General features: G+C 71.9%; 45 protein-coding genes (1 of these 45 running past the window's edge). 34 read left to right on the top strand and 11 right to left on the bottom strand.

Going from position 1 to position 57,671, the window contains the following annotated elements; genetic code table 11:
- The 8 genes from ACIBBD_RS18630 to ACIBBD_RS18595 form a co-directional block, all read left to right on the top strand.
- Positions 1 to 500: the 3' portion of an endo-1,4-beta-glucanase gene (locus tag ACIBBD_RS18630; RefSeq protein WP_399420515.1), read on the top strand. The gene continues 310 nt to the left of window position 1, outside the view; 500 of the gene's 810 nt are visible here — the last part of the coding sequence; its start codon lies beyond the left edge, outside the window; it ends in the stop codon at positions 498 to 500.
- A gap of 112 nt (positions 501 to 612) precedes the next feature.
- Complete coding sequence (locus ACIBBD_RS18625) at positions 613 to 2,547, top strand: acyl-CoA dehydrogenase family protein (RefSeq protein ID WP_399420514.1); 1,935 nt, start codon at positions 613 to 615, stop codon at positions 2,545 to 2,547.
- 106 nt (positions 2,548 to 2,653) lie between these two features.
- Entirely contained in the window at positions 2,654 to 3,916 is a 1,263-nt protein-coding gene (dxr, locus tag ACIBBD_RS18620) for a 1-deoxy-D-xylulose-5-phosphate reductoisomerase (RefSeq protein ID WP_399420513.1), read from the top strand.
- Positions 3,917 to 3,924: 8 nt separating this feature from the next.
- The gene (locus ACIBBD_RS18615; protein WP_399420747.1) at positions 3,925 to 5,217 is read left to right on the top strand and encodes a M50 family metallopeptidase; all 1,293 of its coding nucleotides are present in this window, start codon (positions 3,925 to 3,927) and stop codon (positions 5,215 to 5,217) included.
- A gap of 193 nt (positions 5,218 to 5,410) precedes the next feature.
- Positions 5,411 to 6,568: a flavodoxin-dependent (E)-4-hydroxy-3-methylbut-2-enyl-diphosphate synthase gene (gene ispG, locus ACIBBD_RS18610; protein ID WP_399420512.1), complete on the top strand. Its 1,158-nt coding sequence runs from the start codon at positions 5,411 to 5,413 to the stop codon at positions 6,566 to 6,568.
- Between the two features lie 501 nt (positions 6,569 to 7,069).
- Entirely contained in the window at positions 7,070 to 7,918 is an 849-nt protein-coding gene (locus ACIBBD_RS18605) for a GNAT family N-acetyltransferase (protein ID WP_399420511.1), read from the top strand.
- 158 nt (positions 7,919 to 8,076) lie between these two features.
- Entirely contained in the window at positions 8,077 to 8,607 is a 531-nt protein-coding gene (locus tag ACIBBD_RS18600) for a GNAT family N-acetyltransferase (RefSeq protein ID WP_399420510.1), read from the top strand.
- A 107-nt stretch (positions 8,608 to 8,714) separates the two neighbouring features.
- Positions 8,715 to 10,415: a proline--tRNA ligase gene (locus ACIBBD_RS18595; protein ID WP_399420509.1), complete on the top strand. Its 1,701-nt coding sequence runs from the start codon at positions 8,715 to 8,717 to the stop codon at positions 10,413 to 10,415.
- A 243-nt stretch (positions 10,416 to 10,658) separates the two neighbouring features.
- Here the strand turns inward: ACIBBD_RS18595 and ACIBBD_RS18590 are convergent, their stop codons facing one another.
- The 3 genes from ACIBBD_RS18590 to ACIBBD_RS18580 all read right to left on the bottom strand — a co-directional run bounded on the left by ACIBBD_RS18590 (position 10,659) and on the right by ACIBBD_RS18580 (position 12,735).
- Complete coding sequence (locus tag ACIBBD_RS18590) at positions 10,659 to 11,561, bottom strand: aminoglycoside phosphotransferase family protein (protein WP_399420508.1); 903 nt, start codon at positions 11,559 to 11,561, stop codon at positions 10,659 to 10,661.
- A 110-nt stretch (positions 11,562 to 11,671) separates the two neighbouring features.
- The gene (locus ACIBBD_RS18585) at positions 11,672 to 12,175 is read right to left on the bottom strand and encodes a ferritin-like domain-containing protein (protein ID WP_399420507.1); all 504 of its coding nucleotides are present in this window, start codon (positions 12,173 to 12,175) and stop codon (positions 11,672 to 11,674) included.
- Complete coding sequence (locus ACIBBD_RS18580) at positions 12,172 to 12,735, bottom strand: hypothetical protein (RefSeq protein WP_399420506.1); 564 nt, start codon at positions 12,733 to 12,735, stop codon at positions 12,172 to 12,174. The genes ACIBBD_RS18585 and ACIBBD_RS18580 overlap by 4 nt, the downstream gene beginning before the upstream one ends.
- A 215-nt stretch (positions 12,736 to 12,950) precedes the next feature.
- Between ACIBBD_RS18580 and rimP the strand changes: the two genes are divergently transcribed.
- The 9 genes from rimP (at position 12,951) to ACIBBD_RS18535 (ending at position 24,852) form a co-directional block, all read left to right on the top strand.
- Positions 12,951 to 13,460 (top strand): ribosome maturation factor RimP, encoded by a 510-nt coding sequence (gene rimP, locus ACIBBD_RS18575; RefSeq protein ID WP_399420505.1) that lies wholly within the window; start codon positions 12,951 to 12,953, stop codon positions 13,458 to 13,460.
- A gap of 2 nt (positions 13,461 to 13,462) precedes the next feature.
- Positions 13,463 to 14,461: a transcription termination factor NusA gene (nusA, locus tag ACIBBD_RS18570; RefSeq protein ID WP_399420504.1), complete on the top strand. Its 999-nt coding sequence runs from the start codon at positions 13,463 to 13,465 to the stop codon at positions 14,459 to 14,461.
- Positions 14,462 to 14,562: 101 nt separating this feature from the next.
- Positions 14,563 to 14,859 carry a YlxR family protein gene (locus ACIBBD_RS18565; RefSeq protein WP_399420503.1) on the top strand — a complete coding sequence of 99 codons (297 nt, stop codon included), beginning with the start codon at positions 14,563 to 14,565 and terminating at the stop codon, positions 14,857 to 14,859.
- Positions 14,860 to 15,005: 146 nt separating this feature from the next.
- Positions 15,006 to 18,119, top strand: a complete 3,114-nt coding sequence (gene infB / locus ACIBBD_RS18560) for a translation initiation factor IF-2 (protein ID WP_399420502.1) — start codon at positions 15,006 to 15,008, stop codon at positions 18,117 to 18,119.
- 191 nt (positions 18,120 to 18,310) lie between these two features.
- Positions 18,311 to 18,604, top strand: coding sequence for a DUF503 domain-containing protein (locus tag ACIBBD_RS18555; protein ID WP_399420501.1), 294 nt, complete (start codon positions 18,311 to 18,313; stop codon positions 18,602 to 18,604).
- A 44-nt stretch (positions 18,605 to 18,648) separates the two neighbouring features.
- Complete coding sequence (rbfA, locus tag ACIBBD_RS18550; RefSeq protein WP_399420500.1) at positions 18,649 to 19,098, top strand: 30S ribosome-binding factor RbfA; 450 nt, start codon at positions 18,649 to 18,651, stop codon at positions 19,096 to 19,098.
- Positions 19,095 to 20,000, top strand: coding sequence for a tRNA pseudouridine(55) synthase TruB (truB, locus tag ACIBBD_RS18545; protein ID WP_399420499.1), 906 nt, complete (start codon positions 19,095 to 19,097; stop codon positions 19,998 to 20,000). Before rbfA ends, truB begins: the two co-directional genes overlap by 4 nt.
- 248 nt (positions 20,001 to 20,248) lie before the next feature.
- Entirely contained in the window at positions 20,249 to 23,755 is a 3,507-nt protein-coding gene (locus tag ACIBBD_RS18540) for a trypsin-like peptidase domain-containing protein (RefSeq protein ID WP_399420497.1), read from the top strand.
- Positions 23,756 to 23,904: 149 nt separating this feature from the next.
- Positions 23,905 to 24,852, top strand: coding sequence for a bifunctional riboflavin kinase/FAD synthetase (locus tag ACIBBD_RS18535; RefSeq protein ID WP_399420496.1), 948 nt, complete (start codon positions 23,905 to 23,907; stop codon positions 24,850 to 24,852).
- 225 nt (positions 24,853 to 25,077) lie between these two features.
- Here ACIBBD_RS18535 and ACIBBD_RS18530 read toward each other — a convergent pair whose 3' ends face one another.
- The 3 genes from ACIBBD_RS18530 to eccE form a co-directional block, all read right to left on the bottom strand.
- Positions 25,078 to 28,395 (bottom strand): SCO5717 family growth-regulating ATPase, encoded by a 3,318-nt coding sequence (locus tag ACIBBD_RS18530; protein WP_399420495.1) that lies wholly within the window; start codon positions 28,393 to 28,395, stop codon positions 25,078 to 25,080.
- A gap of 299 nt (positions 28,396 to 28,694) precedes the next feature.
- On the bottom strand, positions 28,695 to 29,462 hold the full coding sequence (locus tag ACIBBD_RS18525) for a hypothetical protein (protein ID WP_399420494.1): 768 nt from the start codon (positions 29,460 to 29,462) through the stop codon (positions 28,695 to 28,697).
- A gap of 5 nt (positions 29,463 to 29,467) precedes the next feature.
- Positions 29,468 to 30,784, bottom strand: a complete 1,317-nt coding sequence (gene eccE, locus ACIBBD_RS18520) for a type VII secretion protein EccE (RefSeq protein WP_399420493.1) — start codon at positions 30,782 to 30,784, stop codon at positions 29,468 to 29,470.
- A gap of 196 nt (positions 30,785 to 30,980) precedes the next feature.
- Between eccE and eccB the strand changes: the two genes are divergently transcribed.
- The 7 genes from eccB (at position 30,981) to ACIBBD_RS18485 (ending at position 38,616) form a co-directional block, all read left to right on the top strand.
- Positions 30,981 to 32,507, top strand: a complete 1,527-nt coding sequence (gene eccB / locus ACIBBD_RS18515) for a type VII secretion protein EccB (RefSeq protein WP_399420492.1) — start codon at positions 30,981 to 30,983, stop codon at positions 32,505 to 32,507.
- Between the two features lie 17 nt (positions 32,508 to 32,524).
- Positions 32,525 to 33,760, top strand: a complete 1,236-nt coding sequence (gene mycP, locus ACIBBD_RS18510; RefSeq protein ID WP_399420746.1) for a type VII secretion-associated serine protease mycosin — start codon at positions 32,525 to 32,527, stop codon at positions 33,758 to 33,760.
- 589 nt (positions 33,761 to 34,349) lie between these two features.
- Complete coding sequence (locus ACIBBD_RS18505; protein ID WP_399420491.1) at positions 34,350 to 34,784, top strand: hypothetical protein; 435 nt, start codon at positions 34,350 to 34,352, stop codon at positions 34,782 to 34,784.
- Positions 34,784 to 36,505, top strand: coding sequence for a hypothetical protein (locus ACIBBD_RS18500; protein WP_399420490.1), 1,722 nt, complete (start codon positions 34,784 to 34,786; stop codon positions 36,503 to 36,505). The genes ACIBBD_RS18505 and ACIBBD_RS18500 overlap by 1 nt, the downstream gene beginning before the upstream one ends.
- A gap of 203 nt (positions 36,506 to 36,708) precedes the next feature.
- Positions 36,709 to 37,803, top strand: coding sequence for a S8 family serine peptidase (locus ACIBBD_RS18495; RefSeq protein WP_399420489.1), 1,095 nt, complete (start codon positions 36,709 to 36,711; stop codon positions 37,801 to 37,803).
- A gap of 92 nt (positions 37,804 to 37,895) precedes the next feature.
- Entirely contained in the window at positions 37,896 to 38,234 is a 339-nt protein-coding gene (locus tag ACIBBD_RS18490; RefSeq protein WP_399420488.1) for a WXG100 family type VII secretion target, read from the top strand.
- 79 nt (positions 38,235 to 38,313) lie between these two features.
- Positions 38,314 to 38,616, top strand: coding sequence for a WXG100 family type VII secretion target (locus tag ACIBBD_RS18485; RefSeq protein WP_399420487.1), 303 nt, complete (start codon positions 38,314 to 38,316; stop codon positions 38,614 to 38,616).
- Positions 38,617 to 38,834: 218 nt separating this feature from the next.
- Here the strand turns inward: ACIBBD_RS18485 and eccCa are convergent, their stop codons facing one another.
- Positions 38,835 to 42,806, bottom strand: coding sequence for a type VII secretion protein EccCa (gene eccCa / locus ACIBBD_RS18480; RefSeq protein WP_399420485.1), 3,972 nt, complete (start codon positions 42,804 to 42,806; stop codon positions 38,835 to 38,837).
- Positions 42,807 to 43,130: 324 nt separating this feature from the next.
- Here eccCa and eccD point away from each other — a divergent pair, with 324 nt between their 5' ends.
- Complete coding sequence (eccD, locus tag ACIBBD_RS18475; RefSeq protein WP_399420484.1) at positions 43,131 to 44,639, top strand: type VII secretion integral membrane protein EccD; 1,509 nt, start codon at positions 43,131 to 43,133, stop codon at positions 44,637 to 44,639.
- A gap of 85 nt (positions 44,640 to 44,724) precedes the next feature.
- Positions 44,725 to 46,251 carry a PQQ-binding-like beta-propeller repeat protein gene (locus ACIBBD_RS18470; RefSeq protein WP_399420483.1) on the top strand — a complete coding sequence of 509 codons (1,527 nt, stop codon included), beginning with the start codon at positions 44,725 to 44,727 and terminating at the stop codon, positions 46,249 to 46,251.
- Between the two features lie 71 nt (positions 46,252 to 46,322).
- On the opposite strand, the gene ACIBBD_RS18465 is transcribed toward ACIBBD_RS18470, so the two are convergent.
- Complete coding sequence (locus ACIBBD_RS18465; protein ID WP_399420482.1) at positions 46,323 to 46,619, bottom strand: DUF397 domain-containing protein; 297 nt, start codon at positions 46,617 to 46,619, stop codon at positions 46,323 to 46,325.
- A gap of 265 nt (positions 46,620 to 46,884) precedes the next feature.
- Here ACIBBD_RS18465 and rpsO point away from each other — a divergent pair, with 265 nt between their 5' ends.
- The 5 genes from rpsO to ACIBBD_RS18440 all read left to right on the top strand — a co-directional run bounded on the left by rpsO (position 46,885) and on the right by ACIBBD_RS18440 (position 52,448).
- On the top strand, positions 46,885 to 47,172 hold the full coding sequence (gene rpsO / locus ACIBBD_RS18460) for a 30S ribosomal protein S15 (protein WP_004924725.1): 288 nt from the start codon (positions 46,885 to 46,887) through the stop codon (positions 47,170 to 47,172).
- Between the two features lie 385 nt (positions 47,173 to 47,557).
- Entirely contained in the window at positions 47,558 to 49,780 is a 2,223-nt protein-coding gene (locus ACIBBD_RS18455) for a polyribonucleotide nucleotidyltransferase (RefSeq protein WP_399420481.1), read from the top strand.
- Entirely contained in the window at positions 49,777 to 51,156 is a 1,380-nt protein-coding gene (locus ACIBBD_RS18450) for a M16 family metallopeptidase (protein WP_399420480.1), read from the top strand. The genes ACIBBD_RS18455 and ACIBBD_RS18450 overlap by 4 nt, the downstream gene beginning before the upstream one ends.
- A 69-nt stretch (positions 51,157 to 51,225) precedes the next feature.
- Entirely contained in the window at positions 51,226 to 51,978 is a 753-nt protein-coding gene (dapB, locus tag ACIBBD_RS18445) for a 4-hydroxy-tetrahydrodipicolinate reductase (protein WP_399420479.1), read from the top strand.
- An 11-nt stretch (positions 51,979 to 51,989) separates the two neighbouring features.
- Positions 51,990 to 52,448 carry a hypothetical protein gene (locus ACIBBD_RS18440; RefSeq protein WP_399420478.1) on the top strand — a complete coding sequence of 153 codons (459 nt, stop codon included), beginning with the start codon at positions 51,990 to 51,992 and terminating at the stop codon, positions 52,446 to 52,448.
- A gap of 65 nt (positions 52,449 to 52,513) precedes the next feature.
- Here ACIBBD_RS18440 and ACIBBD_RS18435 read toward each other — a convergent pair whose 3' ends face one another.
- Positions 52,514 to 53,068: a hypothetical protein gene (locus ACIBBD_RS18435; protein ID WP_399420477.1), complete on the bottom strand. Its 555-nt coding sequence runs from the start codon at positions 53,066 to 53,068 to the stop codon at positions 52,514 to 52,516.
- A 90-nt stretch (positions 53,069 to 53,158) separates the two neighbouring features.
- The gene (locus tag ACIBBD_RS18430) at positions 53,159 to 53,395 is read right to left on the bottom strand and encodes a hypothetical protein (RefSeq protein ID WP_399420476.1); all 237 of its coding nucleotides are present in this window, start codon (positions 53,393 to 53,395) and stop codon (positions 53,159 to 53,161) included.
- Between the two features lie 195 nt (positions 53,396 to 53,590).
- Between ACIBBD_RS18430 and thyX the strand changes: the two genes are divergently transcribed.
- The 3 genes from thyX (at position 53,591) to ACIBBD_RS18415 (ending at position 57,257) form a co-directional block, all read left to right on the top strand.
- Positions 53,591 to 54,331 (top strand): FAD-dependent thymidylate synthase, encoded by a 741-nt coding sequence (gene thyX / locus ACIBBD_RS18425; protein WP_399420475.1) that lies wholly within the window; start codon positions 53,591 to 53,593, stop codon positions 54,329 to 54,331.
- Between the two features lie 193 nt (positions 54,332 to 54,524).
- On the top strand, positions 54,525 to 55,424 hold the full coding sequence (gene dapA, locus ACIBBD_RS18420) for a 4-hydroxy-tetrahydrodipicolinate synthase (RefSeq protein ID WP_399420474.1): 900 nt from the start codon (positions 54,525 to 54,527) through the stop codon (positions 55,422 to 55,424).
- Positions 55,425 to 55,571: 147 nt separating this feature from the next.
- The gene (locus ACIBBD_RS18415) at positions 55,572 to 57,257 is read left to right on the top strand and encodes a ribonuclease J (RefSeq protein ID WP_399420473.1); all 1,686 of its coding nucleotides are present in this window, start codon (positions 55,572 to 55,574) and stop codon (positions 57,255 to 57,257) included.
- A 154-nt stretch (positions 57,258 to 57,411) separates the two neighbouring features.
- Here ACIBBD_RS18415 and ACIBBD_RS18410 read toward each other — a convergent pair.
- A partial coding sequence (locus ACIBBD_RS18410; protein ID WP_399420472.1) for a hypothetical protein occupies positions 57,412 to 57,671 on the bottom strand: 260 nt, incomplete at its 5' end.

The following is a 57,671-nucleotide window of genomic DNA, read 5'->3' as shown; positions in this document are numbered from 1 at the left end:
CCGTCCTCGGCTGGCACTGGGGCTGGAAGGCCGACAGGGCGAGCACCCAGCTGCCGGTACGGGTCGGGGACCGCAAGCCGGTGCGGACCACCTGGGAGTTCTCCCTCCCGGCGAACCCCGGCACCATGAACGTCGCCTACGACCTGTGGCTGCACACCAAGAACACCGCGGACTGGCAGGACCAGCCCACCGACGAGATCATGATCTGGCTCAACCGCCAGGGCGGTGCCGGCCCGCTCGGCACCAGGTACGGCAGCGTCAGCCTCGGCGGCGCGATGTGGGACATCTATCAGGGCGACATCGGCTGGAAGGTCTACTCCTTCGTCCGCCGCGCCAACACCACCAAGGCCTCGCTGAACCTCGACGACTTCACCCAGGCACTCGTTCGGCGCAAGCTCCTGAGCAACGACAAGTACGTCTCCGGCATCGAGGCCGGCACCGAGGTCTTCAAGGGAACGGGCCGGCTGGACACCACGTCCTACGCGGTCACCGTCGGCTGAACGGCCGCGCGAGGGGTGGTGGGTCCGCCCCGGATCGGGTACCAACGATCGGGTAGGACCCGTCAGTAACCGATTCAGGTCCCAGATCCCGATTCGCGGCGAGGTGAGCCTCATGTCCGCACCACCCGTCAAGAAACCCGTCGTCACCGAGCGTGAGGCCCGCCAAGTGGCGGAGGCCGCCCGCGAGCAGCACTGGCGCAAGCCCAGCTTCGCCAGGGAACTGTTCCTGGGCCGCTTCCGCCTCGACCTCATCCACCCCCACCCCCTGCCCACCGACGAGGCCGTGCGGCGCGGCGAACAGTTCCTGACCAAGCTCCGCGACTTCTGCGAGACGAAGGTGGACGGCGCCCGCATCGAGCGCGAGGCGCGGATCCCGGACGAGGTCGTCAACGGGCTCAAGGAGCTCGGCGCCCTCGGCATGAAGATCGAGCCCAAGTACGGCGGACTCGGCCTCACCCAGGTGTACTACAACAAGGCGCTGGCCCTGGCCGGTTCGGCCAGCCCGGCGATCGGCGTACTGCTCTCGGCGCACCAGTCGATCGGCGTCCCCCAGCCGCTGAAGCTGTTCGGCACCCCGGAGCAGAAGGAGGCGTTCCTGCCGCGGTGTGCCCGCACCGACATCAGCGCCTTCCTCCTCACCGAGCCGGACGTCGGCTCCGACCCGGCCCGCCTCGCCACCACCGCGGTGCCCGACGGGGACGACTACGTCCTCGACGGAGTGAAGCTGTGGACCACCAACGGCGTGGTCGCCGACCTGCTGGTCGTCATGGCCCGGGTGCCGAAGTCGGAGGGCCACCCCGGCGGCATCACCGCCTTCGTCGTGGAGACCGCCTCGCCCGGCGTCACCGTCGAGAGCCGCAACGCCTTCATGGGACTGCGCGGCATCGAGAACGGCGTCACCCGCTTCCACCAGGTCCGGGTCCCCGCCGCGCACCGCATCGGCCCCGAGGGCGCCGGCCTCAAGATCGCCCTCACCACCCTGAACACCGGCCGGCTGTCGCTGCCGGCGTCCTGCGTGGCCGCCGGGAAGTGGTGCCTGAAGATCGCCCGCGAGTGGTCGGAGGCCCGCGAGCAGTGGGGCAAGCCGATCGCCCACCACGAGGCCGTCGGCGCCAAGATCTCCTTCATCGCGGCGACGACCTTCGCCCTGGAGGCCGTCCTGGACCTGTCCAGCCAGATGGCCGACGAGGACCGCAACGACATCCGCATCGAGGGCGCGCTGGCCAAGCTCTTCGCCTCCGAGATGGGCTGGCGCATGGCCGACGAACTGGTCCAGATCCGCGGCGGCCGCGGCTTCGAGACCGCCGACTCGCTGGCCGCCCGGGGCGAGAAGGCGGTCCCCGCCGAACAACTCCTGCGCGACCTGCGCATCAACCGCATCTTCGAGGGCTCCACCGAGATCATGCACCTGCTGATCGCCCGCGAGGCCGTCGACGCCCACCTCTCCGTCGCCGGCGACCTCATCGACCCCGACAAGTCCCTCCAGGACAAGGCGAGGGCGGGCGCCAACGCGGGCGTCTTCTACGCCAGGTGGCTCCCCAAGCTGGTCGCCGGCCCCGGCCAACTGCCCTCGTCGTACGCGGAGTTCAAGCACGAGGTCGACCTCTCCCCGCATCTGCGGTACGTCGAACGCCACGCCCGCAAGCTCGCCCGCTCCACCTTCTACGCCATGTCCCGCTGGCAGGGCCGGATGGAGACCAAGCAGGGCTTCCTCGGCCGGATCGTCGACATCGGCGCGGAGCTGTTCGCGATGAGCGCGGCCTGTGTCCGCGCGGAGCTGCTGCGCTCCCGCGGCGAGCACGGCCGCGAGGCCTACCAGCTCGCCGACGTCTTCTGCCGCCAGTCCCGCATCCGCGTCGAGGAACTCTTCACCCGCCTGTGGTCCAACACCGACGACCTCGACCGCAAGGTCGTCAAGGGCGTCCTCACCGGCACCTACGAGTGGCTGGAGCAGGGCATCGTCGACCCGTCGGGCGAGGGCCCGTGGATCGCCGACACCACGCCCGGACCCAGCACCCGGGAGAACGTCCACCGCCCGATCGGGTAGCGACCGCCCACCCGCCGCCGGGTGTCCCCCGCCCGCTCCCACCCATGAGGGGGACCGTGGGGGACACCCTGTCCACCGGCACATCCGTTGCGGCGACAATGGGGGGATGAGCGACAGTCCAGCCCCCCTCGCCGACCCGCACCTCGTCTACGACCCCGTGGCGGGCGACGGCCCGAAGGACGTGGTGATCCTCGGTTCCACCGGGTCGATCGGCACCCAGGCCATCGACCTCGTGCTGCGCAACCCGGACCGCTTCCGGGTGACCGGCCTGTCCGCCAACGGCGGCCGGGTCACCCTCCTCGCCGAGCAGGCCCGCCGGCTGCGGGTGCGGACCGTCGCGGTCGCCCGCGAGGACGTCGTACCGGCCCTGCGCGAGGCGCTCACCTCGGAGTACGGCACCGGCGAGCCGCTCCCCGAGATCCTCGCCGGGCCGGACGCGGCCACCCGGCTCGCCGCCTCCGACTGCCACACCGTGCTGAACGGCATCACCGGCTCCATCGGTCTCGCGCCCACCCTCGCCGCCCTGGAGGCGGGCCGCACCCTCGCGCTCGCCAACAAGGAGTCGCTCATCGTGGGCGGCCCGCTGGTCAAGGAGCTCGCCAAGCCCGGCCAGATCATCCCGGTGGACTCCGAGCACGCGGCCCTCTTCCAGGCCCTCGCCGCCGGCACCCGCGCGGACGTGCGCAAGCTGGTCGTCACCGCCTCCGGCGGCCCCTTCCGCGGCCGTACGAGGGAACAGCTGGCGCACGTCACCGTCGAGGACGCCCTCGCCCACCCCACCTGGGCCATGGGCCCGGTGATCACGATCAACTCCGCGACCCTCGTCAACAAGGGCCTGGAGGTCATCGAGGCGCACCTCCTCTACGACATTCCCTTCGACCGCATTGAGGTCGTCGTGCATCCCCAGTCGTATGTCCACTCGATGGTTGAGTTCACGGACGGATCGACACTGGCGCAGGCGACGCCCCCCGACATGCGCGGGCCCATCGCCATCGGCCTCGGCTGGCCCGAGCGGGTACCCGACGCGGCGCCCGCCTTCGACTGGAGCAAGGCGTCGACCTGGGAGTTCTTCCCGCTCGACGACGAGGCCTTCCCCTCGGTCGGCCTCGCCCGGCACGTGGGCGAGCTCGCGGGCACGGCCCCGGCGGTGTTCAATGCCGCCAACGAGGAGTGCGTGGAGGCGTTCCGCCGGGGCGCGCTGCCGTTCAACGGGATCATGGAGACGGTGACACGGGTGGTCGAGGAGCACGGCACACCGGTCGCGGGAACCTCACTCACCGTGTCGGACGTCCTCGAGGCGGAGACCTGGGCCCGGGCCCGGGCCCGGGAACTGACAGCACAGACGGCGACCGCGGAGGCGCGTGCATGACGTCCCTGATGATGATCCTCGGCATAGTCGTCTTCGTGATCGGCCTGCTGATCTCGATCGCGTGGCACGAGCTGGGGCACCTGTCCACGGCCAAGCTCTTCGGCATCCGAGTGCCGCAGTACATGGTCGGCTTCGGCCCGACCCTGTGGTCGCGCACCAGGGGCGAGACCGAGTACGGCATCAAGGCGATCCCGTTCGGCGGCTACATCCGCATGATCGGCATGTTCCCGCCCGGTGACGACGGCCGGATGGCCGCCCGCTCCACCTCGCCGTGGCGCGGAATGATCGAGGACGCCCGCTCGGCCGCGTTCGAGGAGCTGCGCCCCGGCGACGAGAACCGCCTCTTCTACACCCGCAAGCCGTGGAAGCGGGTCATCGTGATGTTCGCGGGCCCGTTCATGAACCTGGTGCTCGCGGTGGCGCTGTTCCTCACGGTCCTGATGGGCTTCGGCATCTCCCAGCAGACCACCACGGTCAGCTCGGTCTCCCAGTGCGTCATCAAGCAGAGCGAGAACCGCGACAACTGCACCGCCGAGGACCCGGCCTCCCCGGCCGCGGCCGCGGGCCTGAAGGCGGGCGACAGGATCGTCGCCTTCGACGGCGTGCGGACGAGCGACTGGAACGAGCTCTCCGACCTCATCCGCTCCCACCCCGACAAGACCGTCCCGATCGTCGTCGAACGCGACGGCGCTGAGGTCACCCTGAAGGCGACGATCGCCACCAACCAGGTGGCCAAGAAGGACGCCGCCGGTCAGATCGTCCAGGGCGAGTACGTCACCGCCGGCTTCCTCGGCTTCAGCGCGGCCACCGGCATCGTCAAACAGGACTTCGGGGAGTCCCTGACCTGGATGGGCGACCGCATCGGCGAGGCCGTCGACTCCATCGCCGCCCTCCCCAGCAAGATCCCGGCCCTGTGGAACGCGGCCTTCGACGGCGCCCCCCGCGAGCCCGACTCACCCATGGGAGTGGTCGGCGCGGCCCGCGTCGGCGGCGAGATCTTCACCCTGGACATCCCGCCGACCCAGCAGTTGGCGATGGCGCTGATGCTGGTCGCGGGCTTCAACCTGTCCCTGTTCCTGTTCAACATGCTCCCGCTGCTGCCGCTCGACGGCGGCCACATCGCGGGCGCGCTCTGGGAGTCGCTGCGCCGCACCGTCGCGAAGGTGCTGCGCCGCCCGGACCCGGGCCCGTTCGACGTGGCGAAGCTGATGCCGGTGGCCTACGTGGTGGCCGGAATCTTCATCTGCTTCACGATCCTGGTGCTGATCGCGGACGTGGTCAACCCGGTGAGAATCTCCTAGCCACGCGGAGCTCGTGACGGCCGGGCACCCTGGGTGTCCGGCCGTTCGCCGTCCCGGGCCCGGACCGTCCACCCCTCCGAGCGGATCCACGAGCGGGATGTGCTCCGGCCCGCGCCCGTGCCGTAATCTCGGAGGCCGGAGCCCGCTGCTCACGGGACCGGACCTTGATCCACGACTTGGGGTTGCACAGCAGATGACTGCGATTTCTCTCGGCATGCCGTCCGTTCCGACCAAGCTCGCCGAGCGCCGGAAGAGCCGGCAGATCCAGGTCGGCTCCGTGGCGGTCGGCGGAGACGCCCCCGTGTCCGTGCAGTCGATGACCACGACCCGTACGTCCGACATCGGCGCCACGCTCCAGCAGATCGCCGAGCTGACCGCGTCCGGCTGCCAGATCGTCCGTGTCGCCTGCCCCACCCAGGACGACGCCGACGCCCTCGCCACCATCGCCCGCAAGTCGCAGATCCCGGTCATCGCCGACATCCACTTCCAGCCGAAGTACGTCTTCGCCGCCATCGAGGCGGGCTGCGCCGCCGTCCGGGTCAACCCGGGCAACATCAAGCAGTTCGACGACAAGGTCAAGGAGATCGCCAAGGCGGCGAAGGAGCACGGCACCCCCATCCGCATCGGCGTGAACGCGGGCTCGCTGGACCGGCGCCTGCTCCAGAAGTACGGCAAGGCGACGCCGGAGGCGCTGGTGGAGTCGGCGTTGTGGGAGGCGTCCCTCTTCGAGGAGTACGACTTCCGCGACATCAAGATCTCCGTGAAGCACAACGACCCGGTCGTGATGATCGAGGCCTACCGCCAGCTCGCCGCCCAGTGCGACTACCCCCTCCACCTCGGCGTGACCGAGGCCGGCCCCGCCTTCCAGGGCACGATCAAGTCGGCGGTGGCCTTCGGCGCGCTGCTCAGCCAGGGCATCGGCGACACCATCCGCGTCTCCCTGTCGGCCCCGCCGGTCGAGGAGGTCAAGGTCGGCAACCAGATCCTGGAGTCGCTCAACCTCAAGCAGCGCGGCCTGGAGATCGTCTCCTGCCCGTCCTGCGGCCGCGCCCAGGTCGACGTCTACAAGCTGGCCGAGGAGGTCACCGCGGGCCTGACCGGCATGGAGGTCCCGCTGCGCGTGGCCGTCATGGGCTGCGTGGTGAACGGCCCGGGCGAGGCCCGCGAGGCCGACCTCGGTGTCGCCTCCGGCAACGGCAAGGGCCAGATCTTCGTCAAGGGCGAGGTCATCAAGACCGTCCCCGAGTCCAAGATCGTGGAGACCCTCATCGAGGAGGCCATGAAGCTGGCCGAGCAGATGGAGGCGGAGGGCGTCGCCTCGGGCGAACCGTCGGTGGCGGTCGCGGGCTGACGCCTCCGACGCACCCCGGGCACGCACGGGCCGGCACCGTCAGGCCGCCGACTTGCCAGCGCGGGTGCGGGCCCGGCCGGCCCGGCCTGTCGGCTCACATGCCGGTCCGGTGACCTGGCCCGTCGGCCTGCGAGTGCCGCCGCACTCACCGCGCCGGCCAGAGCAGTCCGGCCCGTCGGCTTGGCGAGTGCCGGCTCCGCCCGCCCCGGCCCGTCGGCGGTACAGCGCCGCCGGGGCAGTCCGGCCCGTCGGACACGGAGCACGGGCCGGCGCGACCCGGCCCGTCCGCCTAGGAGCGCCGGGCAGGGCAGTCCGGCCCGTCCCGCGTTCGAGGACGAGGCCCGTCAAGGGCCGAGGCGGGGGTCCGGGGGCGGCAGCCCCCAGGGACGGGACCCCCTCCCACGCCCACCCCCGACGAGCGGCACCCACCACAGGGCGACGCCGCTCAGCCACCGCAGGTACAGTGCGGAAATCAGGCAGACCCGAGTGTGAGGCCCGCACGTGTTGACGCAGACGACCTCCCGGGTCCTCGAACCGAGCGACCTGGACGCCGCGCTCGCCGTCCTCGACCGCGAGCCGGTCGCCAACGCCTTCGTGACCTCCCGTGTGCAGGTCGCGGGCCTGGACCCGTGGCGGCTCGGCGGCGAGATGTGGGGCTGGTACGAGGACGGCATGCTGACGTCCCTGTGCTACGCCGGCGCCAACCTGGTCCCCATCTGCGCCACCCCCCGCGCCGTCCGCGCCTTCGCCGACCGCGCCCGCCGGGCCGGCCGCCGCTGCTCCTCCATCGTCGGCCCCGCCGAAGCCACCGCCCTGCTGTGGCGCCTGCTGGAACCGCACTGGGGCCCGGCCCGCGAGGTCCGCGCCCGCCAGCCCCTGATGGTCGCCGACCGCATGCCCACCGACATCGCGCCCGATCCCCACGTCCGCCGGATCCGCAAGGACGAGATGGAGGCGATCATGCCGGCGTGCGTGGCGATGTTCACCGAGGAGGTCGGCGTCTCCCCGATGGCCGGCGACGGAGGCCTGCTGTATCAGGCCCGGATCGCCGAACTCGTCGGCACCGGCCGCTCCTTCGCCCGCCTCGACGAGCAGGGCAGGGTCGTCTTCAAGGCGGAGATCGGCGCGGCGACCCCCCAGGCCTGCCAGATCCAGGGCGTCTGGGTGGACCCCGCGTACCGGGGCCGGGGCCTGGCGGCCCCCGGCATGGCGGCGGTCCTGCGGTACGCGCTGTCGGACGTGGCCCCGGTGGTGAGCCTGTACGTCAACGACTTCAACACGGCGGCGAGGCGCACGTACCGGCGGGTGGGCTTCCAGGAAGTGGGCGCGTTCATGAGCGTCCTCTTCTAGGGAACGCGACCGGTTCCGGGAACGCGACCAGGGAACGTGAAGGGCACACCCACGCGGGGCGCCGGGCGACACCGGTGTGCCGCTGCGCCGCGTGGCCGTGACCGCCCAGGACACCCCGCACCCGGCACGACCCGGTCACCCCCCTGTACGCTCCCGGCATGGACCTCGTCATCGGCCCCTTGGACCTCACAGCCCACGTGGACGAGGCCTTGGCCGTCCAAGCCGTAGCCTTCGGACTCGGCCCCGACGAGGTGGCCGTACGCCGCCAGATCGTCATCCGTCACATGACCCACCCCGGGGCCAGAGCCCTCGGCGCCACCACCGGAGGCAGGCTCGTCGGCTTCGTCTACGGCATGCCCAACGACCGCACCCACTGGTGGTCCACCGTCGTGGAGCCCTACCTCCGGGCCCAGGGGAACGACCACTGGCTCGACGACTCCTTCGTCATCACGGAGCTCCACGTCCACCCCGCCCACCAGAACCGCGGCGCGGGCCGGGCCCTGATCACCGCCATCACGGACACCGCCACGCAGCCCCGCTCGATCCTCTCCGCGATCGACACGGAAAGCCCGGCACGGGCCCTCTACCGTTCCCTCGGCTACCAGGACCTGGCCCGCCGCGTCCTCTTCCCCAGCGCCCCCCGCCCGTACGCGGTGATGGGCGCCCCCCTCCCGCTGCTCCGCAAGTAACGGATTTCCGGCCACCCAGGGCTCCCGGCTAACCTCCTGACATCACCCTCCCCCACGCCCGGCTCCGCCCGGGCGGGGGGACCCCCAGCTGCAGGAGTACGAGAACCATGGCGAACGCACCGGTCCAGCGCATGTCCCAGGTGATGGCGAAGACCCTGCGCGACGACCCCGCCGACGCCGAGGTCCTCAGCCACAAGCTCCTCGTCCGCGCCGGTTACGTCCGCCGCACCGCCGCCGGCATCTGGACCTGGCTGCCCCTGGGCAAGAAGGTCCTCGCCAACGTGGAGCGCATCGTCCGCGAGGAGATGGACGCGATCGGCGCCCAGGAGGTGCTGCTCCCCGCCCTGCTGCCGAAGGAGCCGTACGAGGCCACCGGCCGCTGGGACGAGTACGGCCCGGAGCTGTTCCGGCTGAAGGACCGCAAGGGCGGCGACTACCTGCTCGGTCCGACACACGAGGAGATCTTCACGCTGATCGTGAAGGACCAGGCGTCCTCCTACAAGGACCTTCCGGTCATCCTCTACCAGATCCAGACGAAGTTCCGTGACGAGGCCCGCCCCCGCGCCGGCATCCTGCGGGGCCGTGAGTTCCTGATGAAGGACTCCTACTCCTTCGACACCGAGGACGAGGGCCTGGCCCGGTCCTACGCCCTGCACCGCCAGGCGTACCAGAAGGTGTTCGAGCGTCTCGGCCTGGACTACCGCATCTGCGCCGCCACCGCGGGCGCGATGGGCGGCTCGAAGTCCGAGGAGTTCCTCGCCCCGGCGGAGGCCGGGGAGGACACCTTCGCGGACTGCCCGAACTGCGACTTCGCGGCGAACACCGAGGCGATCACCTACGCGCTCGAGCCGGTGGACGGTTCCGCCGTCCCGGCGGCCGAGGAGATCCCGACCCCCGACACCCCGACCATCGAGACCCTCGCCGCCTCCCTCGGCGTCCCGGCCTCCGCCACCCTGAAGAACCTCCTCGTCAAGGTGGACGGCGAGATCGTCGCCGTCGGCGTGCCCGGCGACCGTGAGGTCGACATGGACAAGGTCGAGGCCCACTTCGCCCCGGCCGCCGTCGAGTTGGTCACCGCGGAGGATTTCGTGGGCCGCCCGGACCTGGTCCGCGGCTACGTCGGTCCGCAGGGCCTGGAGAAGGTGAAGTACATCGCCGACCCGCGCGTGGCGCCGGGCACGGCGTGGATCACGGGCGCCAACAAGGAGCACACGCACGCGAAGAACGTCGTCGCGGGCCGTGACTTCCAGGTCGACGCGTACGTCGACGCCGTGGTCGTCCAGGAGGGCGACCCCTGCCCGAACTGCGGCACCGGCCTCAGCCTGGACCGCGCCATCGAGATCGGCCACATCTTCCAGCTGGGCCGCAAGTACGCCGACGCCCTCAAGCTCGACGTCCTCGGCCAGAACGGCAAGCCGGTCCGCGTCACCATGGGCTCCTACGGCATCGGCGTCTCCCGCGCGGTCGCGGCCCTCGCCGAGCAGACCGCCGACGACAAGGGCCTGTGCTGGCCCGCCGAGGTCGCCCCGGCCGACGTGCACGTCGTCGCCGCCGGAAAGGCCCTCCAGACCGAACTCGCCCTCGATGTCTCGGAGAAGCTGCGGGCGGCCGGCCTGCGCGTCCTGGTCGACGACCGGGCCGGTGTCTCCCCGGGCGTGAAGTTCACCGACTCCGAGCTGATCGGCGTACCGAAGATCCTGGTCGCGGGCCGCCGCTCCGCCGAGGGTGTGGTCGAGCTGAAGGACCGCAGGACCGGCGAGCGCGAGGAGCTGACGGTGGAGGAGGCGATCGCCCGCCTGACGGCGTAGACGGCTGTCCCCGGCCGCCGCCGTCCGAAGCCTCCCTGGGATCCTCTGTCGAGGCTTCTCCAAAGCCCCCCGCCGAGGCGTGCGGACGGCGCACGGCTTCTCTCCGACCGTTCCCCGACCGTAGGCGTGACGGAGCGTCACTGCGGCGGGGGACGGTCGTGGGGACCGGGGAAGAGGAGCGGCGGTCCGCGCGGGCGGCGCCACACGGCCGCTCTCGCCGCGCCTGCGGCGGCCTGTGGGCGACTAGAGCCAGCCCGCGAACTCCAGCAGCAGCTCCGCGTCCTTCGCCCGGCCCACACGCCGGGCCCGCAGCCCGGACTCCACCGCGCGGAACAGCGTCCAGCCGCGCAGCCGCTCCTGGTCCACCTCCAGCGACTCCGCGAGCCGCTTCACGCGCCGCCTGGTGGTCGCCGCCCCGGACGGCGAGGCGATCAGGTCCTCCACCCGGTCCCGGACGAGACGGGCCAGGTCGAAGGCGCACTCGCCCACCACCGGATCCGGTCCCACGGCCAGCCACGGCATCCGCTCACCGGCCAGCACCTTGCTCTGCCGGAAGGTGCCGTGCAGCAGCCGGTGCTCCGGCGGCGCGGCCAGCAGGTCCTCACGCGCCGCGAGCGCCGCGTCGACCAGCGGGCCGACCTCGGTGTCGGCGCTCGCCCGCATGGCCTCCGCCTGTCGTCCGGACCGCTCGGCAACGGTCTCGAACACCGGTGCGCCGCTGTCCTCGGGCGGTTCGACCCACAGCCGCCGCAGCGTCCCCGCCGCCTCCAGCAGCGCCTTCGCCTCCGGCAACGACCGCACCGACACATCGGGATGCAGTCGCTCCAGCACCAGCACCCCCTCCGTCACGGGCCCCTCGAGCAGCTGTACGGCGCCCAGGCCACCCCAGTGCGCGAGCGCCGCCCGCTCGGCCTCCGGCCGGAACCGGGGCGGGGCCAGCTTCAGCACCGCAGGGGTCCCGTCGGCGTACCGCACCAGCACCACCAGGCTGCTGCGCCCGCCCGGCACCTGCACCCGTTCGACGGTCAACTCGCGTAGAGCGACGGCCTGTCGAGCCGCCTCCGGCAGCCTCTCCAGCCAGTCGTCACCGTGCGGTGCCGTCTCACCGAGTGCCCTGACCAGACGCTGCGGCGGTTCGAAAGCCATGCGCGAGTCGTCCCTTCCTGCTCCTGGCCCGGTTCTGCCCTGGTCCGTGTCCGTCGTGCCCGGCCCGTCCGTGTCCCGCCGTGCTCCGTCCGCCGCCGGCCCTCCTCCGGTCACGTGCCCGGGGTCGGGCCCGCTCCCGTGGCCGTGGGTCCGGCGCCGGTGGCGGCCGGTTCCCGGCCCGTGCCGGACCGCTCGGCGAGCCCAGGGAAGGCTACGCTCCCGCCGCGCCAGCGCACCGCCCGCACCGCCGCCTCCCGCAGCGCCCCGGCGGCCTCCCGGCGCCGCGCGTCCCCGGTGGCCCGCACCAGGTCGGAGTAGACCCCGGCGACGCGTTCCTCCAGCTCGGCCGCGAGCCGGACCGCCGCGGCCGAGTCCGGCACCGGGAACGGCAGCGCGTACGCGGCGCTCGCGGCGACCGGCTCGGAGCCCAGGTCGCGCACCTCGCGCGCCAGCGCGTCCCGACGCGCCCGGTGCGCGTCGTAGGCAGCCCGCGCCTCCGCGCGCCGCGCCTCGAGGACGCGCCCGCCGACGACCCCGTACCCGTACACTGCCGCGTGCTCGGCGGCCAGCGCCGCCTGCAGGGCCGCCAGTCGCCCGCTCTTCTTCTCGCTCACCGGGTTCCCTCCGTCAGCAGGTACGCGTGCGCCGCGCCGGCCGCCGCCACCGACGCCAGCAGCCGGGCCAGCTCGCCCGGCACGTCCACCAGGGCCGCGATCCGCTGGTCGGCGAGCGCCCGCTCGGCGGCGGCGAGGTCGACGAGGGCGTCCCTCTCACCCGCCGGGACGGCGGCGGACGCGGCCGCGCCGGAAGCCGGGGCCGAAGGAGAGGGCGACGCCGCCGCGGAAGCGGACGCCGAGGGGGAGGCCGACCTCTCCCGGACGCCCCCGAACGCCGTCACGTGCCGCACGACCTCCGCCCGCAGCGGCGACAGCCGCCCCGCCAGCGCCGGATGGACGGCGAGGACGGCGTCGTACCGCGCCACCAGTCCGGCGCTGTCCCGGGCCGCACGCGCGCGTGCCCGCTCGGTGACCGAGGGGCCGCCGCCCGAACCGTCCGAACCGGAGTCCCCGGAGCCCGAGGAGCAGCCCACGAGCAGGGCGGCCCCGGCGGCCGAGGCGAGCAGGGTTCTTCTGCGCGGACCCGAGGGGGTGCGCGGCGGCGGAGGGAACGGCACGGCAGACGTCCTCGGGGAACTCGTGTGACAAGAAGACCGATCGCGGGCGGCACGCCCGTGATCACCGTACCCGCGCGTCGCCCCGGCACCACTCATCGGCACCGCACGCGCCCCGGTGGCCGTCCGGTGGACGGCAACACCCCCCGCGACCCGATACCCTTTGACCAGACACGCGACCAACCCACAACAGCACACGCGGCCGAGGAGTCACCCGGATGAGCACCACCCAGAGCGAGAGGCTGCGAGAACTGCTGGAACCGCTCGTCACCTCCCAGGGCCTCGATCTGGAAGAGATCGCCGTGGACTCCGTCGGCCGCAAGCGCGTGCTGCGCGTCGTCGTCGACTCGGACACCGGTGCGGACCTGGACCAGATCGCCGATGTGAGCCGCGCGCTCTCGGCGAAGCTCGACGAGACGGACGCGATGGGCGAGGGCGAGTACACCCTCGAGGTCGGCACCCCGGGCGCGGAGCGCTCCCTCACCGAGCACCGGCACTACGTACGGGCCACGGACCGCCTGGTCAGGTTCCAGCTGCACGAGGACGGCGAACTCGTCGCCCGCATCCTCACCGTGGACGACGACGGCCTCGACGTCGAAGTGCCCGGAGTGAAGGGCCGCAGGGCCACCACCCGCAGACTCGCCTTCGCCGACATCGACAAGGCGCGCGTCCAGGTCGAGTTCAACCGCAAGGACAAGAAGGACATGAAGGAAGAGGAGGAGGCGTAGCCGTGGACATCGACATGAGCGCCCTGCGGGGCTTGGTACGGGAGAAGGAGATCTCCTTCGACCTGCTGGTCGAGGCGATCGAGTCGGCCCTCCTCATCGCCTACCACCGCACCGAGGGAAGCCGCCGTCACGCGCGCGTGGAGCTCAACCGGGAGACCGGTCACGTGACCGTGTGGGCGAAGGAGGACCCCGAGGACCTGGAGGAGGGGCAGGAGCCCCGTGAGTTCGACGACACCCCGTCCGGCTTCGGCCGTATCGCCGCCACCACCGCCAAGCAGGTGATCCTGCAGCGGCTGCGCGACGCCGAGGACGACGCGACGCTCGGCGAGTACGCCGGCCGCGAGGGCGACATCGTCACCGGAGTGGTCCAGCAGGGCCGCGACCCCAAGAACGTGCTCGTCGACATCGGCAAGCTGGAGGCCATCCTGCCGGTGCAGGAGCAGGTCCCCGGCGAGACCTACCAGCACGGCCTGCGGCTGCGGTCGTACGTCGTCCGGGTGGCGAAGGGTGTGCGCGGTCCGTCCGTGACGCTCTCCCGTACGCACCCCAACCTGGTGAAGAAGCTCTTCGCGCTGGAGGTGCCGGAGATCGCCGACGGGTCCGTCGAGATCGCCGCCATCGCCCGCGAGGCCGGCCACCGCACCAAGATCGCCGTCCGCTCCACCCGTTCGGGCCTGAACGCCAAGGGCGCCTGCATCGGCCCCATGGGCGGCCGGGTGCGCAATGTCATGGGCGAACTGAACGGTGAGAAGATCGACATCGTCGACTGGTCGGACGACCCGGCCGAGATGGTGGCGAACGCGCTGTCACCCGCCCGGGTGTCCAAGGTGGAGGTCGTCGACCTCCAGGCCCGCTCCGCGCGGGTGACCGTGCCGGACTACCAGCTCTCCCTGGCGATCGGCAAGGAAGGGCAGAACGCCCGGCTCGCCGCCCGCCTGACCGGCTGGCGGATCGACATCCGGCCGGACACCGAGCAGCCCGGCGAGCAGCGCGGGGAATAGATCCCAGCCGCAGGGCGCTTAGATCACGACAGTGTTCGCGCGGTAACTGTCCGATTCCTGGCCCAAAGGGGTGAGGTCGGTACGGGGAGGTAGACTTAACTGTGTCTGGCCGGACGCACGCCCGAGTACGCCCTGAACGCACCTGTGTGGGGTGCCGGGAGCGAGCGGCCAAGACAGAGCTGCTGCGCATCGTGGCGATCGAGGACGCATGCGTCCCCGATCCTCGCGGTACGCTGCCCGGCCGGGGTGCGTACGTGCATCCCGCCCTGGTCTGTCTCGACCAGGCGGTGCGCCGCCGGGCGTTCACGAGGGCGTTGCGTGCCCCGGGAGCGCTCGACACAAAGGCGTTGCGCCAGTACGTCGAGCAGACGACAGTTGCCGAGCAGGCAACACCGTAAGAAGCGTCGCGCGGTTCCCCGCGCGGCCCTGGTACCTCGCGAGTCGAAAGCAGGTCGAGATTGCGATGAGCACTCGATGAGTACGCGATGAGTACGCCCATGAAGTAGCGACGGTCCGGCCGCAACCCGGACCTCAAAGGAGCGAAGTGGCTAAGGTCCGGGTATACGAACTCGCCAAGGAGTTCGGTGTGGAGAGCAAGGTCGTCATGGCCAAGCTCCAGGAACTCGGTGAATTCGTCCGTTCGGCGTCTTCGACCATCGAAGCGCCCGTGGTACGCAAACTGACTGACGCCTTCCAGGGCGGTGGCAGCGGCAAGTCCGCCAAGCCCGCCCCGCGCAAGGCTGCCCCCAGGCCCGCCGCGCCGTCCCCGGCGCAGGCGGCTCGTCCGGGTCCGGCCGCTCCGCGGCCGGCCGCCCCCAAGCCCCCGACGGCTCAGCAGCCCGCGGCTCCCGCCGCTCCGGCTGCCTCGTCGGCTCCGTCGGCTCCGTCGGCTCCGTCGGCCCCCGCGCCGTCGGCTCCCGGCCCGCGTCCGGGCCCCAGGCCCGCGCCGCGTCCGGCCCCGGCCGCTCCGGAGTTCACCGCTCCGCCGTCGGCCCCGTCGGCTCCGTCCGCCCCGTCGGCCCCGAGGCCGGCCGCCCAGGGTCCGCGCCCCGGCGCCCCCAGGCCCGGTGGCCGTCCCGGCCAGGGTCAGGGTCAGGGTGGCCAGGCCCAGCGTCCGGCCGCCGCGCAGGGTCAGCGCCCCGGTGGCGCCGGCGCCCCGCGTCCGGGTGCCCGTCCGGCCGGTCCCCGTCCGGGCAACAACCCCTTCACCTCCGGTGGCAACGCCGGAATGGCCCGTCCGCAGGCGCCCCGTCCGCAGGGCGGCCCCGGTGGTCCGCGTCCCGGCGGCGCTCCCGGCGCCGGTCCCCGTCCCCAGGCCCCCGGTGGCCAGGGCGGCGGTCCCCGTCCGCAGGCTCCGGGCGGTCCGCGTCCGTCGCCGGCCGGCATGCCCCGCCCGCAGGGCGGCGCTCCGCGTCCCGGTGGCGGCCCCGGCGGCCCGCGTCCGAACCCCGGCATGATGCCGCAGCGTCCCGCTGCCGGCCCCCGTCCCGGCGGCGGCCCCGGCGGCCGCGGTCCCGGCGGCGGCGGTCGTCCCGGTGGCGGCGGCGGTCGTCCGGGTGGCGGCGGCTTCGCCGGTCGTCCCGGTGGCGGTGGCGGCGGCTTCGCCGGTCGTCCCGGCGGTCCCGGTGGCGGTGGCGGCGGCTTCGCCGGCCGTCCCGGTGGTCCGGGCGGTGGCGGCGGTGGCCGTCCCGGCTTCGGCGGTCGTCCCGGCGGTCCCGGTGGCCGTGGTGGCACGCAGGGCGCCTTCGGTCGTCCCGGCGGTCCCGCGCGTCGCGGTCGCAAGTCGAAGCGGCAGAGGCGCCAGGAGTACGAGGCCATGCAGGCCCCGTCGGTCGGCGGCGTGATGCTGCCTCGCGGCAACGGCGAGACCATTCGCCTGTCGCGCGGTGCGTCGCTCACCGACTTCGCGGAGAAGATCAACGCCAACCCGGCGTCCCTCGTCGCGGTCATGATGAACCTCGGCGAGATGGTCACCGCGACCCAGTCCGTCTCCGACGAGACGCTGGAACTCCTCGCCGGCGAGATGAACTACACGGTTCAGATCGTCAGCCCGGAGGAGGAGGACCGCGAGCTGCTCGAGTCCTTCGACATCGAGTTCGGCGAGGACGAGGGCGACGAGGAGGACCTGGTGGTCCGTCCGCCGGTCGTCACCGTCATGGGTCACGTCGACCACGGTAAGACCCGCCTGCTCGACGCCATCCGCAAGACGAACGTCATCGCGGGCGAGGCCGGTGGCATCACCCAGCACATCGGTGCCTACCAGGTCGCGACCGAGGTCAACGACGAAGAGCGCAAGATCACCTTCATCGACACCCCGGGTCACGAGGCGTTCACCGCCATGCGTGCCCGTGGTGCGAAGTCGACCGACATCGCGATCCTGGTCGTCGCGGCCAACGACGGCGTCATGCCGCAGACGGTCGAGGCGCTCAACCACGCCAAGGCGGCCGACGTCCCGATCGTCGTCGCGGTCAACAAGATCGACGTCGAGGGTGCCGACCCGACCAAGGTGCGCGGTCAGCTGACCGAGTACGGCCTGGTGGCCGAGGAGTACGGCGGCGACACGATGTTCGTCGACATCTCCGCCAAGCAGGGTCTGCACATCGACTCGCTGCTGGAGGCCGTGATCCTCACGGCCGACGCCTCGCTCGACCTGCGGGCCAACCCGAACCAGGACGCGCAGGGCATCTCGATCGAGTCCCGCCTCGACCGCGGCCGCGGTGCCGTGGCGACGGTCCTCGTCCAGCGAGGCACGCTGCGGGTCGGCGACACGATGGTCGTGGGCGACGCCTACGGTCGTGTGCGCGCCATGCTCGACGACAACGGCAACAACGTGGCCGAGGCCGGCCCGTCGACGCCGGTCCAGGTCCTGGGCCTGACCAACGTCCCGGGTGCGGGCGACAACTTCCTCGTCGTCGACGAGGACCGTACGGCCCGCCAGATCGCCGAGAAGCGTGCGGCCCGCGAGCGCAACGCGGCCTTCGCGAAGCGCACGCGCAGGTTCTCCCTGGAGAACCTGGACGCGGCTCTGAAGGCCGGCGAGGTCCAGCAGCTGAACCTGATCATCAAGGGTGACGCTTCTGGCTCCGTCGAGGCCCTGGAGTCCTCCCTGCTCCAGCTGGACGTCGGCGAAGAGGTCGACATCCGGGTCCTGCACCGCGGCGTCGGTGCGGTCACGGAGTCCGACATCGACCTGGCGATGGGCTCGGACGCGATCGTCATCGGCTTCAACGTGCGTGCCGCCGGCCGTGCGCAGCAGATGGCGGAGCGCGAGGGCGTGGACGTCCGCTACTACTCGGTCATCTACCAGGCGATCGAGGAGATCGAGGCGGCCCTGAAGGGCATGCTGAAGCCGGAGTACGAGGAGGTCGAGCTCGGTACGGCGGAGATCCGCGAGGTCTTCAAGTCGTCCAAGCTGGGCAACATCGCCGGTGTCCTCATCCGCTCGGGCGAGGTCAAGCGCAACACCAAGGCCCGCCTGGTCCGCGACGGCAAGGTCATCGCGGAGAACCTCACCATCGAGGGCCTGCGTCGCTTCAAGGACGACGTCACCGAGATCCGCGAAGGGTTCGAGGGCGGTATCAACCTCGGCAACTTCAACGACATCAAGGTCGACGACGTCATCGCGACGTACGAGATGCGGGAGAAGCCGCGGGTGTGATCCACGGTTCGCGCCGGCCGACGGGAGCTGTCCCGTCGGCCGGCGCGCCGCCGTTCCCGGGGGCTGCCGCCCCCGGCTGAGCGAAAACCCCGTCGAGCCCGTGCCGGTATCGTTGTAGCGTTCGTGATGCCCTGTCCCACACGGCCGACAGGGCCATCGATCCCGTACCGGCGGGTGAACCGGCTACACACATGTACGTGGGGACTCTGTCCTTCGACCTCCTCCTCGGCGACGTACGGTCGCTGAAGGAGAAGCGCTCCGTCGTCCGCCCCATCGTCGCCGAGCTCCAGCGCAAGTTCGCGGTGAGCGCGGCCGAGGTGGACCACCAGGACCTCCACCGCCGGGCCACGATAGGCCTGGCGATGGTCTCGGGTGACGCGGAGCACCTGACCGATGTACTGGACCGGTGCGAACGGCTGGTCGCCGGCCGCCCCGAGGTGGAGCTGCTGTCGGTCAGACGCCGTTTCCACGGCGAAGACGACTGACCGGACCAGAGAACGCTAGAGAAGAAAGAACGGGAGACGGACCAGTGGCCGACAACGCGCGCGCCAAGAGGCTTGCGGACCTCATCCGAGAGGTGGTGGCCCAGAAGCTGCAGCGCGGGATCAAGGACCCGCGGCTCGGCTCCCACGTCACCATCACGGACACCCGGGTCACGGGTGACCTCAGGGAGGCGACCGTCTTCTACACCGTGTACGGCGACGACGAGGAGCGCCAGGCCGCGGCCGCCGGCCTGGAGAGCGCCAAGGGCATCCTGCGCTCCGAGGTAGGCCGCGCGGCCGGCGTGAAGTTCACGCCGACCCTGGCCTTCGTCGCCGACGCCCTGCCGGACAACGCCCGCACCATCGACGACCTCCTCGACAAGGCGCGTGCCGCCGACGAGAAGGTGCGCGAGGCGTCCGCGGGCGCCGCGTACGCCGCCGGTGCCGACCCGTACCGCAAGCCCGGTGACGACGAGACGGACGACACCGCGGAATGAACCGTAAGCACACCGCGCCCGACGGCCTCGTCATCGTCGACAAGCCGTCGGGCTTCACTTCGCACGACGTCGTGGCCAAGATGCGGGGGATCGCCCGGACCCGCCGCGTCGGCCACGCCGGCACCCTCGACCCGATGGCGACGGGCGTCCTCGTCCTCGGCGTGGAGAAGGCGACCAAGCTCCTCGGGCACCTCGCCCTCACCGAGAAGGAGTACCTGGGGACCGTCCGGCTCGGCCAGAACACCCTGACCGACGACGCCGAGGGGGAGATCACCTCCTCCACCGACGCCTCCGGGATCACCCGGGACGCCATCGACGCCGGTGTCGCCAAGCTGACCGGCGACATCATGCAGGTCCCGTCCAAGGTGAGCGCCATCAAGATCGACGGCGTGCGCTCCTACAAGCGGGCCCGGGACGGCGAGGACTTCGAGATCCCCGCCCGGCCGGTGACGATCTCCTCCTTCACGGTGTACGACGTCCGGGACGCCGTCGCCGAGGACGGCACCCCCGTCCTGGACCTGATCGTCTCGGTGGTCTGCTCCTCCGGGACCTACATCCGGGCCCTCGCCCGCGACCTGGGCGCCGACCTCGGCGTCGGCGGCCACCTCACCGCCCTGCGCCGGACCCGCGTCGGCCCGTACAAGCTGGACTCCGCGCGCACCCTCGACCAGCTCCAGGAGGAGCTGACGGTGATGCCGATCGCCGAGGCCGCCGGGGCAGCGTTCCCCCGCTGGGACGTGGACGCCCGACGGGCCCGGCTGCTCACCAACGGCGTGCGGCTGGAGATGCCCGACGAGTACGCCGAGGCCGGCCCGGTGGCCGTCTTCGACCCCGAGGGCCGGTTCCTGGCGCTGGTCGAGGAGCAGAAGGGCAAGGCCAAGAGCCTGGCCGTGCTCGGCTGAGCCCCGCCGGGCCCCCGTGGAGCGGCGAGCACGGGGTCCTGCTCCGCCGCCGCTCCACGGGTCCCCCCTCGGTTCCCCCACCCCTAGCGTGTGTCCGACGGCCCCCGTTCATTCACCCGTCCGGGCGGGCGCTCGGAGTGAACCCGGGGAGTGCGAGGGGGCGCGTTCATTCCGCGACCTGTCCCGTCGCTCAGCCCGTGCCTACCGTCGAACACGAGGGCACACACGTGCGGCGGGGAGGTACGACGATGGCGGGACGGGGCCCGCGAACCGGCGGCGACCGCCGCGCACCGCGGCACGACACCAGGTCCGACGCGTACCCGGACACCGGACCCGCGCAGGACGGCGTCCGGCCGGCGGCCGCACCCGCCCAACAGCACCCTCACCCCCTCCCCGACGACCCCGACGGCTCCCTCGTCCGAATCCACGACCTCGCCGGCCGCCCGCGCGGCACCGGCTTCGTCGCCGACCACCACGGCACGGTCGTCACCAGCCACGAGGCCGTCGACGGCCTCCAGCGCCTCGTCCTGTACGCCGCCGGCGACCGCGGCTGTGTGGTGACCGCCGACGCGGTCACGGCGCTGCCGGAGCTGAACCTGGCCCTCGTCCGCACGGAGGGGCTCGGCACCGACCCGCTGCCGGTCACCGTCCGGGACCGCGTCGAGACGGGCACCTACGTCCGGCTGGCCGCCGGCTGCTGGCGCGAGGCGCGGGTCCTGGCCGAGACGCCCGTGACGTACGCGGCCACGGACCGCTTCCACGTCCTCGACGGTGCCCTGGAGCTGGCCATCGGCACGGCGGGCCGGGACGCGCTGCGGCTCGGCGGGGGCGCGGCCGGCGGACCGGTGCTCGACGCCGCGACCGGCGCCGTCGTCGCCGTCCTGGGCACCGCCCTGCACTCCGGCCACCAGGACGCCGGCTTCGCCGTACCGCTCCGCCCCGCCCCGCCCGACGGCCCCCTCGCCGAACTCCTCGCCCGCAACGCGGCGACGGTCCCGGCCTACGGCGCCGACCTCAACCCGGCGGGCGTCCTGGAACTCACCGCCACCTCGGTGGGCTCCGACGGACCGGTCGGCGACCCGTCCTGGACGCCGGTCGAACGCGCCGCACCGGCACGGGAGTTCGCCGCGTTCACGGCCGGCCCGGCGGCCGTCCTCGGCCTCGTCGGCGCCCCGGGCAGCGGCCGTACGACGGAACTCGCGGCGCTCGCCGCCCGCCGCGGCCGGGGTGCGCGACCGGCGCCCACGCTGTGGCTGCGGGGCGCCGACCTGAGGGACGAGGACGCCTCGATCGCGGACGCCGCCCGCAGGGCGCTGACGCGTGCGGCCCGGATCGTGGCCGCGTCCCGTCCCGTACCGGCCCTCGGCGACCTGTCCCCGGAGCGGCTGGCCCGCCTCGCCCACGACGCCGGCCGTCCGCTGCTGCTCCTCCTCGACAGCCCCGAGGAGATGCCCCGGCTCCTGGACCGCCGCCTCCCGGAGTGGACCGGGCAGACGGCGGGGTGGCTGCGCGAGACGGGGGCGCGGCTGGTGGTGGCGTGCCGGCCCGAGTACTGGGAACAGGCGGGCGCGCTGTTCCCGGCGGACATGCTCCACGGCCGCACCACCCACACGCTCCCGCCCTGCGTACCGCTCGGCGATCTCACCCCGGCCGAGGCCCGCGAGGCGCGCGCCCGGTACGGCATTCCGGACACCGTCCTCGGCGCCTCGGACGCCCGCCACCCCCTCACCCTCCGCCTCTGCGCGGAGGTCCGCGCCGCCCTCCCCGACGTCCCCGGCACGCCCGTCGACCGTGACGACGTCCTCGCCGCCCACCTGGACCTGATGTGCCTGCGCGTCGCGGTCCGGCTGGCCGCGGTCAACGGCCTGCGCGGCAGCGCCGTACGACGGCTCGCGGCGAAGGTGTCCGGTCAGGTCCACGAAGCCGCCCGGCGCAGCCTCGGACCGGGGCAGGGGGAACTGGACCGGGCCTCGTTCGAGGCGGTCTTCCCGTGGGGGCCGGCCCCGGCCCGTCTCGGCGGCGGCACCGGCTGGGCGTCGGCCGTCCTCGCCGAGGGCCTCCTCGTGCCCGCGGGCGGCGGCTACCGCTTCGCCCACGAGGAGCTCGCCGACTGGCTCCAGGGCGTCCACCTCGACCTCGACGAGGCCCTGCGCGCCCTGGTCCACCGGAGCCGCCCCCAGGACGGCGAGCGCCCGCCGCCCGTCCCGCACCACCGCATCGGCCCCGTCGTCCAGGCCCTGCTGCTCGTCGCCCGCCAGCAGGGCACCCCCCGACTCGCCGAAAAGCTCCGGGAGTTGCTGGACGCCCTGGAGACCGATCCGCAGTCGTGGTGGGCCGCCCGGCTGCTCGCCGAGACCCTGCTGCGCGTCCCGGACGCCACGCCGTACGCCGACGTCCTGCGGCTGCTCGCCGACCAGGTCGTGGCGTGGCGGAGCCTGCCGGTCCGCACCGCCGCGTTCGCCCCCGGCTTCTGGACCGCCCTGGCCCTGCCGACGCGGACCCGTCTGGACCTGCTGCGCCGTCTGGTCCTCGCCGACGCGGCCCCGCGCGCCGCGGACGAACCCCGCTACCTCGACGCCGTGGCCGGACTGCTCGCCGCCGACCCCACCGCCGTACAGCCGCTGCTCACCCGCTGGTTCGACGACGAGCGGCCGTTGCCCGCCGCCCCGCACGCCACCGTGGCGACGGCCGCCCAGGCGCTGCTGCACACGCACCGGCACCGGGCCCTCGACGACCTCACCGAGGCCCTCGTGGACTGCGCGCACCCGCGCGGCGACGAGCTGCTCGCCGTCCTGGCGGAGGAGGCACCGTCCGCGCTGTGCCGGGCCGTGGACCGCTGGGCGCACGACGAGCGGCCGGACCGGCGGATCGCGGCGGTCACCCACGGGGTGCGCGCCGCCGCCCACGTCCGTACCGCCGCCGACCGGGAGCTGTTGCGGTACGCGGCCCTCGCGCTGCTCGCCCGCCCCGCCGACAGCACCCTGCACGGCGGCGCGCTCGCCCTCCTCGTCCACGATCCGCAGACCCGCCCCCGGCATCTCCCGCAGGCGCTCGAGCGGTTCACGGCGGGTGATCCGCGGCTGCCGCCGAGCGCGCTGCTCACCGCCCTGGCCACCCACCCCGAGCCGGTCCTGGACGCCGTCCGGGCCCGGCTTCGCGGTCCGGACGCCGGCCCCGTCCTGCGGGCGCTCGCCGACGCCGCCCCACCCGACCTGGTCCGCCGGGTCGTGGCAGTCGTCCGGGAGGCGCTCCAGCGGCGGCCGGAGACCGCCGGTGACCTGGCCGCGTACGTCGACCGGCGCCTCGACCGGGGGCCGGCCGTCCGCGCCGTGCTGTTCCCGCTCGTCGCGGGGCTGCTGGACTGCGGCCCCGAACCGGTGCGGGCCGCCCTGGCCACCGTCCTGGCCGCCCCCGGCACCGCGGACTCCCGTCCCCTCCGCCGGGAGCTGCTGGAGCTTCTCCTGAGGCACGAGCACGACCCCGCCGTCCTCGACGCCGTCCTGCGCGCGGCCGTCCGGTGGAGCGGGGACGAGCGGCGTGCCCTCGTCCACCGCACCGGCCTCCTCCTCGTCCGCACCCCGGACGGCGCGGCCCGCTTCGACCGCGGCCTGGTCGATCTGAGCCGCCATGTCCCCGGCTTCGCCGAGCAGGTGACGGGCTGGCTCACCGAGGCGCCGGGGGAGTGGGCGGCGGTGGTGGGACCCAGTGCCCGCCGCATGATCGAGAACCTGGCGGGCGTCCGGGTGCCCGCGTGATCCGTGGATCCGGGGAGCGCTGTCGCGTGGGCCGGGTCACAGCCCCCATGCCGATGCGGGCCGGGGCCACCCGGCATGGCACCCTTAGAGCTGCGTAAGCGGTCAACGGAACACTAAACACACGGACACGGGTTCGAGGAGCGGTCACAGTGCAGCGCTGGCGTGGCTTGGAGGACATCCCCCAGGACTGGGGGCGCAGCGTCGTCACCATCGGCTCTTACGACGGGGTCCACCGCGGCCACCAGCTGATCATCCGGCATGCCGTGGACCGTGCCCGGGAGCTGGGCGTGCCCGCCGTCGCCGTCACCTTCGACCCGCACCCGAGCGAGGTCGTCCGCCCCGGCAGCCACCCGCCGCTGCTCGCCCCGCACCACCGCCGGGCCGAGCTGATGGCCGAGCTGGGCGTGGACGCGGTCCTGATCCTCCCCTTCACGACGGAGTTCTCGAAGCTGTCCCCGGCCGACTTCGTCGTCAAGGTCCTGGTGGACAAGCTGCACGCCAAGGCGGTCGTCGAGGGCCCCAACTTCCGCTTCGGCCACAAGGCCGCGGGGAACGTGGAGTTCCTCACCGAGCAGGGCAAGATCTACGACTTCGAGGTCGAGGTCGTCGACCTGTACCTGACCGGTGAGGCGGGCGGTGGCGAGCCGTTCTCCTCCACCCTGACCCGGCGTCTGGTCGCCGAGGGCGATGTCGAGGGCGCCGCCGAGATCCTCGGCCGTCCGCACCGCGTCGAGGGCGTGGTGGTGCGCGGCGCCCAGCGTGGCCGTGAACTCGGCTTCCCCACGGCCAACGTGGAGACGCTCCCGCACACCGCGATCCCCGCCGACGGCGTCTACGCCGGCTGGCTGCACGCGGGCGGCGAGGCGATGCCGGCCGCGATCTCCGTCGGCACGAACCCGCAGTTCGACGGCACCGAGCGCACGGTGGAGGCGTACGCCATCGACCGCGTCGGCCTCGACCTGTACGGCCTCCACGTCGCCGTCGACTTCCTGGCCTTCGTCCGCGGGCAGGCCAGGTTCGAGTCGCTGGAGGGCCTGCTCGAGCAGATGGGGCAGGACGTCAAGCGCTGCCGGGAACTGGTGGCGGCGGCGGAGTAGCCGCTCCCGTCCCGGGACGACGACGAAGGGGCGGGCGGGGTGCGCGGGCACCGGCCGGCCCCTCAGGTAAGGGGGCGGGCGCCCGCCCCGGACAGCAGGGGGGGGGGGGGGGGGGGGCGGGGGCCGCCCCCCCCCGCCCCCCCCCCGCCGCCCCCCCCCCCCCCCCCCCCCCCCCCCCCCCCCCCCCCCCCCCCCCCTTCTGCTACGGCTGCTGCCGCCGGCCCGTCACTGCTGCGGCGGCGGGGGAGGGGTCCGGCCCTCGGGGCCCTGCGGGTAGCCGGCGGGCGGATATCCGGGGTGCGGCTGACCCTGCGGGTGCTGCGGCTGCTGCGGGTAGGGCTGCCCCGGCTGCGGCATCTGCGGGTGCGGCTGCTGTGGCTGGCCCTGCGGGGGATACGGCTGGCCCTGCGGCTGCTGTGGCTGGCCCTGCGGAGGGTACGGCTGGCCCTGCGGGGGGTACGGCTGGCCCTGCGGGGGATACGGCTGTCCTCCCTGGGGCGGATACGGCTGCCCGGCCTGCGGCGGGTACGGCTGGCCGGGGACCGGCTGGCCCGGCAGGGGCGGGGCGGCGACCGGCGGCGGATTGCCGTCGCTGGTCCACAGGCCGTGCATCTGCTGGTGGCGCACGAAGTCCTCCGCGACCATCGCCGCGAGGTTGAAGTACGCCTCCCGCACCTTCGGCCGCATCATGTCGAGGTCGACCTCGGCGCCGGCGGCGAGATGCTCGTCGAAGGGCACGACGATCACACCCCGGCACCGGGTCTCGAAGTGCGCCACGATGTCCTCGACCTTGATCATCTTGCCGGTCTCGCGGACCCCGGAGATCACCGTGATGGACCGGGAGACCAACTCGGCGTACCCGTGCGCGGAGAGCCAGTCCAGCGTCGTGCTGGCGCTGCTCGCGCCGTCGACCGACGGCGTCGAGATGATGATGAGCTGGTCGGCGAGGTCGAGCACACCGCGCATGGCGCTGTAGAGCAGGCCCGTGCCCGAGTCGGTCAGGATGACCGGGTACTGCTTGCCGAGCACGTCGATCGCGCGCCGGTAGTCCTCGTCGTTGAAGGTCGTCGAGACGGCCGGGTCGACGTCGTTGGCGATGATCTCCAGCCCGGAGGGGGCCTGGGAGGTGAACCGCCGGATGTCCATGTAGGAGTTGAGGTACGGGATCGCCTGGACCAGGTCACGGATGGTGGCCCCGGTCTCGCGCCGCACACGGCGGCCGAGCGTACCGGCGTCCGGGTTGGCGTCGATCGCGAGGATCTTGTCCTGTCGCTCGGTGGCGAGCGTGGAGCCCAGCGCGGTGGTGGTGGTGGTCTTGCCGACGCCGCCCTTGAGGCTGATGACGGCGATCCGGTAGCAGGACAGCACGGGCGTGCGGATGAGCTCCAGCTTCCGCTGCCGCTCGGCCTCTTCCTTCTTCCCGCCCAGCTTGAACCGGCCACCGCCGGCCACGGGGCGGCTGCTCTTGGCCTTCTGCTTCTTGTTGTTGAGCAGCCGGTCCGAGGACAGTTCCACGGCCGCGGTGTAACCCAGCGGGGCGGCCCCGGGGTTGACCGGCTGCCGCTGGTCGTGCTGGATCGGCTGCGGCCAGGCGGCGCCGGCCCGGGGGTCGGCGGCCTGGTGGGGGATCTGCGGGGCCTGCGGGCCGTCGGGCGCCGGGGGGTGAGGAGCGTGCGGGGCCTGGGCGGCGGCGGCCTGCGGGGGCTGCTGGCCGGGGAAGCTCTGGGGAGCGGCCGGCGAGGGCTGCCCGTCCGCCTGCGGTGCCTGCGGTGCCTGCGGTGTCTGCGGGGCCGAGGGCTGGGGGAAGCCGTAGCCGCCGGGCGCGTGAGGACCGGCCGGAGGCTGTGCCGCCTGCGGGGCGGCGGGGGGCGCCGTCCGGGGCTGCCCCGGCTGGGGGAAACCGTAGCCGCCGGGGGCGGCGGGCGGGGTGGGTGCCGGGGCGCCGCCGGGCTGGGGGAAGCCGTAGCCGGGCTGGGCGTCGGGCGCGGGCGGCTGGGGGAAACCGTAGCCGCCGGGGGCGGCGGGCGGGGTGGGTGCCGGGGCGCCGCCGGGCTGGGGGAAGCCGTACCCGGCCTGGGCGTCGGGTGTCGGCGGCTGGGGGAAACCGTAGCCCTGCTGGGGGGTGGGGGGTTGCGGCGCCGCCGGGTTCGGTGCCGGGGCGGGCGGTTGCGGGAAGCCGTAGCCGGGCTGGGCGTTGGGCGCGGGCGGCTGGGGGAAGCCGTAGCCCGGCTGAGGATCGGCCGCGGGCGCGGGCTGCTGCGGGTGTGCGGGCTGGTGTGGCTGCTGCTGCGGCTGGGCCGGCCACTGGGGTGCCGGTGCGGGCGCCGCGGGCTGGTACGACGGCGGCAGCGGCGGCAGTGCGCCCTGCGGGGCGGGCGGGGGAGTCCAGGCCGGCGGCGCGGCGGGGGCGGTGCCCTGCGGCGCGGCGGCCGGTGCGTCCGATGGAGCGGGCCCGACAGCGGGGGCCGTCGGCACGGTCGTCGGGGCGGCGTCCGGCGACACGTCGGCGGACGGGTCGCCCTGGGCCTCCCGGCCCTCGGCGGTGTCGGCGCCCTCGGGCTCCGCGCCGGTCGCGGCTTCCGCGTCCTGGGCCGCTGGGTCGTGGGAAACCGTGTCGTGGGACGCCGCGTCGTGGGAGGCACCCGCCGCGGAGGCGGCTTCCTCGGTGTCGGTGGTGTCGGTCCCCTCTGCGGCGGCGGTACCGTCGGTTCCCGCCTCGCTGTCGGCGGCCGCCTCGGCCTCCGCGCCCGCTTTGGCACCGGCCTGCGAACCGTCCGTCGAGACCTCCGCGGCCTCCGTGGGGCCGTCGGCTGCCGCGTCACCCTCCGCGGTCGCGGCAGCCTCGGGCTCCGCCTCCGCCGGCTGCTCGGGCTCGGGCTCGGGCTGCGCGGCGGCCGCCTGCTCCGCGATCTGCCGCTTGAGGGCCACGGCGGAGAAGCGCATCGTGGCACCGCTCTCCAGGTCGCCGTTCCTCGCACCGCTCTCCTCGGCGGCCGGGGGCGGCACGGGAACCGGCGCCTGCGCCTGCGGCTGCTCCGGCTCGAAGCCGCTGTCCGCCGGAAGTCCGGGCACGGCGACCGGCTCGCCGGTGGGCGGTGCGGAAGGCGTGAACGGCGGGCCCGGGGCCTGAGCCGCGGGCGGAGCGAAGGGCGCCGCCCCGGGTCCGGCCGCCGGAGGCGCGGCAGGCGTCTCGACGACCGGCGGCGGGGGAGGAGCGGGCGCGCTGAACGGCGCCCCGGGCGTCGCATCCGCCTGGGCGGGCGGAGTGACCCCCGGCACCGGACCGTCCGCGGGCGCGGGGAAAGCGGGCGCGGGGAAACCACTCGGGGGCGTGTGCGGAGCCGCCGCCCCCGAAGGAGCGGCCGTGCCCGTGGTGCCGCCCGTGCCGTCCGCCGAACTGCCGCCCGCGTTCTGCGTGTACCAGGCGGGCGGCGCGTAGTCGATGGTGAACTCGCCCGTCGTCTCGATGGCGGACTCCGCGTCGGGCTGGTCATCGCCGGGTGTTGCCCAGCCCCCGCGCATCCCGTCCCGATCGCTGCTCACAATTCCTCCTGGTGTGGTCGAGCACCCTCATGCCGTGCCCGGGCGACCATTTCTCGTCGTACGAAGTGGCGTTGAGGCCGTCCGGAGGTCGTCCGATGTGCCGGCCCTCCCCGGAGACGCCGACACCCACCCCACGGTTTCCGGCATAGCGCCGCGTCCCAGCCTAATCATCGAATGCCCCGCCCCGGCAGGCCCGGCCACCCCTCGGCACAGTCCATCACACCGGCCACCCCACTCGACAAACCGGCCATAGTCGCAGAAGTGCCGCACAGGGAAAGGAATGAGCGCCCCGGTCCGGGTCAGTCCATCCGCCGAGGGGTGCCCAGCAGCCCGATCTCCGCATCCGTCGGCTGCGTCATCACGTACTGCCGGTCGCGGTCGGAGCACCACAGCGTGAAGCCGTCGGCGAGCGTGGGCAGGGCCTCCACGTCACCCCGGGGCAGCGTCAGCGCACGGCCCAACGCCGTGGCCTCGTCCGGCGAGATCCGCTGCACGCCGACCAGCCGGGCCTGCCGGAGCAGCCGCGGAGCGACCGGGCTGAGATACGGCAGCAGCGTCAGCACGGCCTGCCAGGGCCCGGACGCGACGCGTCCGCGCGGCGGGCGCATACCGCAGTCCCGCACCACCAGCACGGGCGTACCCGCCGAGGCGCCCTGCGGAGGCACCCGGCCGACGTCGTACACCGCCAGGCCGTTCTGCCCGCCGCCCATGGCGTGCACCATCTGCACCCAGGCCTGCGGCCGTCCCGTCTCCACGGCCACCCGCGCCCCGGTCGCCGCCGCGCGCAACGCGAGGACCTGCGCGGTCCACAGGCCGCCGATGAGGACGACGTCGTACGGCGTGGGCCGGTTGAGGCCCAGCACGGCGGGCCGCCCCTCGGCGTCGACACCTATGACGACACCGTCGTCGCCGATGGGCAGCGCGAGCGAGGCCAGTTGGTCCACGGTCACCGAGTGGCGGCCGTGCCGCGGGCCGATGAGACCGAAACCGCTGCGCAGCGACCGGGCCGCCCGCCGGTTTGAGGAGGGCTCCGGTTCGCCGGGAGCGGTGGCAGCCCGTGTCGTCATCGCCGTCACCGAACACCTCCGAGGGGCAGAGTGGCCAGGATGCCGGGCACCTGTTCCCGGTCGAGACGGGCGAGCCCCGCGCCGGTGTGCCGGGCCGCGCCCTGCACCGCGCGCCGGGCCGCCACGAGTTCGTCGTCACTGCGTCCCGTCACCCGGACGTGCCCGCTCAGGGACACCTCCTGCCGGTCACCGCGCGTGAGGGTGACACTGAACGTCGTGGCGAGCGCGGGCACCGCGGTGACCAGGGCGACGAACTGCGGAAGCGACGGAGCGCTGCCGCCGCCCAGGGACGGCCAGCGGCGCAGCCAGTACGTCGTGTGCCGGCGGTTGTCGCAGCGCCAGCTCCGGCCGGACTCCTCGGTCCGCCGCTCCAACGCGCCCGTCCGTCCGGCCTCCGCCGTCACCAGCGGGTTGGCGCAGACCGACGTGGCGATGGCGGCCGTCAGCTGCTCCTCGTCGAGGACCGTCGCACGGTACCCGGCCCCGGTGAGCCGGCTCGCGAGATGGTCGGCGGCCCGCACCACACACTTCTGCGCCCCGACGAGACCGCCCCCGCGCGCGGCCACGGCCTCCGGACACAGCTCCGGGTCGAGCTTGAGCGCGATCCACGTGATGCGGACGGCCGGAGCGCCGGTCTGCTCCTGCAAGGGCGCGTAGTTGGACACGGCCACGGACTGCGGCGGCAGATGCAGCGCCGGCGCGGGCTGGGTGTGCAGCACGATCTGGGCGGACTCCAGGCGGATGCCGTCCACGTCGAGCGCGTCGTGCACCAGGGACAGGGGCAGCGGCTGCCGGTCGCGCGGGGCCCGCAGCGCGGTCGAGTCCGCCTCCACCAGGAGGACGGCGGTGACGAACGTGCCGTCCCCGACGATCCCGACCGGCCGCCGGTCACGGCCGTTGTACGTGTACGTCCGCAGGCCCGGGTCGCACTCCAGGGCCGGTCCGAAGCCCGGCTCGGTCCCGGCCGGTATCTCCAGCTTCTCGGCCAGCCGCTGCCGGGCCTTCAGCCCTCGCGCCGTGGCCAGCCAGTCGGGCAGGGAGCGGCCGCGACGTCGGGCGACGGAGACCACCACCAACAGGACGGCGACGACGCCCGCGACCGCCAGACCCACCGGGCCGATCGCCCAGCCCACGAGCAGGACGGCGGCCGCGATCTCCCACAGGACGAGGCGTTGCAGCCGGAATGCCCCGGCCTGCCCCGAACGCGCCTTGAGTTGGAGCGCGCCGGACGCCGACGAACGCTGCGGCGCCGGTGTCCGGGGCGCCGAGGAGCCCCGCGTCCGCGATCGGCCACCGGAGCGTTCGCGCGTTCCCGAAGCCATCACTCCATCCCCCCGTTCTGCTCACGACTCGCCCGCATTTCAGCACCGCACAGGGCACTTGACGGCCCGGGAACCCTACCCGCTCCCCAAGCCCCGGCGGATACCAGGCATAGTAGGGGGCCGCTCTGACATCGGGCGCGGGGGACCGCGGCTCCCGAGTGCGGCCAGGACGGAAAACGGGGAGAGACAGAGACAGATGGCATCCCGGCGCGATCAGCTCAATGCCTACACCTTCGCGAAGCGCCGTATGCTCGCGGCCTTCCTGCAGTCGTCGGCCGACGGCTCGGAGGAGGGGGCGCCGCGACCACTGCGCGCGATACTGCCCGGCATCATCGTCGGGGTGATCGTCATGGCGGTCTTCGGCGCGTGGGGCATGTTCAAGCCGACCGCCCCCAAGGGCTGGGACGAGCCCAACGCCAAGGTGATCATCGCCAGCAAGTCGACCACCCGCTACGTGGTGTTGAAGACCGACGGTCAGGTCCAGCTCCACCCGGTCCTCAACATGGCCTCCGCGAAACTGCTCCTCGCGGACGGGCAGGGCGACGTCGTCACCGTCGCCGAGTCCGTCCTCGACAACGGCAAGATCCCCCACGGCGTCACCATCGGCATCCCGTACGCGCCCGACCGTCTGCCCTCGGCGTCCGAGGCGGGCACCTCCAAGCGCTGGGTGGTCTGCGAACGCCCGAGCGCCGGCGACGGGGGCTCCGTGCAGAAGGCCGCGCTGGTCCTCTCCGCCCGCGACATGAAGGTGACCGACGGCAAGGGGCGCCTCAGCGGCGGCCAACTGCTCTACGTGGCCGACCCGGACGGCAAGCGCTACGTCGTCGACGCCGACGGCCGCGCGTACCCGATCGACAAGAGCGACGAACTTCTGCTGCGCGCCGTGGTCGGCTCGGGCCGGCAGCCCCAGCGGGTGTCCGCGGAGTGGCTGGCGACCCTGCACCAGGGCGACGCGATCACCTTCCCGGACATCACCGGGCAGCCGGGCGTGGCGGCCGACGCGCCGGGCCAGCTGGACGACTCCACCAACCGGGTCGGCATGGTGCTCAAGGCGTTCGACAACAACGCGGAGCAGTACTACGTGGTGCTGCCCGGCCGGGTCGCCCCCGTCTCCGCCTTCGTCGCCCAGTTGCTGCTGTTCAGTGAGAACCTCGCCCCGCTCGGCCAGGCCGGCCAGGCCCGTGAGGTCAGCCCCGGCGCGATCGTGCCGGGCAAGGCGTTCGGCACCGAGCACCGCTGGCCGACCGGGGACCCCACCCCCGTCAACGAGGCGTCCGCGGCCTCCGGGAGCCGCAGCACGATCTGCAACGTCCTGCGCGGAGTGAACGCCGACTCCGGCACCACGACCCTGAGCACCTGGGTCGGCACGGACTTCCCGAAGAAGCTGCCCGCCGGTTCCTCCAGCGCCTACGTCACACCGGGCTCCGGCCAGCTCTACCGCCAGTTCCAGGGCGAGGAGACCAAGACCGGCCCCGTCTTCCTCGTCACCGACACGGGCCTGCGCTACGTGCTGCAGTCCAACGCCGACAGCGCCACGGACGACGCGGGCATCGGCACGACGGCCAAGGAGCGCCAGCAGCTCCAGCAGGAGGCCCAGCAGGCGCAGACGCGCCTCGGCTACAAGGACGTGGACCCGGCGCCCATCCCCGCCGCCTGGTCGGAGTTCCTGCCGACGGGACCACGTCTGTCGACGGCCGCGGCCCGCCAGCCGCAGGGCTCGTGAGGAGGAGGCCGACAGTGCTGCGTACGACGCTGGTGGCGGCCGCCGCCCTGCTGACGACGGCCACGGTCCTCGTACCCCCCGCGGCCGCCGCGGACAAGCTGCCCTACTCGGACCAGTGCCAGTTCCCCAACGGCCTGTACCCGGGGCGCCCCTGGTCCCTGCAGCGGGTCCTCCTGGACGAGCTCTGGAGCCAGTCCAAGGGCAAGGGCGTCCGCGTGGCCGTCATCGACACGGGCGTGGACGTGAAGAACCCGCAGCTCACCGACGCGGTCGATGTGAAGAGCGGTCGCAACCTGCTGCCCAAGAACCTCAAGGACGAGGACGGCGACCCGATCGAGCGGGGCAAGGAGAACGGCACGACGGACACCGTCGGCCACGGCACCAAGGTCGCCGGCATCATCGCGGCCCGCCCCGCCGAGGGAACCGGCTTCGTCGGCCTGGCCCCCGAGGCGACGATCATCCCGATCCAGCAGAACGACGCGGAGGGCCACGGCACCACCGAGACCCTGGCCACGGCGATCCGCTACGCCATCCAGGCGAAGGCCGGGGTCATCAACATCTCCCAGGACACGTCGAACGCGATGAAGCCGTCCCCCGACCTGGAACGGGCCATCGGAGAAGCCCTGGCCCAGAAGATCGTCGTCGTGGCGTCGGCGGGCAACGACGGCCTCGGCGGCAACGTCAAGGAGACGTACCCCGCCTCCTACGAAGGTGTCCTGGCGGTCGCCGCGTCCGACCGCAACAACGAACGCGCCTACTTCTCCCAGTCCGGCGACTTCGTCGACGTGGCGGCCCCCGGCGTCGACATGATCTCCACGGTTCCCCAGGGCGGTCACTGCTCCGACAACGGTACGAGCTTCTCGGCGCCGTACGTCGCGGGCGTCGCCGCCCTGATCAAGGCGAAGCACCCGGACTGGACCGCCCGCGAGATCGTCGCCCAGATCGAACAGACCGCGGAACGCACGATCGCCGGCCACGACCGCCTGGTCGGCTGGGGCGTGATCGACCCCGTCCGCGCCCTCACGGAGGACGACCACCCCATCGAGTCCCCGAGCCCCCAGGAGGGCTTCGGCCAGGCCAAGGCCCCGACGGCCGCGAAGTTCCAGATCGGCGAGACGGCGGACGAACGCAACGCCCGCCTCGCCACGTACGTGGCCGTCGCCGCGGCGGTCCTCGTCGCCGGCCTCGGCGGCACGGCGGTCGCGATCCGGGACGCGCGGAGGCGGGCGCGGAGGGTTGCGGGGACGGAGTAGGGACGGCGGCCATCTCGCTGGGGAGGCGGATGAGTTGAAGGGCGCGGCCGCCACCGACTCACGGATCATCGCAGCAGCAAAAGAAGGCTGTAGGAAGGACTTCTCCGTGGATTCGGTGCCCTCGGGGTCTCTGGGATTCCGGCGGTGACAGGGCGTACGGCCCCGGTGGTGAACGATCAGCCGACGCCACCGCGGGACGCTCACGGTGTTCTGACCGTCCCGAAATACGAACCGAACCTGGACCCGCCGGTTCGTGGTTCTGCCGTCCATGCCCCGATGACGAGTGAGGAGTCAGCGACAGCCGAACCCGCGAGCCGACCAGGTGTGCGGCGATCCGAGTACGGGCCCGGAGCCAAGGGGGACGCGTCGTGAGTCAAGGTGGTTCCTGCCACAGCAACAGCCGTGCAGGGAAAGGGCCGTGGCGCGCCGTGAAGAATCAGTGAAGCTTCGATCAGCGGTAGCACAGCTGTTGCATATCGCGGTTGGGGCTGTCGTAGGCAGTCAGTAGAGTGGTCGTGTTGCGGTCATGAACACTTGAGGGGCGTGAGCTGCTCAGGACAGGCAGCGGACAACGGGGAGGGAAAGCTTCGTGCTTCCTGCAGACATGGGCGGGGGAGCCGCCGACGTACGGCGGGGCCTGATGGCGCTTTCGACGTTCAAGAAGCGCGTGGACGACCTGCTGAAGGCCTTCGAGGACTCGGCGGGCGGTTCGTCCAAGGTCGCGGCTCACAGCCTGTCGCAGACCGCCTTCGGCATGGGGAACTTCCCGGAAGCGAAGGCGCTCCACCTGGAGTACGAGCGCGTCCACGAGCGCATCACGACGCTCTCCAAGTCGCTCGGCCTCCAACTGGAAGCGATGCAGATCGCCGTCCACGGCGTCGACGTCACCTTCGACAACCTCGAAGCCGACCTTCGTTACCGGTTCCACGAGATCCGCACCGAGGTCAACCAGGAACGCGACGAGATGCTGAACGAGCAGATCAAGCGCGAGAACAACGCCGACCACACTGACGCGGGGTACTGATGAGCGGCGACAAGGACAAGAAGCAGCCGGACCCTTACACGCCGGAACGCCAGGAAGCCGCTCAGCAGAACGGCACCCTCGACGCGGTCATGGATATGACCAGGGTGATCAACCCCTGGGGACCGAACAGGGGCTTCCACTTCGGCAAGACCAGCTTCGAGGGCTACGACCTCAACGAGATGATCGACATCGTCGAGTCCGCCAACCCGGAACTCGTCGAGTCCGCGGGCACGGCCCTCGTCGCGGCCCGCGACGCCATCACCAAGGCCGCCGAGGAACTGAGCCTCAACCTGGGCGAGGTCGACTGGAAGGGCGAAGCCCACTCCGCGTTCTTCAACTGGGGCACCGACCTGGTCAGCACCGCCAACGCGTTGGCCGAATACGCCGATGCGGTGGGTACGCAGGTTTTGGCGGCTAGCTCCGGGCTCGCCTCCGTACGCAAGTCCATGCCGCCGCGTGACACCCGCACCGACCCCAAGACGGTCGACGACATTCCCGAGGCCAAGCGGGTCGACAGCAACGACGAGTACACGGCGGCCGTGAAGGCGGAGAGCCACCGGCAGGAAGCCATCAACCAGATGTACCGGCTGGCGTCGTTCTACACGGTGTCGAGCGGGATGATGCAGAAGGCTGAGGAGCCGGTCTTTCCCAAGATGCCGGACGTGGGGGTGCCGGAGCCGCCGCCGGGATACAGCCCTATCGACCCGGCCAACCCAGCCAACCGTGCGTCTCTGCAGGCTGCGAGGGATTCAGCCACTACGCACAACTCTGTGGACTCCGGAGTGACGCGCGCGCGCGTCGAGGAACTGTCGTCCCACAAGAGCGTTGACCAATCTGTCGGTTCCCCGGAACGGCACATCGGTACTGAGATCGACAGCGTCGGCACGCTGCCCCCGCAGGAGTCCACGAAGCCGACGGTCGGCACGCCGCCGTCGACGGCGGGCCCCAACGTGAACCCGGCGACTCCGGGTCCCATGGCCCCCGTTGCGGTACCCCCTGCCTTGCGAGGCCAGGCCGGCCGCACCTCCGGGTTCGGCGGTGTGCCCGCAGCCAAGGCGCCCACCTCGGCACAGGGGCGAGTCGGCGGGATGCCCGGACCTACCCAGGCAGGGCGTGCGGGAACCGGCCCCATGGGGCCGATGGGACGTGCCACCGCGGCCGGGCAGACAGGCGGCCGTGCGGCCGGCCCCATGGGGCGAGGCGTCGTCGGCGGGATGCCGAGGGCCGCGGGACCGACGGTCGGCCAGGCAGGCGGTGGCGCCCCGCGCGGCCCTGTCACCGGCATGGGCGCGACGAATCCTGCCCGCACGGGCACGGGCACGGGCACGGGACGCATGGGCGGTGGGCGCACTGCCGATGGTGTTGTCGGCGGGAGGCCTGTCACCGGAGCGACCCCTGGCGCCAACGGTGCGAGGGTGCCGCGCGGCACGGTCATCGGTGCCCAGGGCGCGCCCACCTCGCGTTCCACGGGTGAGAGGCCTGGCCAGCGTGGAGTCATCGGGGCACCCGCTGCAACGACGAGCACGGGGCAAACGGCTCGCCGGCCCGTCGGCGGTTCTGACGGCGTGGTCGGCACGCCGAAGGGGCGCACTCCCGGCACCCCCAACGGCGGACGCACACCCGGAGGCACCGGGACGCGTGGCCCGGCGGGCAACCAGGGTGCCGGCGGGACACGTCCGCGCCGCGACGAGCGGCGCGGCGGGGCGTCGGCAACCGACTGACCGGACAAAGAGCGAGGACAGACAGAGGCATGGTGTCAGGGATCAGCCGACGCGGCGGGTGGAGCGCGCCTTCCGCGGGACGTAACGGGAGACGGGTTTCCGCCGTCTGTTCAGCGCTCGGCGCCTTCGCCGTCCTGTCGGCAGGCCTGGCTCCGAGCGCGACAGCCGCGGACGCCCAGTCCCAGCAGTGGTACCTGTCGGCGATGAAGGCCGACGAGATGTGGAAGGTGAGCACCGGCAAGGGCGTCAAGGTGGCCGTTGTCGACACGGGGGTCAACCCCAACACCCCCTCGCTGAAGGGGCAGGTGCTCGCTGACGAGGTCCCGGAGTCTGTCGGCTACAAAGCGACCGAGGACTGGGAGGGCCACGGGACGAGTATGGCGGAACTGATCGCCGGTACCGGCGCCGGTGGCGGTCTGAAGGGCCTAGCTCCTGGTGCCAAGATCGTGCCTTATCGGATCGCCATGAAGGACATGGCGAGTGAGGGCGACAAGGACAAGGCCCCCGAGCTCCCCGACGTTATCAGGGCGATTGCTGACAGCGACGTCAAAATCATCAGCATGTCCTTCACCGAGGACATCGAAAGGCCGGGCGTCCCCGAGGCGATCAAATATGCCCGGTCCAAGGGTAAGTTGATGATCGCCGGCACGGGTAACGACGCTCAGACCAAGAACTTCATCGGATATCCAGCCGCCTACCCTTACGTCGTCGGTATTGCCGCAGCGGACAAGTCCGGAAGCGTCGGGAAGTTCTCGGAGCACGGCAACTACGTTGACCTGGCTTCCCCTGGGTTGGACGTACCCAGGTGGTGCGACAACACCTTCCGCTCCTACTGCACCGGCCAGGGCACCAGTCAAGCCACCGCCATAGCCTCCGCCTCCGCCGCCCTGATCTGGTCCGCCCACCCCGACTGGACGGCCAACCAGGTGCTCGCCAGTCTGATCGACACCGCCGGACGCGACTGGGCGAAGGACGACCCGAGCACGTACCTGGGCTACGGTCTGATCCGTCCCCGCAAGGTGCTGGAGAACACGGACTTCAACCCGGGCTCGGCCGGCACCGACCCGCTCGCCAAGGAGAACGCGGCGGGCGTCACGGGCGACACGTCGCCCTCCGCTTCCGCATCAACCTCGTCACAGCCCTCGGAATCCACTTCAGACGGCCAGGCCTCGGCGGCAGGATCGGATTCCGACTCCTCCGACAACACCACGATGTGGGTGGCCCTGGGGGCCGCGGCAGGCGTGCTGCTGCTCGGGGGCGGTGCCTTCGCGGTGATCCGCTCACGGCGAAGCGCGTGACGGCTCGCCCCGACGACTGGTGACACACCACCGTTCTGCCGCGGTGACGCGTGCAGAAACGAACCACAGCTCTCACGAAAGGGAGTGCCCAAATGGTCGACCGCAAGCTCAATGACAGCGACGTAAAGCAGCTCCAGACCGAGGTCATCGACCGGTACGACAACATCCGTGCGTCGCTGGCGAAGCTCCAGGGCACGATCGACATGATCGAGAAGGCCTGGACGGGTCAGGGCGCCAACGCGTTCAACACGAAGCAGACCGAGATCAACGGCCACATGGTCGCGATCGGCAAGATGCTCGACGACTTCCTCGAGGGCATCAACATGACCGCGACCGACAAGCGCAACCTCGAAGACCAGATCGAGGCCGACCTCAAGGCGATCTCGGTGGAGGACCTCGGCGGTAAGACCTCGGCGCTCAACAGCTACTGACGAGCCATCGGTGGCGCTGAGCCACACCGTTGTCCGGGCTGTGCGGTCCGGTTGAAATCTTCAAGGAAACGAGGGAAACATGTCCGGAGTCCACTACGAGGAGCTTGCCGTCACGTACGGCACCATGGACGCGCTCGCCACCGAGCTGGGCGACCAGGCCAAGAAGCTCGAGGAAGACCTGGAGGCCCTGAAGGCGGCCGTGCTGAAGGTCTCCTCGGGCTGGGGTGGCGAGGCGTACGAGGCGTTCCAGAAGAAGTCCGGGGAGTGGGACCGGCACGCCCGCGGCATCCACACGGCGCTGGTCCAGATCTCGCAGAAGGTCAGCACCGCCGGCGGTGACTACCGCGGCGGCGACCTGAAGGGCGCCAGCTACTTCATGTGACGCGCAGCGGCACAGTTCGACGGGGTGGGCACGCACGGGAGGTGCCCACCCTTTGTCGTACCGACGGTTCGAGCGCGAGCCGTACACGCCACGGCGGGCCCGGAAAGACATCCGGGCCCGCCGTCGTATTCACCCCCACGCGTCCACTCCGCTGCTGCCGGCCACCGGGACACCGCGAGAAGGGGCCCCGGGGCAAGCCCCAGGGCCCCCACCCCACCTCAGGACAACGTGTCCTCCACCAGCCCCACCTGCACCAACGGCTTCCCCCGCCGCCGCGAGACGAAGACTCCCCGCCCCGCGGGCATCGGGCGGGGCCGCACCCCGCCGAGGAGGTCTCCCTCTCCGGGGTCGCCGGCCAGCACCACACCCTGCGCGCCGAGCTCCTTGATCCGCTGCATGAACGCCTCGTACCCGGCCCGGCCCGCGCCGGCCGTGGAGCGCGCGATGATGAAGCGCACGCCGACGTCCCGGGCGAAGGGCAGCATTTCCGTGAGTCCGGACAGCGGGTTGCCGCTCGACGTCGACACGAGGTCGTAGTCGTCGATGACGACGAACACCGTCGGCCCCTGCCACCAACTGCGGTCCCGCAGCTGCTGTGCCGTCACGTCCGCGGTGGGCGTGCGGCGCTGCATCAGGTTGGCGAGGGCGGACATGTGGTGGTCCATGGCGTTGGACATCGGGATGTACTCGGCCAGGTGGGAGGACGGGGTGACGCCCAGCAGGGAGCGCCGGTTGTCCACCACGAACAGCTTGCACTCGTCGCCCGAGTAGCGCTCCGTCAGCTGCTTGATCAGCAGGCGCAGCAGGTTCGACTTGCCCGACTCGCTCTCACCGAAGACGAGGAAGAACGGGTCCTGCTCGAAGTCGACGAAGACCGGCTCGAGGGCGTTCTCGTCGAGGGCGAAGGCGACGCCCTGGCGCGGGAAACGGTTGCCCGGCGGCAGTTCCGTCGCCGGGAACTCCCGCGGCAGCAGGCGTACTTCGGGAGCCGGCGGCGCCTGCCAGTGCCGGGAGACCTCCGCCGCCAGCGCCTGGGTGGCGTCGGAGAGGTCCGTGTCCGAAGCGAGGCCGTCGATCCGCGGCACCGCCGCCATGAAGTGCAGCTTCTGCGGCGACTGGCCCCGGCCGGGGACACCCTGGGGGACGTTCGCGGCGACCTTGCGGTCGATCTCGGAGTCCATCGTGTCGCCGAGCCGCAGCTCCAGGCGGTTCATCAGGTGGTCCTTGAGGGCGGCCCTGACCTCCATCGAGCGCGAGGCCGTCAGGACCAGGTGGATGCCGTAGCCGAGACCGCGCGCCGCGATCTCGTGGATCACCGGGTCCAGCGCCTCGTAGTCCGAACGGAAGTTGCCCCACCCGTCGACGACCAGGAAGACGTCGCCCCAGGGCTGGTCCGTGACCGAGATCTCGCCGCGTGCCCGGCGGGCCCGGAAGTCGGCGATCGAGGGGATGCCCGCCGAGCGGAAGTACTCCTCGCGGCGGGTCATCACGCCGTACACCTCGGCCACCGTGCGCCGCACCTTCTCGGGGTCCAGGCGCGAGGCCACCCCGCCGACGTGCGGCAGGCCGGCCACCGCCGCCATGCCGCCACCGCCGAAGTCGAGACCGTAGAACTGGACCTCGTACGGCGTGTGGGTCAGGGCGAAGGAGCAGATCAGCGAGCGCAGCAGGGTCGACTTGCCGGACTGCGGGCCACCGAGGATCTGCATGTGGCCGGCCGCGCCGGAGAAGTCCACCCAGAGCGGGTCACGGCGCTGCTCGTACGGCTTGTCCACCAGACCGACCGGCACCACCAGCCGGCCCGCGCCCTCGTAGCCCGGCTGGGTGAGACCGCGGCCCTGCACCGCGGCGAGCCCCGGCAGGAGCGCGTCGAGCGACGGCGGGCTGTCCAGCGGCGGCAGCCACACCTGGTGCGCCGCCGGGCCCTGCGCCTCCAGCCGGCGCACGATCACGTCGAGCACCGTGTCCGCGAGGGCCTCGTCGACCTCCGGTTCGTCGCCGGCGCTCCGCTGCTGGGGCACCTGCGCGTACCGCACCGGCACCTCGGCCGCCGTGAACAGCACCGGCCGCCGGTCCACCGGCAGCGGGCCGTCGCCCAGCGCTGCCCGCTGCGCGCCCGAACGGTAGACGCCGGAGACGTACGCCGCCTTGAACCGCACCATCTCGTCCGTGCCGAACTTCAGGAAGCCGGAACCCGGCACGTTCGGCAGCTCGTAGGCGTCCGGTACGCCCAGCGCGGCGCGCGACTCCGCCGCCGAGAAGGTCCGCAGACCGATCCGGTACGACAGGTACGTCTCCAGACCGCGCAGCCGGCCCTCCTCCAGGCGCTGCGAGGCCAGCAGCAGGTGCACACCGAGCGAACGGCCGATGCGGCCGATCTGCACGAACATCTCGATGAAGTCCGGCTTCGCCGTCAGCAGTTCGCTGAACTCGTCGATCACCAGGACCAGGGAGGGGATGGGCTGCAACGGCGCGCCCGCCGCCCGCGCCTTCTCGTAGTCGTGGATGTTGGCGTAGTTGCCCGCGTCGCGCAGCATCTCCTGACGGCGGTTGAGCTCACCGCGGATGGAGTCGCCCATGCGGTCGACCAGGGTCAGGTCGTCCGCCAAGTTGGTGATCACGGCCGCGACGTGCGGCATCTGCGCCATGCCGGCGAAGGTCGCGCCGCCCTTGAAGTCGGCGAGGACGAAGTTCAGGGTCTCCGAGGAGTGGGTGACCGCCAGGCCCAGTACCAGGGTGCGCAGCAGCTCGGACTTGCCGGATCCGGTCGCGCCCACGCACAGGCCGTGCGGGCCCATGCCCTCCTGCGCCGCCTCCTTGAGGTCCAGCATGACGGGCCGGCCGTCCTCGCCGACACCGATCGGCACGCGCAGCCGCTCGGCCAGCGAACGGGGCCGCCAGGTGCGCCGGGGGTCGACGGACGCCGCGTCACCCAGGCTCAGCAGGTCGGTGAACTCCAGGTTGGCCAGCAGCGGTTCGTCGTCGTCCCCGCCGGACGCCATGCGCAGCGGCGCCAGTTGACGGGCGAGCACCTCCGCGGACTCGTAGGAGAGGACGTCGGGCGTCCCCTCGTAGACCACGCCGTGCCCCGACTCCAGGTGCAGCACGCCGGGCTGTACGACGATGTTGAGTTCGCCGCCGGCCCGGGTCAGCTCCCCGGGGACGACCTCGAGCACCGTCACGCCCTGGAGACCCTCGGGGTTGGCCAGGAGGGAGTCCGGGGGGAGCGAGAGGCCGTCGAGGAGGAGGACGATGTGCGGCTCGTCGGGCAGCGGGGCGGCGTTGGGGTGGAACCGGGGACGGCCGGTGAGCCGGGACGTCAGCAGGTTCTCCAGCTCGCGCGCGTCACTGCTGATCAGCCGGCGGCTGCCCGCGCCGTCCACGGCGTCCGGCGCCTGCACGTGCGGCAGCCACTTCACCCACTCCCAGTGCGTCAGCTCCTCCCGGCCCGCCGCGACGACGAGGACCAGGTCCTCGGGGGAGTGCAGCGCGGCCAGCGAACCGGCCAGGGCGCGGGCGGACGACCGTACCGACTGCGGCTCGCCGCTGATCGTCACGTGGTAGAAGGCACGCAGGGAGACGGCCATCGGCAGGTCGTCCAGGGTGCTGTGGACGGCCAGGAAGCGCTGCAGGGCACCCGCCGTCAGCGGCTCCAGCTGCTGGACGGGGCCGGTCTCGGGCGAGACGAGCGGGGTGGCGAGCGGCTGGGCGCCGAGGCCGACGCGCACCTGGGCGAAGTCCTCGTCGCCCGGCCGCCGTTCCCACACCCGGCTGCCCTCGGCGACCAGCGCCCACAACTGCTCGGGGGAGGGGTGGAGGTAGTACTGCGCGTCCCGCTGCGCCTTCGCGGTCTTCAGCGTGGTGTGCCGGGTCTGCGCGAGGTAGCCGAGGTAGTCACGGCGCAGGTCCGCCAACTGCCCCTGCGAGCCGCGGCGGAAGCGGACCACCATCGCGATGGACATGGCCACCGTCGAGGCGATCATCACCATGCCCATGATCCTCATGAACGGCTGCCCGCTCGTGAAGAAGAAGACCACCGAGCCACCCATGCCGAGGGTCGGCAGGAGTTGCATCAGCACGCTCTCCTGATGCCCCCGCGGTAGCTCGGGGGGAGGCTGGACGGCGATCTCGCCGGTGGGCACTTCGGACGGCAACGAACGAGGCGGCCGCTTCACGACGATGTGGCTCACTGCTCACCAATTCCCTCAGCGGCCCCGGGAGTCCGGATCGATACCGTCCGCCACCCCGTGTCAGGCGGACGCAGGCCGCCGCGTGATCCTACTGACTTCTTGTGCGACGAGGGGGCGGTAGGGTGCCGGATGTTCGCGTGAGCACATGCGACGTGGGTCCAAGAGGCCGGGACATTCCGAGCTATTCGGAACGGTTCGGCGCTCTGCGCCCGCCCGACGGCGTTCGTTTCGCCGTCCGACCGGGCCCACGGTCCCGGCCGGGCGCGAACCGACGCAGGACTTTCACACCGCCGACGCGGAACCATCACTGAGGGGGAGCAGCAGGTGAGCATCACGGCCTCCGCGGCAGCCACCGGAGGAGGGCACGGAACGGGAGCCGCCTCCGGGACGGGCCTCGGCTTCTGCCGGGTCACGATCGTCGCGCCCGACAGCAGGATCGACGTGGCCCTGCCCGACGACGTCCCCGTCGTCGACATCTATCCGGAGATCCTCAGGCTCTCCCGGCAGAGCCCCGCCGAGGGCGCCCCGGTCGGCTACCACCTGGTGCGCCGGGACGGCAGGGTCCTCGACGGCTCGCGCTCGTTCGCCGCCCAGCACATCCTCGACGGCGAACTCCTCACGCTGCGCCCCTTCTCCGAGTCGCTGCCCCCCGCCGTGTACGACGACGTCTCCGAGGCGGTCGCCTCGGCCGTGACGCGCGAACACACCCTGTGGAGCGGCGACCTGACCCGTGCCGCGGGCCTCGTCGGCGGAGGCGTCCTGCCGGCCCTGCTCGCCTTCGTCGCCTGGATGGGCGACCCGCGCCACGACATGCACTCGCTGCCCGGCGTCCTCGCCGCGGTCACCGGTGTTCTCCTGGTCGCCCTCGCCTGCGTACGGGCCCGCGTCTACGACGACCGGCCCTCGGCCATCGCGCTGGGGCTCGGCGCGCTGCCCAACGTGGGCGTGGCGGGCTCCGGACTTTTCCCGCTCGCCGACGGCCAGGGCATCGGCAAGCTCCAGTTCCTTTTGGCCTGCGCGGCGGTGCTGCTCGCCGCCGTGCTCCTCACCCTGGTCTCACCGGGCGGCGACGGGCCCTTCGTCGCCTGCGTCGTCGCCTCCGGCGTCGGCCTGGCGGCCGTGTTCGCGGCGATCCTCGCGCACTGGGCGCCGGCCGAGATCGCCGCCCTGTGCGCCCCCGTCGCGGTGGGCGCCCTGGCCTTCCTGCCCGGCATGTCCATGCGCTTCGCCCGCCTGCCCATCGGGTTCGACGCCCCGGACACCGCCCCCCGCAGCGGCTCCTACGGCGCCGATCCGGCCCCGCAGGAGCCGGTCGACGTCGAGCGGATCACCGCTCAGGCCCGCCGCGGCCACGAACTCCTCGTCGGCCTGGTCGGCGGCTGCGCGGTGACCGCGGTCGGCGCCTGCGCGGTCCTCGGCTTCTCCGACGACGTCTGGGCCCAACTCCTCGCGCTGGCCGTGGGCATCGCCCTGCTGATGCGCGCCGGCCTCTTCCGGTACACCGCCCAGGTCGCGCCCGTCCTGGCCGCGGGCCTCGGCTCCCTGGTGCTGCTCGGCCTCGGCCTGGCGCTCAACCCGCCCCTCTCCGCCGTCCGCGACGCGCTGACGGGCGACCGCGCCGATCTCGACCTGCGCACGATCTGGCTCATCGCGGCCATCGCGGCGGCGTCCGCGATCGTCACCGCCATCGGCCTGATCGCCTCCCGGGGCGGCCTCACCCCGTTCTGGGGACGCTTCCTGGAGATCGCCGAGGGCTTCGTCCTGCTGACCCTGGTGCCGCTGGCGCTGGCCGTGTTCGACGTGTACGCGGCCGTCCGGGCGATGACGAGTTGACCGCGGTGCCGGGAGTCGGCGACGGACTGAACGCGGTACGGACCACCGCGGCCGCGCCGAGCGCAGCGCGAGAAGGGAACGTCGAGTGAGCTTCGGCCCACCCCCGTCCGTGTACACCCAGTCGGCCGTGGCCGAGCAGGCCGCCCGCACCAGACGCCGCCGGCGGATGCTGGTGTGGCCGCCGGCGGTCCTGCTCGTCGCGGCCCTCGGCGTCGGCGGCCTGCTGCTGTGGGGCGGTGGTTCCGGCTCGAGGACCACGTCGGAAGCCACCGCAGCCCAAGGCCGCCTCGACGTCCGGGAGTCGGTCGAGGAGCCGCCCGCCGGCACCGTCGGCAGGATGGCCTTCCGCTTCTCCGTCGACGACATGCGCCCCGGCGATCACTACGAGATGCCGGGCATGTGGGCCACGGACGAAATACTCGCCAAGGGCATCAACAAGACCGTCGTCGGCCTGACCATCGGCACCGACGCCGCACCCGGCGACGAGAGGTGGAAGCTCCCCCTCGACGGCCCGATCTGCGGCTACACCCGCCATGTGACCGGCGAGAACCGGACCGCCGTCCTCTACCGCGCGAACGCCGGCGAGGACGCCCACTGCAACCACGTCGCCTTCTTCGACCTCGACGACGGCCGCCAGGTCTGGGAGAGCGACTTCCCCAACTCCGCCTACGGCGACGCGCCGGGCCTCCCCGAGAGCGGTGACACCCCGGACACCCCGAGCGTCACCCTCACCCACGGCACGGTCGTCGTGACCTGGGGCGGCGGCACCGACGCGTACTCCATGGACACCGGCAAGCGACTGTGGCGCACGACGTCGGCCGGCGCCTGCCAGGACATGGGCGCCGCCGGCGGAGGCGCGCTCATCGTCCGCCAGAAGTGCTGGAACGACGACGAGAGCCTTCCCGCCGACTCCCTGGAGCGCGTCGCCTACAAGGCCCGCAAGGTGGACCCGGCCACGGGCAGGGTGCTGTGGACCTACTCCGCCGCGAAGGGCATCCGGAACCTGAACATCCCGTCCGCCGACCCGGCCGTCCTCGCGGTCGAGGCCGGCGAGATCGGTATCTCCGAGCTGCTCTCCCTCGACGACAAGGGCGAGAACCGAGCCACGATCCGCCTGCGGAACGGCACCTACGAGGGCGAGTGCTCGTACGACGACTACCTCGTCGTCGACGACTGCCCGACCATCGCCGTCGGCGCCGACCAGGTCTTCCTGCGCAGCAAGGAGACGGGCGAGCAGGCCAACGCCAACTGGATCATCGGCTTCGACCTGGCGACCGGGAACACCACGAAGAAGTTCGACTCCGGCCCCGGCTCGCTGCTGTACCCGGTGCGCATGAGCGGCGACCGGCTCCTGGCCCTGCGCGTGACCGACGACCACATCTCGCCCAACGCGCTGGTCGCCCTGGATCCGAAGACCGGCGAGGAGACGCCGTACTTCTACTTCGAGCTGCCGGCCGAGGCCGCGCTGCTCACCATGACGGACCACAACGACGTCGTCGTCCAGGACGGGCGCCTCTTCTTCGGCGTCAGGAACGCCGACGGCCCCGCCTCCGGGAAGGCGTGGACGTACCTGGTCCTCGGTATCGAGGGCGGCGCGGCGCCTGCCTCGTGACCCGTCGGGTGCGGCACCCGCCCCGTGACCCGTCGGGTGCGGCGGCCGACGCGAACCGGCCGCCGCGCCGGTTACTGCGCCGCCAGCCCGCCGTTGTGCGGCGCCGGCTCCAGGTCGAACTCCCCGTCCCGCGCGCCCAGGACGAACGCCCGCCACTCCGCCTCCGTGTACCGCAGCACGGTGTCCGGGTCGAGCGACGAGCGCATCGCCACGGCCCCGCCGGGGAGGTGCGCGATCTCGACGCGCTCCTCGTGCTCCTCCGTACCCGGCGCGCACTGCCACTCGACCCCGGAGATGTCGAGCGCGTACAGCTCGTCCCGCTCCCGTTCCTTGCGGGCCCTGACGTCCTCGTTCGCTTCCTCCGCCATGGCGCGGCGACCCCTTCCCGACGCACGGATGATCCAGCCGTTCACCCTAGTGGCAGCGCCCGTGCCACCCGCCCGATTCGGCGACCGGTGCCAGGGCGCCCCCGGCCTGCTGGTACTCTGGCTGACGGCCGTTTGTGTACGCACCCCCGGAGCGCCGCTCTGGTGGCCGCGCCCAGCGGATCCCCGCCTCCCGAGTAACGGAAGCTCTCCCGAGAAGCAGACCGGGGGCACTCGGTGGCCATCCACAGATTTCTGAGGAGTACGCGTGTCGCTCGACGCCGCAGTGAAGAAGCAGATCATCTCCGAGTTCGGTACCAAGGAGGGTGACACCGGCTCCCCCGAGGTCCAGGTCGCTCTGCTGTCCCGTCGGATCTCCGACCTGACCGAGCACCTCAAGACCCACAAGCACGACCACCACTCCCGCCGTGGCCTGCTGATCCTCGTCGGTCAGCGCCGCCGGCTGCTGCAGTACCTGGCGAAGAAGGACATCCAGCGCTTCCGTGCGCTGGTCGACCGCCTCGGCATCCGCCGCGGTGCGGCGGGCGCCAAGTAAGACGCCGTGAAGGGAGCGGTTCCCGTGACCATCGGGACCGCTCCCTTTGCTGTACACACCGGTCGTACGGCCCGCCCCATGGCCTGCCGTACGTACGGAAACGTGCGGAGTGTCACTGACGCTTTGTACTGTGGTAGCACAACGCAATACGTACGACTGAGTGTGATGACACGTCCTCATCGCGGGTAGTGCGTCATTACACGACGAACGAGGAGAAGCGCACCTAGCCGCCGCCGGTCCTCGGTAGTGGCCCCCGGGGGAAGAGATCCCCGGGTGCTTCGATCGAAGACCGGCCCGCACCGCACGGAGCGCTTCTCCGCCACCGTCCCCCTGCCACACGGGCAGCCCGCGGGACGAAAGACGACAAGTAACGGAGAAAACGCTAGTGGAGAACGAGACCCACTACGCCGAGGCCGTCATCGACAACGGCTCCTTCGGCACCCGCACCATCCGCTTCGAGACGGGCCGCCTGGCCAAGCAGGCCGCCGGCTCCGCCGTGGCGTACCTGGACGACGACACCATGGTGCTGTCGGCCACCACCGCCTCCAAGAACCCCAAGGACCAGCTCGACTTCTTCCCCCTCACGGTGGACGTCGAGGAGCGGATGTACGCCGCCGGCAAGATCCCCGGCAGCTTCTTCCGTCGTGAGGGCCGGCCGAGCGAGGACGCGATCCTCACCTGCCGCCTCATCGACCGCCCGCTGCGCCCGTCCTTCAAGAAGGGCCTGCGCAACGAGATCCAGGTCGTCGCCACGATCATGGCGCTCAACCCCGACCACCTGTACGACGTGGTCGCGATCAACGCCGCGTCCGCGTCCACGCAGCTGGCCGGTCTGCCCTTCTCCGGCCCGATCGGCGGCGTCCGCGTCGCGCTGATCCGCGGCCAGTGGGTGGCCTTCCCGACGCACACCGAGCTCGAGGACGCCGTCTTCGACATGGTCGTCGCGGGCCGCGTCCTGGAGGACGGCGACGTCGCGATCATGATGGTCGAGGCCGAGGCCACCGAGAAGACGATCCAGCTGGTCAAGGGCGGTGCCGAGGCGCCGACCGAGGAGGTCGTCGCCGCCGGTCTGGACGCCGCGAAGCCCTTCATCAAGGTGCTCTGCAAGGCCCAGGCCGACCTCGCCGCGAAGGCCGCCAAGCCGACCGCCGAGTTCCCGATCTTCCTCGACTACCAGGACGACGTCCTGGAGGCGCTGACCGCCGCGGTCAAGCCCGAGCTCGCCCAGGCGCTCACCATCGCCGGCAAGCAGGAGCGCGAGGCCGAGCTGGACCGCGTGAAGTCCCTCGCCGCCGAGAAGCTCCTGCCGGAGTTCGAGGGCCGCGAGAAGGAGATCTCCGCCGCGTACCGCTCGCTCACCAAGCAGCTGGTCCGTGAGCGCGTCATCAAGGAGAAGAAGCGCATCGACGGCCGCGGTGTCACCGACATCCGCACCCTGGCCGCCGAGGTCGAGGCCATCCCGCGCGTGCACGGCTCCGCCGTGTTCGAGCGTGGCGAGACCCAGATCCTGGGCGTCACCACCCTCAACATGCTCCGCATGGAGCAGCAGCTGGACACCCTCTCGCCGGTGACCCGCAAGCGCTACATGCACAACTACAACTTCCCGCCGTACTCCACCGGCGAGACCGGCCGCGTCGGCTCCCCGAAGCGCCGCGAGATCGGCCACGGCGCCCTCGCCGAGCGCGCCCTGGTGCCGGTCCTGCCGACCCGCGAGGAGTTCCCCTACGCGATCCGCCAGGTGTCCGAGGCGCTCAGCTCGAACGGCTCGACCTCCATGGGCTCGGTCTGCGCCTCCACCATGTCGCTGCTGAACGCCGGTGTGCCGCTGAAGGCCCCGGTCGCCGGTATCGCCATGGGCCTGATCTCCCAGGAGATCGACGGCGAGACGCACTACGTCACCCTCACCGACATCCTCGGTGCGGAGGACGCCTTCGGCGACATGGACTTCAAGGTCGCCGGCACCAAGGAGTTCGTGACCGCCCTCCAGCTCGACACCAAGCTGGACGGCATCCCGGCCTCCGTCCTGGCCGCCGCCCTGAAGCAGGCCCGTGACGCCCGCCTCCACATCCTCGACGTGATGATGGAAGCGATCGACACGCCGGACGAGATGTCCCCCAACGCGCCGCGGATCATCACCGTGAAGATCCCGGTCGACAAGATCGGTGAGGTCATCGGCCCCAAGGGCAAGATGATCAACCAGATCCAGGAGGACACCGGCGCCGAGATCACCATCGAGGACGACGGCACCATCTACATCGGTGCCGCCGACGGTCCCTCCGCCGAGGCCGCCCGCACCACGATCAACGGCATCGCCAACCCGACGATGCCCGAGGTCGGCGAGCGCTACCTGGGCACGGTCGTCAAGACCACGACCTTCGGTGCGTTCGTCTCGCTCCTGCCCGGCAAGGACGGCCTGCTGCACATCTCGCAGATCCGCAAGCTGGCCGGCGGCAAGCGCGTGGAGAACGTCGAGGACGTCCTCGGGGTGGGCCAGAAGGTCCAGGTCGAGATCGCCGAGATCGACTCCCGCGGCAAGCTCTCCCTCGTCCCCGTGATCGAGGGCGAAGAAGACGCCGGCGACGACAAGAAGGACGACGCCGAGCAGTGACGTCCCGTAGCTCGAAGGCGACGGCCCGCACCTCCACGGAGGCGCGGGCCGTCGCCCGTACCCAAACCCTGATCAAGGGCGAGAACGGCATCGGCACGGTCCGCAAGACCACCCTCCCGGGCGGCCTGCGCATCGTCACCGAGACCCTGCCCTCGGTCCGCTCCGCGACGTTCGGGATCTGGGCCCACGTCGGCTCCCGCGACGAGACCCCGGCCCTGAACGGCGCCACCCACTACCTGGAGCACCTGCTCTTCAAGGGCACCACCCGCAGGTCCGCCCTGGACATCTCCTCCGCCATCGACGCGGTCGGCGGCGAGATGAACGCGTTCACGGCGAAGGAGTACACGTGCTACTACGCGCGCGTGCTCGACGCCGACCTGCCGCTGGCGATAGACGTCGTCTGCGACATGCTGACGGGCTCCCTCATCCTCGAAGAGGACGTCAACGTCGAGCGGGGCGCCATCCTCGAAGAGATCGCGATGACCGAGGACGACCCGGGCGACTGCGTGCACGACCTGTTCGCGCAGACGATGTTCGGTGACAACGCCCTCGGCCGCCCGGTCCTCGGCACGGTCGACACGGTCAACGCCCTCACCGCCGACCGCATCCGCCGCTTCTACAAGAAGCACTACGACCCCACCCACCTGGTGGTCGCCGCCGCCGGCAACATCGACCACAACAAGGTCGTACGCCAGGTCCGTGCCGCCTTCGAGAAGGCCGGCGCCCTCACCGACCCCGCCGCCACGCCCATCGCGCCGCGCGCCGGCCGGCGCACGATCCGCACCGCGGGCCGCGTCGAGCTGATCGGCCGCAAGACCGAGCAGGCGCACGTCGTCCTCGGCATGCCCGGCCTGTCCCGCACCGACGACCGCCGCTGGGCGCTCGGGGTGCTCAACACGGCCCTCGGCGGTGGCATGTCGTCGCGCCTCTTCCAGGAGGTCCGCGAGAAGCGCGGCCTGGCCTACAGCGTCTACTCGTACACCTCCGGCTTCGCCGACTGCGGCCTGTTCGGCGTCTACGCCGGCTGCCGGCCCAGCCAGGTGCACGACGTGCTGAAGATCTGCCGCGACGAACTCGACCACGTCGCCGAGCACGGCCTGTCCGACGACGAGATCGACCGCGCCATCGGCCAGCTCAAGGGCTCCACCGTCCTCGGCCTGGAGGACACCGGCGCGCTCATGAACCGCATCGGCAAGAGCGAGCTCTGCTGGGGCGAACAGATGTCCGTCGACGACATGCTGACCCGGATAGCGGCCGTCACCCCGGACGAGGTCCGCTCGGTCGCCCGCGACGTCCTGGGACAGCGCCCGTCGCTGTCGGTCATCGGCCCCCTCAAGGACAAGCAGGCGGCCCGTCTGCACGACGCCGTGGCCTGACCCCCGTCCGTCCTCGGAAAGCCCCTGAATGTCCCTTCGGAAAGCACCCCTCGGTTAAGGAAGCAAGAGATGAGCAAGCTGCGCGTGGCGGTCCTCGGGGCCAAGGGCCGCATCGGGTCCGAGGCGGTACGGGCGGTCGAGGCCGCCGAGGACATGGAGCTGGTGGCCGCCCTGAGCCGGGGCGACAAGCTCGAGACGCTGACGGAGACCGGCGCCCAGGTCGTCGTCGAGCTGACCACCCCGGCCTCGGTCATGGACAACCTCGACTTCTGCGTAGGGCACGGCATCCACGCCGTGGTCGGCACCACCGGCTGGACCGACGAGCGCCTCGCGCAGCTGAAGGGCTGGCTCGCCCAGTCCCCGGAGACGGGCGTGCTCATCGCGCCGAACTTCTCCATCGGGGCCGTGCTGACCATGAAGTTCGCGCAGATCGCCGCGCCCTACTTCGAGTCCGTCGAGGTCGTCGAGCTGCACCACCCGAACAAGGTGGACGCCCCCTCCGGCACCGCCACGCGCACCGCCCAGCTCATCGCCGAGGCCCGCCGCCGGGCCGGCACCGCCCCGGCCCCGGACGCCACGGTCACGGCCCTGGACGGGGCCCGCGGCGCGGACGTCGACGGTGTCCCCGTCCACGCCGTGCGCCTGCGCGGCCTGCTGGCCCATCAGGAGGTCCTGCTGGGCGGCGAGGGCGAGACCCTCACCGTCCGGCACGACTCCCTGCACCACAGCAGCTTCATGCCGGGCATCCTGCTGGGCGCCCGCCGCGTGGTCGGCACCCCGGGTCTGACCTTCGGCCTCGAACACTTCCTCGACCTGAACTGAGCCCGACACCCATGCGCGCCAAGCTCTCCTACGCCCTCACGGCCGCCGTCCTGGTCGTCTACTTCGTCCTGGTCGGCAGCCGCGGGGTCATGCTCATCCAGTCCGGCACGCTCCTCACCGTCACCTTCGGCGTGGCGGTACTGATCCTGCCGGTCATCGGCGTCTGGTTCCTGTGGAAGAACACCCAGTTCGTCCGCTGGGCCAACCAGCTCGCCGAAGAACTCGACGCCGAGGGCGGCCTGCCCGTCGACGAGCTGAAGCGCACGGCCAGTGGCCGGATCGACCGGGACTCGGCCGACGAGGTCTTCGCCCGGCGCAAGGCGGAGACGGAAGCCGCCCCCGACGACTGGCGCGCCTGGTTCCGCCTCGCCGTCGCCTACCACGACGCACGGGACACCCCGCGCGCCCGCAAGGCGATGCAGCACGCGATCATCCTGCACCGGACCTCACGGCAGCAGACCTCGCACTGACACCCGGAACGCCAGTGGGCCCGGTCGGCACACGCCGACCGGGCCCACTGGCGTCTGCGCCCCACTCAGTGCGGCCGGTACTCCTCGGCCCACGCCTCCACCGAGTCCGCCGCCCGGTCGAACGCCTCGGCCCGGGAGAGGAAGTCGGCGCCGTGCGTGGTGAGCAACGGCAAGGCGTCCTCCGCGGCGCGGTCCCGCCGTACGAGCGTCAGGGCCTGGCCCTGCACGGTCCGCGGCAGACCCAGCCAGCGCACCGGCTGCTGCACGGTCCGCACCGCCACGACCCGCTCCCAGGGCACCGTGCGCGTACGGAGGAAGCCCACGTGGCGCAGCCCGCGCGCGCTCACCCACACGCCCATCCGCAGCAGGCGCAGCGCACAGGCGATCACCAGCAGGGAGAGGCCGAAGACCACACCGGCCTCCGACACCGAGCCGGTCAGCGCGATCACGACCGCCGCGAACAGCACGTACGAGGCGAGCAGCAGCCACACCGCGGCCACAGCGACACGCCAGGGCCCGGGACGGTAGGGCCGCCGCCAGCGGTCACGGTCGTCGAAGGGCAACGGGACGTCGTCCGCTGCCTCGAATGCGCGGTCGGCCGTCAGGAAGGGCAGGGGCACGGCTGGTCCTCACTCAATCCATGCTGGGGCTGTGCCCGGTGAGGCTATCCGCCTGTGCCTGCCCTCACCACCTTCGGGGCCCGGATGGAGTCAGCGCCCCTGGGACGCCTGCGACTGCTGCGTCTGCGCGGAGTGGTCCAGGGTGAGCGCCGGCATCCCGATGACCAGGGAGCCCACCAGCGCGGCCACGATGGTGAGTCCCAGGAGCCAGCGTCCGGCTATCTGCCCGGCGGACACCCGCTCGGCGGGAGGCGGAGCGACATTGCTGCGGAACCGGTCGGCCTCGGCGAGGAAGGCGAAGGGGACGGGTTCACGCCGACGGAACATGGGCGGTGCATCTCCTCTCGGGGACTCGAATGCATCTCTGTCATCACCACAGACGAACGAGTGCCACGGAAGGTGCCCGTATTCACCCCGATTTCTTAGGAGAAGGGATCTGGAGGAGGTGGGAGGTGAAGACCCCGTTCGGCGGGCCGTAGAGTGGCGTGGCCGGCAGACGAGATGGGAAGGACCCTCCGCATCGTGACCCCCACCCCCGACGACGAGTTCAAGATCGATCTCCGCAGCGACGTCACCGTCGAGCTGGTCAAGCACAGCGCGGCGGACTCCGACGTGCTGTTCGCGGCCCGTGTGTCGACCGTCGGGGAGCAGTCCCTGGACGAGCTGAACAAGGACCCGGAGCGCTCCAAGGGCCTGATCAACTACCTGATGCGGGACCGCCACGGAAGCCCCTTCGAGCACAACTCGATGACCTTCTTCATCAGCGCCCCGATCTTCGTCTTCCGCGAGTTCATGCGCCACCGTGTGGGCTGGTCGTACAACGAGGAGTCCGGGCGCTACCGCGAGCTGCAGCCGGTCTTCTACGTCCCGGACGCCTCGCGCAAGCTCGTCCAGCAGGGCCGTCCCGGCAAGTACGTCTTCGTCGAGGGCACTGCCGAGCAGCACCAGCTCGTCGGCCGGGCCATGGAGGACTCCTACCGCCAGGCGTACCGCACCTACCAGGAGATGCTCGCGCAGGGCGTAGCCCGCGAGGTCGCCCGCTCGGTCCTCCCCGTCGGCCTGTTCTCCTCGATGTACGCCACCTGCAACGCCCGCTCCCTGATGCACTTCCTCGGCCTGCGCACCCAGCACGAGCTGGCCAAGGTCCCGTCCTTCCCGCAGCGGGAGATCGAGATGGTCGGCGAGAGGATGGAGGCCGAGTGGGCCAAGCTCATGCCCCTCACCTACGCGGCCTTCAACGCCAACGGCCGTGTCGCCCCATAGCGGAAGACGTATGTGCGGATCAGCCTCGCGAAGTGTCCGTATTGCGGCATTTAGAGAAGTTCATCTAGCCTGATCAAACGGACCCGGCACTGCTTGAACCCCCGAGCAGGCAGTGCCGGGCTCCGCATTTGTCACGACTTGTCGCCTGCCCTGAGGGCAGACCCCGCCCTGAGCAACGAGTAGCGTGTTACCCATGGCTCCGACCTCCACTCCGCAGACCCCCTTCGGGCGGGTCCTCACCGCCATGGTCACGCCCTTCACGGCGGACGGCGCACTCGACCTCGACGGCGCACAGCGGCTCGCCACCCACCTGGTGGACGCAGGCAACGACGGCCTGATCATCAACGGCACCACCGGCGAGTCCCCGACCACCAGCGACGCGGAGAAATCGGACCTCGTACGAGCCGTCCTGGAGGCCGTCGGCGACCGGGCGCACATCGTGGCCGGCGTCGGCACCAACGACACCCACCACAGCATCGAGCTGGCGCGCGCGGCGCAGAAGACGGGCGCACACGGCCTCCTGGTCGTCACCCCGTACTACAACAAGCCCCCGCAGGAGGGCCTCTACCGGCACTTCACGGCCGTCGCCGACGCCACCGAGCTGCCGGTCATGCTCTACGACATCCCAGGCCGCAGCGGCGTCCCGATCAACACCGAGACGCTCGTCCGCCTCGCCGCGCACCCCCGGATCGTCGCCAACAAGGACGCCAAGGGCGACCTCGGCCGCGCCAGCTGGGCCATCGCCCAGTCCGGCCTGGCCTGGTACTCCGGCGACGACATGCTCAACCTGCCGCTGCTCTCCGTGGGCGCGGTCGGCTTCGTCTCGGTCGTCGGCCACCTCGTCACCCCCGACCTGCGCGCCCTCGTGGACGCGTTCGTCGCCGGCGACGTCCAGAAGGCCACGGAGATCCACCAGAAGCTGCTCCCGGTCTACACCGGCATGTTCCGCACCCAGGGAGTCATGACCACCAAGGCCGCACTCACCCTCCAGGGCCTGCCCGCGGGACCGCTGCGCGCCCCGATGGTCGAGTGCTCCCCCGAAGAGATCGAGCAGCTCAAGATCGATCTTGCGGCGGGCGGGGTACAGCTCTAGCACCAGACTTCATAACTGAACACGGACAACTGAATACGGCAGGCCACCGGTGCCTGCGCCTTCCATCACAAACAACTGCTTCTGCACGAACGTCACGCGCGCCACGTGCCCGACCGGTACGTGGCGCGCGTGGTTGAGGAGAGTCTTTTGAGTCATCCGCATCCCGAACTGGGCCCGCCCCCGCCGCTCCCCGAAGGCGGCCTGCGGGTCACCCCACTCGGTGGCCTCGGCGAGATCGGCCGCAACATGACGGTCTTCGAGTACGGCGGCCGCCTGCTGATCGTCGACTGCGGAGTGCTCTTCCCCGAGGAGGAGCAGCCCGGAATCGACCTGATCCTGCCGGACTTCTCGTCCATCCGGGACCGCCTCGACGACATCGAGGGCATCGTCCTCACCCATGGCCACGAGGACCACATCGGCGGCGTCCCCTACCTCCTGCGCGAGAAGCCGGACATCCCGCTGATCGGCTCCAAGCTGACCCTCGCCCTCATCGAGGCCAAGCTCCAGGAGCACCGCATCCGCCCGTACACCCTGGAAGTGGCGGAGGGGAACCGCGAGCGCATCGGCCCCTTCGACTGCGAGTTCGTCGCGGTGAACCACTCCATCCCGGACGCCCTGGCGGTCGCCATCCGCACGCCGGCCGGCATGGTGGTGCACACCGGCGACTTCAAGATGGACCAGCTTCCGCTGGACAACCGTCTGACGGATCTCCACGCTTTCGCACGTCTGAGCGAGGAGGGCATCGACCTTCTCCTCTCCGACTCCACGAACGCGGAGGTCCCGGGCTTCGTCCCGCCCGAGCGGGACATCTCCAACGTGCTGCGCACGGTCTTCGCCAACGCCCGCAAGCGGATCATCGTGGCGAGCTTCGCCAGCCACGTCCACCGCATCCAGCAGATCCTGGACGCGGCACACGAATACGGCCGCCGGGTCGCCTTCGTCGGCCGTTCGATGGTCCGCAACATGGGCATCGCCCGTGACCTGGGTTACCTCAAGGTCCCGCCGGGCCTGGTCGTGGACGTCAGGAGCCTCGACGACCTTCCCGACCACGAGGTGGTCCTGGTCTGCACGGGTTCCCAGGGCGAACCGATGGCCGCGCTGTCCCGCATGGCCAACCGCGACCACCAGATCCGCATCGTCGACGGCGACACGGTGATCCTGGCGTCCTCGCTCATCCCCGGCAACGAGAACGCGGTCTACCGCGTGATCAACGGCCTCACCCGCTGGGGCGCCCACGTCGTCCACAAGGGCAACGCCAAGGTGCACGTCTCGGGTCACGCCTCCGCGGGCGAGCTGCTGTACTTCTACAACATCTGCCGCCCGAAGAACCTGATGCCGGTCCACGGCGAATGGCGCCACCTGCGCGCCAACGCCGAGCTGGGCGCCCTGACCGGCGTCCCGCACGACCGCATCGTCATCGCCGAGGACGGCGTCGTCGTCGACATGGTCGAGGGCAAGGCCAAGATCTCCGGCAAGGTCCAGGCCGGTTACGTGTACGTCGACGGCCTCTCGGTCGGGGACGTGGGCGAGCCGGCGCTGAAGGACCGGAAGATCCTGGGCGACGAGGGCATCATCTCGGTCTTCGTCGTCCTGGACGCCTCCACCGGCAAGATCACCGGCGGCCCGCACGTCCAGGCCCGCGGCTCGGGCATCGAGGACTCGGCCTTCGCGGACGTCCTTCCGAAGATCACCGAGGTTCTCGAGCGGTCGGCCCAGGACGGCGTGGTCGAACCGCACCAGCTGCAGCAACTGATCCGCCGCACGCTGGGCAAGTGGGTCTCCGACACCTATCGCCGCAGGCCGATGATCCTGCCGGTCGTCGTGGAGGTCTGACCCGCCGAACAGCCCCTCGCACGCGCGAAGTTGGAGCGGGGCCCCTCGATTTGCATCGAGGGGCCCCGCTCCAGTACGTTTACGGCTCCGCCCGAGGGGGAACCCGGTTGCTTCGTGCACCGGGGACCAACGTCCCGGGGGCGGGAAGACCGACTCAGAACTTCTGATAAAGTCGGAACCGCCGGAAAGGAAACCGCGAAAGAAAAGCGGGAACCTGGAAAGCGCCGAGGAAATCGGATCGAGAAAAGATCTGATAGAGTCGGAAACGCAAGATCGAAGGGAAGCGCCCGGAGGAAAGCCGCGAGAGAGTCTCTCGGGTGAGTACAAAGGAAGCGTCCGTTCCTTGAGAACTCAACAGCGTGCCAAAAGTCAACGCCAGATATGTTGATACCCCGTCCACGGCAGTGATAGCCG

Source organism: Streptomyces sp. NPDC051315 (assembly GCF_044455165.1).
Lineage (GTDB): Bacteria > Actinomycetota > Actinomycetes > Streptomycetales > Streptomycetaceae > Streptomyces.
The sequence above is the reverse complement of the archived record's forward strand: the minus strand, read 5'-3'. Positions and strand labels throughout refer to the sequence as shown.

Bases quoted from the DNA above. Each gene is read 5' to 3' on its own strand.
- ACIBBD_RS18485 (WP_399420487.1), top strand. From the start codon at position 38,314: ATGTCCGGAGTCCACTACGAGGAGCTTGCCGTCACGTACGGCACCATG.
- ACIBBD_RS18625 (WP_399420514.1), top strand. From the start codon at position 613: ATGTCCGCACCACCCGTCAAGAAACCCGTCGTCACCGAGCGTGAGGCC.
- ACIBBD_RS18500 (WP_399420490.1), top strand. From the start codon at position 34,784: ATGAGCGGCGACAAGGACAAGAAGCAGCCGGACCCTTACACGCCGGAA.
- dxr (WP_399420513.1), top strand. From the start codon at position 2,654: ATGAGCGACAGTCCAGCCCCCCTCGCCGACCCGCACCTCGTCTACGAC.
- ACIBBD_RS18440 (WP_399420478.1), top strand. From the start codon at position 51,990: ATGCGCGCCAAGCTCTCCTACGCCCTCACGGCCGCCGTCCTGGTCGTC.
- ACIBBD_RS18590 (WP_399420508.1), bottom strand. From the start codon at position 11,561: ATGGCTTTCGAACCGCCGCAGCGTCTGGTCAGGGCACTCGGTGAGACG.
- dapA (WP_399420474.1), top strand. From the start codon at position 54,525: ATGGCTCCGACCTCCACTCCGCAGACCCCCTTCGGGCGGGTCCTCACC.
- ACIBBD_RS18490 (WP_399420488.1), top strand. From the start codon at position 37,896: ATGGTCGACCGCAAGCTCAATGACAGCGACGTAAAGCAGCTCCAGACC.
- ACIBBD_RS18595 (WP_399420509.1), top strand. From the start codon at position 8,715: ATGGCGAACGCACCGGTCCAGCGCATGTCCCAGGTGATGGCGAAGACC.
- truB (WP_399420499.1), top strand. From the start codon at position 19,095: ATGAACCGTAAGCACACCGCGCCCGACGGCCTCGTCATCGTCGACAAG.
- ACIBBD_RS18600 (WP_399420510.1), top strand. From the start codon at position 8,077: ATGGACCTCGTCATCGGCCCCTTGGACCTCACAGCCCACGTGGACGAG.
- eccE (WP_399420493.1), bottom strand. From the start codon at position 30,784: ATGGCTTCGGGAACGCGCGAACGCTCCGGTGGCCGATCGCGGACGCGG.
- eccB (WP_399420492.1), top strand. From the start codon at position 30,981: ATGGCATCCCGGCGCGATCAGCTCAATGCCTACACCTTCGCGAAGCGC.
- ACIBBD_RS18615 (WP_399420747.1), top strand. From the start codon at position 3,925: ATGATGATCCTCGGCATAGTCGTCTTCGTGATCGGCCTGCTGATCTCG.
- rimP (WP_399420505.1), top strand. From the start codon at position 12,951: ATGAGCACCACCCAGAGCGAGAGGCTGCGAGAACTGCTGGAACCGCTC.
- ACIBBD_RS18430 (WP_399420476.1), bottom strand. From the start codon at position 53,395: ATGTTCCGTCGGCGTGAACCCGTCCCCTTCGCCTTCCTCGCCGAGGCC.
- ispG (WP_399420512.1), top strand. From the start codon at position 5,411: ATGACTGCGATTTCTCTCGGCATGCCGTCCGTTCCGACCAAGCTCGCC.
- ACIBBD_RS18495 (WP_399420489.1), top strand. From the start codon at position 36,709: ATGAAGGCCGACGAGATGTGGAAGGTGAGCACCGGCAAGGGCGTCAAG.
- ACIBBD_RS18540 (WP_399420497.1), top strand. From the start codon at position 20,249: ATGGCGGGACGGGGCCCGCGAACCGGCGGCGACCGCCGCGCACCGCGG.
- ACIBBD_RS18555 (WP_399420501.1), top strand. From the start codon at position 18,311: ATGTACGTGGGGACTCTGTCCTTCGACCTCCTCCTCGGCGACGTACGG.
- ACIBBD_RS18465 (WP_399420482.1), bottom strand. From the start codon at position 46,619: ATGGCGGAGGAAGCGAACGAGGACGTCAGGGCCCGCAAGGAACGGGAG.
- dapB (WP_399420479.1), top strand. From the start codon at position 51,226: ATGAGCAAGCTGCGCGTGGCGGTCCTCGGGGCCAAGGGCCGCATCGGG.
- ACIBBD_RS18525 (WP_399420494.1), bottom strand. From the start codon at position 29,462: ATGACGACACGGGCTGCCACCGCTCCCGGCGAACCGGAGCCCTCCTCA.